The organism is Streptomyces marokkonensis (assembly GCF_039539045.1).
GTDB lineage: Bacteria > Actinomycetota > Actinomycetes > Streptomycetales > Streptomycetaceae > Streptomyces > Streptomyces marokkonensis.
In genome coordinates this window covers 55,586-103,681 of the sequence record NZ_BAABCQ010000005.1, presented here as the reverse complement: position 1 = coordinate 103,681, position 48,096 = coordinate 55,586, and the positions used below count along the sequence as shown (strand labels likewise).

The 48,096-nt window shown below is 71.6% G+C and carries 37 protein-coding genes and 1 pseudogene; 14 read left to right on the top strand and 24 right to left on the bottom strand.

Annotation, left to right across the window (positions count from 1 at the left end; translation table 11 throughout):
* The 17 genes from ABEA26_RS02445 to ABEA26_RS02365 all read right to left on the bottom strand — a co-directional run.
* Positions 1–223: alkaline phosphatase family protein (locus ABEA26_RS02445; protein WP_345588713.1), on the bottom strand; the 223-nt coding region annotated here is incomplete at its 3' end.
* The gene (gene eboE / locus ABEA26_RS02440) at positions 220–1,407 is read right to left on the bottom strand and encodes a metabolite traffic protein EboE (protein WP_345588711.1); all 1,188 of its coding nucleotides are present in this window, start codon (positions 1,405–1,407) and stop codon (positions 220–222) included. The genes ABEA26_RS02445 and eboE, both read right to left, overlap by 4 nt.
* Before the next feature lie 3 nt (positions 1,408–1,410).
* Complete coding sequence (locus ABEA26_RS02435; RefSeq protein WP_345588708.1) at positions 1,411–2,259, bottom strand: TatD family hydrolase; 849 nt, start codon at positions 2,257–2,259, stop codon at positions 1,411–1,413.
* Positions 2,259–2,984: an EboA domain-containing protein gene (locus ABEA26_RS02430; RefSeq protein WP_345588707.1), complete on the bottom strand. Its 726-nt coding sequence runs from the start codon at positions 2,982–2,984 to the stop codon at positions 2,259–2,261. Before ABEA26_RS02430 ends, ABEA26_RS02435 begins: the two co-directional genes overlap by 1 nt.
* A gap of 14 nt (positions 2,985–2,998) precedes the next feature.
* Complete coding sequence (locus ABEA26_RS02425; protein ID WP_345588706.1) at positions 2,999–3,916, bottom strand: sugar phosphate isomerase/epimerase family protein; 918 nt, start codon at positions 3,914–3,916, stop codon at positions 2,999–3,001.
* Positions 3,913–5,358, bottom strand: coding sequence for an SCO3242 family prenyltransferase (locus tag ABEA26_RS02420; RefSeq protein WP_345588704.1), 1,446 nt, complete (start codon positions 5,356–5,358; stop codon positions 3,913–3,915). Before ABEA26_RS02420 ends, ABEA26_RS02425 begins: the two co-directional genes overlap by 4 nt.
* Positions 5,355–6,650 carry an inositol-3-phosphate synthase gene (locus ABEA26_RS02415; RefSeq protein WP_345588703.1) on the bottom strand — a complete coding sequence of 432 codons (1,296 nt, stop codon included), beginning with the start codon at positions 6,648–6,650 and terminating at the stop codon, positions 5,355–5,357. The genes ABEA26_RS02420 and ABEA26_RS02415 overlap by 4 nt, the downstream gene beginning before the upstream one ends.
* Positions 6,651–6,780: 130 nt before the next feature.
* Positions 6,781–10,497, bottom strand: coding sequence for a ThuA domain-containing protein (locus tag ABEA26_RS02410; RefSeq protein WP_345588701.1), 3,717 nt, complete (start codon positions 10,495–10,497; stop codon positions 6,781–6,783).
* A gap of 275 nt (positions 10,498–10,772) precedes the next feature.
* Positions 10,773–11,771 (bottom strand): sugar phosphate isomerase/epimerase family protein, encoded by a 999-nt coding sequence (locus ABEA26_RS02405; protein ID WP_345588699.1) that lies wholly within the window; start codon positions 11,769–11,771, stop codon positions 10,773–10,775.
* Positions 11,772–11,787: 16 nt separating this feature from the next.
* Complete coding sequence (locus ABEA26_RS02400; protein ID WP_345588698.1) at positions 11,788–13,065, bottom strand: Gfo/Idh/MocA family protein; 1,278 nt, start codon at positions 13,063–13,065, stop codon at positions 11,788–11,790.
* 88 nt (positions 13,066–13,153) lie between these two features.
* A complete protein-coding gene (locus tag ABEA26_RS02395) occupies positions 13,154–14,200 on the bottom strand; it encodes a substrate-binding domain-containing protein (RefSeq protein ID WP_345588697.1) in 1,047 nt (348 codons plus the stop codon).
* Positions 14,201–14,217: 17 nt separating this feature from the next.
* Positions 14,218–15,237, bottom strand: a complete 1,020-nt coding sequence (locus tag ABEA26_RS02390; RefSeq protein ID WP_345588696.1) for an ABC transporter permease — start codon at positions 15,235–15,237, stop codon at positions 14,218–14,220.
* Positions 15,234–16,751 (bottom strand): sugar ABC transporter ATP-binding protein, encoded by a 1,518-nt coding sequence (locus ABEA26_RS02385; protein WP_345588694.1) that lies wholly within the window; start codon positions 16,749–16,751, stop codon positions 15,234–15,236. The genes ABEA26_RS02390 and ABEA26_RS02385 overlap by 4 nt, the downstream gene beginning before the upstream one ends.
* A gap of 269 nt (positions 16,752–17,020) precedes the next feature.
* Positions 17,021–18,202: an ROK family protein gene (locus tag ABEA26_RS02380; RefSeq protein WP_345588692.1), complete on the bottom strand. Its 1,182-nt coding sequence runs from the start codon at positions 18,200–18,202 to the stop codon at positions 17,021–17,023.
* A 435-nt stretch (positions 18,203–18,637) separates the two neighbouring features.
* On the bottom strand, positions 18,638–19,585 hold the full coding sequence (locus ABEA26_RS02375; protein ID WP_345588690.1) for a beta-ketoacyl-ACP synthase III: 948 nt from the start codon (positions 19,583–19,585) through the stop codon (positions 18,638–18,640).
* A 157-nt stretch (positions 19,586–19,742) separates the two neighbouring features.
* Positions 19,743–19,886, bottom strand: a complete 144-nt coding sequence (locus ABEA26_RS02370) for an MFS transporter small subunit (protein WP_345588689.1) — start codon at positions 19,884–19,886, stop codon at positions 19,743–19,745.
* Positions 19,855–21,195 (bottom strand): OFA family MFS transporter, encoded by a 1,341-nt coding sequence (locus ABEA26_RS02365; RefSeq protein ID WP_345588688.1) that lies wholly within the window; start codon positions 21,193–21,195, stop codon positions 19,855–19,857. Before ABEA26_RS02365 ends, ABEA26_RS02370 begins: the two co-directional genes overlap by 32 nt.
* 223 nt (positions 21,196–21,418) lie before the next feature.
* Between ABEA26_RS02365 and fdhD the strand changes: the two genes are divergently transcribed.
* Both fdhD and ABEA26_RS02355 read left to right on the top strand, forming a co-directional pair.
* The gene (fdhD, locus tag ABEA26_RS02360) at positions 21,419–22,438 is read left to right on the top strand and encodes a formate dehydrogenase accessory sulfurtransferase FdhD (protein WP_425587777.1); all 1,020 of its coding nucleotides are present in this window, start codon (positions 21,419–21,421) and stop codon (positions 22,436–22,438) included.
* A 152-nt stretch (positions 22,439–22,590) separates the two neighbouring features.
* Positions 22,591–24,465 (top strand): exo-alpha-sialidase, encoded by a 1,875-nt coding sequence (locus ABEA26_RS02355; RefSeq protein WP_345588684.1) that lies wholly within the window; start codon positions 22,591–22,593, stop codon positions 24,463–24,465.
* Between the two features lie 41 nt (positions 24,466–24,506).
* Here the strand turns inward: ABEA26_RS02355 and ABEA26_RS02350 are convergent, their stop codons facing one another.
* Entirely contained in the window at positions 24,507–25,526 is a 1,020-nt protein-coding gene (locus tag ABEA26_RS02350; RefSeq protein WP_345588715.1) for a bile acid:sodium symporter family protein, read from the bottom strand.
* A 201-nt stretch (positions 25,527–25,727) separates the two neighbouring features.
* Between ABEA26_RS02350 and ABEA26_RS02345 the strand changes: the two genes are divergently transcribed.
* The 3 genes from ABEA26_RS02345 (at position 25,728) to ABEA26_RS02335 (ending at position 29,594) form a co-directional block, all read left to right on the top strand.
* Positions 25,728–26,609: a LysR substrate-binding domain-containing protein gene (locus tag ABEA26_RS02345; protein WP_345588682.1), complete on the top strand. Its 882-nt coding sequence runs from the start codon at positions 25,728–25,730 to the stop codon at positions 26,607–26,609.
* 238 nt (positions 26,610–26,847) lie between these two features.
* Entirely contained in the window at positions 26,848–28,674 is a 1,827-nt protein-coding gene (locus ABEA26_RS02340) for an AMP-dependent synthetase/ligase (RefSeq protein WP_345588680.1), read from the top strand.
* 83 nt (positions 28,675–28,757) lie between these two features.
* Complete coding sequence (locus tag ABEA26_RS02335) at positions 28,758–29,594, top strand: aldo/keto reductase (RefSeq protein WP_345588678.1); 837 nt, start codon at positions 28,758–28,760, stop codon at positions 29,592–29,594.
* Positions 29,595–29,702: 108 nt separating this feature from the next.
* Here the strand turns inward: ABEA26_RS02335 and ABEA26_RS02330 are convergent, their stop codons facing one another.
* Together ABEA26_RS02330 and ABEA26_RS02325 are read right to left on the bottom strand one after the other, a co-directional pair.
* Positions 29,703–30,632, bottom strand: coding sequence for a class I SAM-dependent methyltransferase (locus tag ABEA26_RS02330; RefSeq protein WP_345588677.1), 930 nt, complete (start codon positions 30,630–30,632; stop codon positions 29,703–29,705).
* A 146-nt stretch (positions 30,633–30,778) separates the two neighbouring features.
* Positions 30,779–32,521 (bottom strand): glycoside hydrolase family 6 protein, encoded by a 1,743-nt coding sequence (locus ABEA26_RS02325; RefSeq protein WP_345588675.1) that lies wholly within the window; start codon positions 32,519–32,521, stop codon positions 30,779–30,781.
* Between the two features lie 507 nt (positions 32,522–33,028).
* Between ABEA26_RS02325 and ABEA26_RS02320 the strand changes: the two genes are divergently transcribed.
* Together ABEA26_RS02320 and ABEA26_RS02315 are read left to right on the top strand one after the other, a co-directional pair.
* Positions 33,029–35,950, top strand: a complete 2,922-nt coding sequence (locus ABEA26_RS02320) for a glycoside hydrolase family 48 protein (RefSeq protein WP_345588673.1) — start codon at positions 33,029–33,031, stop codon at positions 35,948–35,950.
* A 326-nt stretch (positions 35,951–36,276) separates the two neighbouring features.
* Positions 36,277–36,522 carry a hypothetical protein gene (locus tag ABEA26_RS02315; protein ID WP_345588671.1) on the top strand — a complete coding sequence of 82 codons (246 nt, stop codon included), beginning with the start codon at positions 36,277–36,279 and terminating at the stop codon, positions 36,520–36,522.
* A 15-nt stretch (positions 36,523–36,537) separates the two neighbouring features.
* Here ABEA26_RS02315 and ABEA26_RS36240 read toward each other — a convergent pair.
* The 3 genes and pseudogenes from ABEA26_RS36240 to ABEA26_RS02305 all read right to left on the bottom strand — a co-directional run bounded on the left by ABEA26_RS36240 (position 36,538) and on the right by ABEA26_RS02305 (position 38,048).
* Positions 36,538–36,910: pseudogene (locus ABEA26_RS36240) on the bottom strand (rhamnogalacturonan lyase family protein).
* Between the two features lie 86 nt (positions 36,911–36,996).
* On the bottom strand, positions 36,997–37,737 hold the full coding sequence (locus ABEA26_RS02310; protein WP_345588669.1) for a class I SAM-dependent methyltransferase: 741 nt from the start codon (positions 37,735–37,737) through the stop codon (positions 36,997–36,999).
* Positions 37,738–37,742: 5 nt separating this feature from the next.
* A complete protein-coding gene (locus ABEA26_RS02305; RefSeq protein WP_345588667.1) occupies positions 37,743–38,048 on the bottom strand; it encodes a 4a-hydroxytetrahydrobiopterin dehydratase in 306 nt (101 codons plus the stop codon).
* Positions 38,049–38,212: 164 nt separating this feature from the next.
* On the opposite strand from ABEA26_RS02305, the gene ABEA26_RS02300 reads away from it, so the two are divergent.
* Positions 38,213–39,028 carry a helix-turn-helix domain-containing protein gene (locus ABEA26_RS02300; protein ID WP_345588666.1) on the top strand — a complete coding sequence of 272 codons (816 nt, stop codon included), beginning with the start codon at positions 38,213–38,215 and terminating at the stop codon, positions 39,026–39,028.
* Here the strand turns inward: ABEA26_RS02300 and ABEA26_RS02295 are convergent.
* Positions 39,010–39,435, bottom strand: a complete 426-nt coding sequence (locus ABEA26_RS02295) for a hypothetical protein (protein WP_345588665.1) — start codon at positions 39,433–39,435, stop codon at positions 39,010–39,012. The two genes, ABEA26_RS02300 and ABEA26_RS02295, sit on opposite strands and share 19 nt — an antisense overlap.
* A 219-nt stretch (positions 39,436–39,654) precedes the next feature.
* Here ABEA26_RS02295 and ABEA26_RS02290 point away from each other — a divergent pair, with 219 nt between their 5' ends.
* The 6 genes from ABEA26_RS02290 (at position 39,655) to narI (ending at position 48,080) form a co-directional block, all read left to right on the top strand.
* Positions 39,655–40,518: a helix-turn-helix domain-containing protein gene (locus ABEA26_RS02290; protein WP_345588663.1), complete on the top strand. Its 864-nt coding sequence runs from the start codon at positions 39,655–39,657 to the stop codon at positions 40,516–40,518.
* Positions 40,519–40,644: 126 nt separating this feature from the next.
* Positions 40,645–41,460 (top strand): SAM-dependent methyltransferase, encoded by an 816-nt coding sequence (locus ABEA26_RS02285; protein ID WP_345588661.1) that lies wholly within the window; start codon positions 40,645–40,647, stop codon positions 41,458–41,460.
* A 111-nt stretch (positions 41,461–41,571) separates the two neighbouring features.
* The gene (locus ABEA26_RS02280) at positions 41,572–45,267 is read left to right on the top strand and encodes a nitrate reductase subunit alpha (RefSeq protein ID WP_345588660.1); all 3,696 of its coding nucleotides are present in this window, start codon (positions 41,572–41,574) and stop codon (positions 45,265–45,267) included.
* A complete protein-coding gene (gene narH / locus ABEA26_RS02275) occupies positions 45,267–46,862 on the top strand; it encodes a nitrate reductase subunit beta (protein ID WP_345588659.1) in 1,596 nt (531 codons plus the stop codon). The genes ABEA26_RS02280 and narH overlap by 1 nt, the downstream gene beginning before the upstream one ends.
* Positions 46,863–46,866: 4 nt before the next feature.
* Positions 46,867–47,361 carry a nitrate reductase molybdenum cofactor assembly chaperone gene (gene narJ / locus ABEA26_RS02270; RefSeq protein ID WP_345588657.1) on the top strand — a complete coding sequence of 165 codons (495 nt, stop codon included), beginning with the start codon at positions 46,867–46,869 and terminating at the stop codon, positions 47,359–47,361.
* Complete coding sequence (narI, locus tag ABEA26_RS02265) at positions 47,358–48,080, top strand: respiratory nitrate reductase subunit gamma (protein WP_345588655.1); 723 nt, start codon at positions 47,358–47,360, stop codon at positions 48,078–48,080. Before narJ ends, narI begins: the two co-directional genes overlap by 4 nt.
* Positions 48,081–48,096 lie beyond the last annotated feature (16 nt).

Below are 48,096 nucleotides of genomic sequence, written 5' to 3'. Positions count from 1 at the left end.
TGCCGGTGAGGAAGGTGGACTGGGCGGCGCAGGTGACGGCGGGCAGGACGGTGCCGAGAGGGGCGCGGGAGCCGGACTGGCCGAGGTTCTTGAGGTGGGGCATGTGGTCGAGGAGTCGGGGGGTGAGGCCGACGACGTCCAGGACGAGGAGGGGGGTCGGTCCGTCGGAGGAGCGCTGTCCGTCCGAGGGGGGCGGTCCGTCGGACTGGGGCGGTCGGGTCATGGCAGTTCCTTCAGGCCGAGGTCCGTCAACAGGTCGCGGGCGAGGGTGAGCTCGGCGGCGATGCCGTCGGTGAGCTGGGCCCGGGCGCGGGGCCGCAGCTCGGGCGGGAGGGCCTGCCAGGTGTAGGTCTCGACCTCCAGATGGCGGGTGAGCGGGCGCGGGCCTCCGACCAGCCGGGTCAGCGCGGCCTTGAGTACGGGGAGCGTGGAGGTGAGGGGCGTGGCGGGGGCGGCGTGCAGGGGCACGTGGAAGTGGGAGCGCCAGGGCGCTGTGCCGGGGAGCGTGTCAGCCGTCAGGGCCTCGTCGAGGTCGTCGGTGCCGTGCAGGGCGGCGGTGCCGGAGGCGTCGACCGGGCCGGGGGTGCGGGTCTGGTGCAGGAAGCGGGGTTCGGCGAAGGCCGCGAGGGCCTCACGGACCTGGGGAAGATGGGGGTGTTCGGCGTGCAGGGCGGCCGACAGCTGGGACTTGACGACGGGGACGCCGGCCGCGGTCAGGGCGTCGATGGCGGTGTGCGGGTCTTCGAAGGAGGTGGCGAGGTGGCAGGTGTCGACGCAGATACCGATGCGGTCGTGGGCGATCGCGGTCAGGGGGGCGATGGCGTCGTGGGTCGTCTCCACCACGCATCCGGGTTCGGGTTCCAGACCGATGCGGATGGAGCGGCCGGTGAGCTCCTGGAGGGCGTCGAGGCGTTCGCCGAGGGTGACCAGGGCGGTGCGGGCCTTGCCGGCGCGGGTCGCGTCGTAGGCGGTGCGCCAGGCCAGCGGCAGGGTGGAGATGCTGCCCTCGGTGACGTCGTCGGGCAGAAGGCCGGCCAGGAGCCGGGCCAGGGAGGTGGTGTGGTCGAGGCGTTCGGGATCGGCCCAGTCCGGCTTGTAGACGCGGTACTTGACCTCTTCGGCGCCGAATCCCTCGTACGGGAAGCCGTTGAGCGTGACGACCTCCAGGCCGCGCCGGTCGAGTTCGGTGCGCAGCCCGCGCAGCGCGGAGGGGTCGGTGACCAGGGCGTGGGCGGCGGACCGGGCGAGCCACAGCCCGATGCCGAGTCGGTCGCGGCCGAGTCGGCGGCGGACGGGCTCGCAGTGGTCGCGGAGCTGGGCGAGGACTCCGTCGAGGGTCTCGGCGGGGTGGACGTTGGTGCAGTAGGCGAGGTGGACGGTGGAGCCGTCGGGGTGCCGGAAGCGCATGGCTCACTCCCCGCCGCGCAGGATGGAGTTGCCCTCGTGCGTGGCGTCGGCCGAGGTCACCTCGAGGCTCAGGCGTCCGCTGAGTCCGTAGAAGGCGACGGGGTTGCGCCACAGCACCCGGTCCACGTCGTCCTCGGTGAAGCCCTCGGTGAGCATCAGGTCGCCGACCTTCCGGGTCTTGAGCGGGTCGCTCTTCCCCCAGTCGGCGGCGGAGTTCACGAGGACCCGTTCGGGGCCGTACTCGCGCAGCAGGGCGACCATGCGGACCTCGTCCATCTTGGTGTCCGGATAGACGGAGAAGCCGAGCCAGGCGCCGCTGTCCTTGGCCTCCTTGACGGTGGTCTCGTTGAGATGGTCGACCAGCACACGGTCCGTGGGCAGCGTGGACTCGCGGACCACGTCCAGGGTGCGGCGCAGGCCGGCGAGTTTGTCCCGGTGCGGGGTGTGCACCATCGCCGGCAGGCCGTGGTCGGCGGCCAGCTGGAGCTGGGTGGACAGGGCGGAGTCCTCGGCGGGCGTCATCGAGTCGTAGCCGATCTCACCGACCGCCACGACCCGGTCCTTGACGAGATAGCGGGGCAGGTCGTCGAGGACGGGGAGGCAGCGGGGGTCGTTGGCCTCCTTGGGGTTGAGCGCGATCGTGCAGTGGTGGGCGATGCCGTACTGGGCGGCGCGGAAGGGCTCCCAGCCGAGCAGGGCGTCGAAGTAGTCACGGAAGGACGCGGGCGAGGTACGTGGCTGGCCGAGCCAGAAGGAGGGCTCGACGACGGCGCGGACGCCGGCGGCGTACATCGCCTCGTAGTCGTCGGTGGTGCGGGAGGTCATGTGGATGTGGGGGTCGAAGATGCGCATCAGGACTCCTTGCCGTGGGGGCCGGCCGTGCCGTGCGGGGGACGCCCGGACTCGGTCAGGGCCAGGACGCGGTGCAGGTCTTCGGGGACCGGGCGGCCGGCGGCGGTGCGTTCGGCGGCGTAGTCGGCGAGCATGCGGGCGAGTTCCCCGTCGGCGTGGGCCCGTCGGTCGAGGTCCGCCACGCGGTCGACGGGGACCCCGGTGAACAGGCATTTCAGGACGGCGTGCCGCCACTGGTGCGCGTCGAGGTGCCGAGCGGCGTACGGGCCGAGGGCGGCGCCGACCAGCCTGGTGTCGTTGGTGCGCAGGGCGTCCTCGACGAGCGGGAGCGCGTCGGGTCCGGTGACGAGGTGGGGCAGCGCGTGCAGGACGGCGCGGCGTTCGTCGGCGGTGCCCTGGGAGTAGACCCGGGTCAGGGCCTCCGTGTCGGCCTGGGCCGCGTGCAGGACGAGGACACGGGCGGCGTCGGCATGGGCGGGGCCGCAGCGGCGTCCCGCCTCGGCGAGGCGCAGCTCCCACACGGTGACGGGTCCGTGCGTGGCGGCCTCTTCCAGGGCCTGGTCCAGCCAGGCGCGGGCGGCGCCGCCGAGGCCGGCGGTGAGGGCGGCGCGCAGTTCGGCGGGCGGGACGTGGGCGGGGGTGATGCCCTGGAGGGCCTGCCCGGCGGGGGTGCCATCCGTGTCGCGGGGGGTGGGGGTGACGTCGGTGGCGCGTGGCTGCGTCATGGGTGTGGCTCCCTTCAGCGGGTGGCGGAGGGTTCGCCCGAGCGGTTCGAGAGGGGGGACGCCGCCGCGGCCCGGCGGAGGAACGGGAGGGAGTGTTCGGCGAAGTGGGGGCCCGCGTGGGAGTGGCGGGGCAGTTCGACGACGGTCAGGCCCTGGTAGCCGGTGGCGGCGAGGGCTTCGAGGACGGGCGGGAAGTCGATGTCGCCGTCACCGAAGGGGAGGTGTTCGTGGACGCCGCGGCGCATGTCCTCGATCTGTACGTGGCGCAGCCAGGGTGCGGCGGCGCGCACGCAGTCGGCGGGAGCGGCCGGTTCGAGGCACTGGCAGTGGCCGATGTCCAGGGTGAGGCCGAGGTTCTCGGGGTCGCCGAGAGCACGGCGCAGTCGGTGGAAGTCGGCGAGGCCGGCGAGGAGGTGGCCCGGTTCGGGTTCGACGGCCAGGGGGACGCCCGCGGTGGCGGCGGCGTCCAGGACCGGGGCGAGGGATTCGGCCAGCCGTTTCCACGCCGTGTCCTCGTCCGTGCCCGGCGGGGTGATGCCGCTGAAACAGTGCACGGCGTGGGCGCCCAGGTCGGCGGCGACCCGGACGGCGCGGAGGAGGAGGTCGGCGCGGCGGGCGCGGTCGTCCGGGTCCGGGTCGAGCAGGGAGGGTCCGTGTTTGCGACGCGGGTCGAGCACATAGCGTGCCCCTGTTTCCACCGTGACGCCCAGACCGAGCGCGTCCAGCCGGTGAGCGACCTTGCGGGTGCGGGCCGCCAGGTCCGGAGCGAGCGGGTCGAGGTGCATGTGGTCGAGGGTCAGGCCGACGCCGTCGTAGCCGAGGTCGGCGAGGAGAGTGAGGGCGTCGTCGACGCGGAGGTCCGCGAGGCCGTTGGTGCCGTAGCCGAAGCGGAGGGGAGTGCGGGCGGAGGCGTCGCCTGCCTTGGGTGTCACGTGATACTCACCTTCCTCGCGAACTTCCGGCCGAGCGGGGCCAGCGCCGCGATCAGCAGCGCGGTGGCCGGTCCGCCGGCGCGGGCGGTGAGCGCTGCCTGGAGCGGGATCGTGGCGCGGATACCACCACCGACGGCGCGTTGGGTGAGCTGGGGTGAGGGGTTGAGAGCGGCGTGGAAGTAGGGGCGGGCAGCGGTGACGGCGTAGGCGGCGGTGAGGGCGGAGGTGAGCGCCGCGGTGGCCCGGCCGGGGGTGAGCCGAGGAGCCGGACCGGGCAGAGCGGCCCTCTCGGGCAGCGCAGCCCTCTCGGAGAGACCCGCCCTCTCGGACAGACCGGTGTGCCGGGACAGACCGGTGAGCCGGGACAGACCGGTGTGCCGGGACAGACCGGTGAGCCGGGACAGACCGGTGAGCCGGGGCAGGCCGGTGAGCCCGGACAGACCGGTCGGCCCGCACCGGTCGGCTTCCGGCACGGGGCCGGCTCCCGGACTGGACGTGCCGCCCGGGGACGGATCGGTCACGCCCGCCGCCCCTCCCCGCAGACCGGTCCCTGCCAGCAGGCCCGTACCGCCGGGCAGGCCGGAGGCGGCGGACGGGCGGAGCCCCTCGGGAGCGGGGCGGTTGGTCGGGCCCGGCAGGCCGGGGGCGGCTGCTTCCCGTCGGTCTGCCGGGAGTCGGGTGGGGCGGTGACGGGACACCAGGCGGGCCAGCAGGCCGGTCGTGGCGAGGGCCGCCAGGGGGGCGAGGGAGGAGCCGCCCCGGGTCTCCTCGCGGGACACTGCCGTGACCGCCAGGGTGTGGGTGCCGAGCAACGCCGCGGAGGGCACGGCCGCGCGGACGTCGCCGCCGGTCGCCGCGGCACCCAGCAGCAGGTCGAGGCCCCGGGCGGCGGCCATGGCCAGGGGCCCGGCGGGCGTGTGCTTCAGGGTGAGGTCGTACGCCCATACGGTGGCGGCCAGCGGGACGGCCACTGCCACGGCGGGCCGGCCGGCGCGGGCCGCGAGGGCCAGGCCGGCCGCGGTCAGTCCGCAGGCCGCCGTGAGGGCGGCGGTCGGGTGGACGCGGCCGGACGGGATGGGCCGGTGCGGGCGTTCGGCGGCGTCCTCCGCACGGTCCGCCCAGTCGTTGAGTGCCATGCCGGCCTCGTACAGGCACAGGGAGGAACCGACTGCGAGCAGGGTGCGAGGGCCGGCCCGGACACCGGTCGCCGCAGCGCCGGCGAGTACGTCGCCGGGGACGGTGAACACGGCGGGCAGCCGGAGGAGTTCGGTCCAGGCACCGGCGCGGGCGCGGACACCGGGGCGGCGCCCGTCCGCGCTCGGGCCGCCCCGGGACGGTCCCTCGCGGTCCCGGTCCGGTCCCTCGCCGTCCCGGGACACCGCACCGGCGTCGGCCGGCGCCCCGAGTGGACGGCCCGCGGGCACCCTCTCCGTGCGGCTCATCGCCGCTCCCCGGCGCCGGAGGCGTCCGCATCCGCCCGGCCGCCCCCCGGGTCCCCGCCCCGCAGCTCCGCAGCGAAACGTGTCAGCTCCGCGTACTGTTCCGAGAGGCCCGAAGGCCCGTCACCCACCGGGTCCTTGAAGTAGAAGCCCAGTTCGTCCAGCGGACCGGACAGGCCCCGCTCCCGGGCGCGGACGACCAGACGGGCCAGGTCGAGGACGAGCGGGGCGGCGAGCGACGAGTCGCAGCCCTGCCAGGTGGTCTGCAGGAACATGCGGGCGCCGAGGAAGCCGTCGAAGGCGATGTGGTCCCAGGCTGTCTTCCAGTCGCCGAGCGCGGGCACGTCGTCGATGTGGACCTCGCCCTGGGGCGCGGCACCCAGGGTGTCGGCCAGGACACGTTCCTTCCCGGCGTTCTTGGCGGCCGCCGCCGCGGGGTCGGCGAGAGCGGCTCCGTCGCCGCCGCCCAGGAGGTTGGTGCCGGACCACGCGCGCACGGCGAGGGCGCGCTGCAGGAACATCGGGCCGAGTACGGAGCGCAGCAGGGTCTGCCCGGTCTTGCCGTCGCGACCCGCGTACGGCAGGCCCGACGACTGGGCGAGCGGGGCCAGCGCCGGGTGGTGCAGGCCTGTGGAGGGAGTGAAGTTGACGTAGGGGCAGCCGGCGCGCAGGGCGGCCGCCGCGTAGAGGGAGCTGGGCGGCAGTGTGCCGTCGGTGGGGGCGGGTTCGGTGGAGGCGACGTTCACCACGACGGCGCCCGAAAGGCCCTGGCGGCGCACGAAGTCGCGGATGTCGTCCGCGAAGACGTCGATCCATTCGTCCTGGGTGTGGTCCGGGCCGCCGTCCGTGGCATCGGAGAGGGATCGGCCGTACAGGGACCCACCGGACACGGACTCGCCGGACACGGACTCGCCGGGCGTGGGCCCGCCGGACCCAAACCCGCCGGGCGTGGGCCCGCCGTGCCTGATCTCCCGGTCGGCGGCGACGAGTTCGGCGTGCACGGCGGACGGCAGCCCGTGTGGCAGGACGCCTCCGGCGGCGAGGTGTTCGGCACGCTTGGGCAGCGGGCAGTCGACGGTGTCGTGGCCGCCGAAGACGAGGGACGACAGCGCCGGCAGACCGCACGAGGTGAAGGGAGGGGTCTCGGTGATCATGCCGGTCGGTGGATGGAGCCCGGCGGCGACGGCGGCGCAGCCCGCGATCGCCGTCGTGGCCACGGAGCCGCGTGCCCCGATGAACCAGACGCCGAAGCGCGGGGCCGAGGAGGGGGTGGGCAGGGACGGCTCGGCGGACATGGGCAGCCTCCTTGTCGTACGCGAACCGGGTGTGAGCGCCGGAGGGGGACGAGCGGGGCGCCGGGCTCGGGGCCCGGCTGGACGGCGGGCGGAGGTCCGGCGTCCTCCGCCCGCCGCCGTTCCGGTAGCCCTAGGAGGACAGTTCCTTGAGCTGGATGTTGCGGAAGGAGACCTGGTCGTCGGCGCCGTGGTTCTGCAGGCCGATGTGGCCGTCGGTCAGGCTCCGCTCGGGGTCCTTGTTGGTGAAGTCGTTGATCTTGACTCCGTTGAGGAACACCTGGAGGCGTTCGCCCCGGACCTTGATCTCGTAGGAGTTCCACTGGCCGGGCGGACGCAGGACCTGGTCACGGGCCTTGATGTTCGCCGACTTGAACGAGTAGACGGAGCCCGTGGTGCGGTCGGCCGCGTCCGTGGCGTCGATCTGGATCTCGTATCCCTTGTCCACCGCGGACCAGGGGTCGTCGGAGGCGGGGAAGCCCACGAAGACCCCGGAGTTGTCGTCGCCCCGCATCTTCCAGTCGAGCTTGAGGGAGTACGACTTCAGCTCCTTGGCCTGGTACCAGAGCAGGCCCATGCCGCCGTTGGACTCCAGCGTGCCGTCCTTGACGTCGAAGGAGCCGGGGCCGGCCTGCTTCCAGCCGTCCCGGGTCTGGCCGTTGAAGATGTCCCGGTGGCCCTTCTCCGGCTTGCAGTCCGCCTTCACCTGGCCGGTGGCGTACTGCATGCCGCCGAGCAGGTGGGTGCGGAAGGCCTCGTCCGCGTAGGACTCCTTGGTGTGGCCACCGCCGGTGTAGAAGGAGCGGCCGCCGCCGTAGCTCTGGCACCAGGCGATCGGGTGGTCGCCCTTCATGTTCCCGCCGTCGTAGGTGGTCTCGTCGAGGGTGGCGAGGACCTTGGCCTGCTCACGCGGGTTGGTGCGGTAGTTGTACCACTCGTCGGTGCGCTCCCACGTGTCGTCCAGGTGCGCGGTGGACGGGTGGTCGTGGTCCTCGATGCGCACGGTGGCCTTCTGGATGGCCGGGTGCGAGTCGAAGTGGGCGCCGACCAGGCCGCCGTAGAACTCCCAGTCGTACTCGGTGTCGGCGGCGGCGTGGATGCCCATGTAGCCGCCGCCGTTCTTCACGTAGTTCTCGAACGCCTTCTGCTGGTCGGCGTTGAGGACGTCACCGGTGGTGGACATGAAGGCGACCGCGTCGTACTTGGCGAGGTTGGCCGTGGTGAACTGTCCGGCCTCCTCGGTCGCGGTGACGGAGATGCCGGCGGGGGTGCCGAGTTCCTTCAGCGCGGCGACGCCCTCCGGGATGGAGTCGTGGCGGAAGCCGGCCGTCTTGGAGAAGACCAGGACCTTCTTGCCCTTCTTGAACCGCTCCTTGGAGAACTCGAAGTCGTCCACGTCGAACAGCGCGCCGTCGCCGCCCCGGAAGACCAGGTAGATCTCCGTGGTGCGCTTGGGCAGCGAGCGCAGCGGCACGTCGACGTTCTGGAACTTCTCCCAGCCACCGGTCGGCGGGATGTACGCCGAGCCGTGCAGCTTGCCGGTGGGCGAGCCGGTGCGCAGCTCGACGAAGCCGCCGGCGCCGCCGGACGAGGCCCGGACGGTCAGCTTCTTCTGCCCGTCGAACTTGTACGGGTCGAAGGAGATCCAGTCGCCGTCGTTGATGTCACCGACGGTCTTGCCGCCGTTGGCGCCGGTCTTGTCGATGACCGCGACACCCTGCTGGGTGGCGAAGTGCTCGGCCTGGCGGTGCGGCGGCTGGATCACGGTGCGGGCGGTGCCGGTCAGTGCCTCCTGGCCGTTCGCCCCGCCGTCGGTGTAGCTGGCGCCGACGACGCCGTAGATGTTGGCGTTGGGGTCGTGACCGCCGTCACCCGGCGGCGGGTTGAGGGTGCCCTCGCAGCCCATCTCGCTGGTCAGCTCGTGGGCGTGGGAGTCGTGGCCGAGGCTGTAGGCGACCTTGACCTTGGTGCAGTCGACGGTCTCCTCGGGGTCGGTGACCTTCACCTTGAAGGGGACGGGCTCCCCCATGGGAAGGAGGCTGCCGTTACCGGGGACCTCGATCTTCACCGTGGGCTCGGTGTTGCCGACCACGATCCGCGCGCTGGCGTTGCCGGTGTTGCCCTCGGGGTCCTTCGCGGTGAAGGTCGCGGTGTAGGTGCCGACCTTCTTGTACTTGTGGGTGGGGGTGAGGCCCTCGCCCTTGGTGCCGTCGCCGAAGTCCCAGCTGTAGGTGAGGTCCGGGGAGTCGGCGTCGTTGGCGGTGGCGGTGAACTTGACCTTCAGGCCGGCCGCACCCGACGTCTTGTTGGCGCTCACCTCGGCGATCGGGGAGAAGCCGTCGTCGGCGTTCTCGATCCGGTAGAGCGCGGAGTCCTTGTCACCCTGGAACCAGGAGAGACCGTAGTCCAGGACGTAGAGCGCGCCGTCCGGGCCGAACTCCATGTCCATGATCTGGGTGCCGGTCCACGGGAAGTCGTTGATCTTCGCGACCGCGCCGTCCTCGGTCTGCTCGATCCGCTTGATCCAGCGGCGGCCGAACTCGCCGGCGAAGAAGTCGCCGTCGTACTCCTCGGGGAACTTCACGGAGGAGTCGAGGTCCGGGTCGTAGCGGTAGACCGGGCCGCCCATCGGGGACTCGGAGCCGCTGCCGAACTCGGGCACCGAATCGCCGTCGTACGGGATCCAGGCGGCCTGCGCGGGCGGCAGATCGACGAGGCCCGTGTTGTGCGGCGAGGTGTTCTTCGGGGCGGCGCAGTCGAACTTCTCGCCGGAGGTCTTGGTGGCGAAGTCGTAGTCGACGTAGGCGTCGTTGTCGCCGGTGCAGAAGGGCCAGCCGAAGTTGGCGGGCTTGGTGACCTTGGCGAACTCGACCTGGCCCGCCGGGCCCCGGTTCGGGTCGGCGGCGCCGGCGTCCGGACCGTAGTCGCCGACGTAGATGGTGCCGGTCTTCTCGTCGATGTTGATCCGGAACGGGTTGCGGAAGCCCATCGCGTAGATCTCGGGGCGGGTCTTCTCGGTGCCGGGAGCGAAGAGGTTGCCCTCCGGAACGGTGTACGAGCCGTCCTCGGCGACCTTGATACGGAGGATCTTGCCGCGCAGGTCGTTGGTGTTGCCGGAGCTGCGGCGGGCGTCGAAGGCCGGGTTGCGGTCCGGGCGCTCGTCGATCGGCGTGAAGCCGTCGGAGGCGAACGGGTTGCTGTCGTCGCCGGTGGACAGGTAGAGGTTGCCCTCGGCGTCGAAGTCGATGTCACCGCCGACGTGGCAGCAGGTGCCACGGGAGGCCGCGACGTCCAGGACCTTCTTCTCGCTGGCCATGTCCAGCGTGCCGTTGGGGTTGAGGACGAAGCGGGAGAGGCGGTTGACGCCGTCGAACTTCTTGAAGTCCTCGGCGGTGCCGTTCTCGGGAGCGTCACCCGCGGGCGTGTCGAGCGGCGGGGCGTAGTAGAGGTAGATCGCCCGGTTGTTCTCGAAGTCCGGGTCGACGCCGACGCCCTGCAGGCCCTCCTCGTCATGGCTGTAGACGTCGAGCTTGCCTGCGACCTTGGTGACGCCGCCCTGGTCGGTGATGCGCAGCGTGCCGTCGCGGGCGGTGTGCAGAACGCTGCGGTCCGGGAGTACGGCGAGCGACATCGGCTCACCCGTCTCGGGCTCACCCTTGGCCAGCGGTACCTGCTGGAACTGGCCCTCGGCCGCCGCCGGTTCGTCGGCCGCCGGCTGGGCGCCGGCTACGGTCGCCGGGGTGCCCACGGCCAGCATCAGGCCGGTGAACAGGGCGAGGGTGGTGCGAAGCCTGGGACGCCTCGTGGTTCTGGTGCTGGTGCCGGTGCTTTTGAGTCTGCTTTTGTGCACGAAGTCCCTCCGGGAACGGGTGGGCCGTACGGAACGGGTGCGAAGACGTGCGATGCGGCGGGCGCCGGGGTGCGCCGTCACCCCGGAGGTGCGGGTGTTCCGATGTCCTGAACACTTCAGGGACGGTAACCGCGATCCTCCGGGGCGAACACCCCTTGGATCAGAAACGGTTCAACTTTTTCCCAATACAGGACAAAGCAGGATTCGGGCAGACCGGACCGGGGACCGGCAGACGTTCCGGCCCCCGTCCCGACCTGCGCTCACGCCGGCGCGGATCAGCTGTTGAACGCGGCGTCGAAGGACGCGCTGGGCGGATCGAAGTCGAAGGTCTTGAGGCGGGTGAGTGCCTCGGGGGCGCCCTGGAGCCGGTCCATGCCGGCGTCCTCCCACTCGACGGAGACCGGGCCCTGGTAGTCGATGGAGCGCAGCATGCGGAAGACGTCCTCCCAGGGGACGTCGCCGTGGCCGGCCGACACGAAGTCCCAGCCGCGGCGCGGGTCGCCCCAGGGCAGGTGGGAACCGAGCCGCCCGTTGCGGCCGTCGAGGCGCTTGCGGGCCTCCTTGCAGTCGACGTGGTAGATCCGGTCGCGGAAGTCCCACAGGAAGCCGACCGGGTCGAGGTCCTGCCACACGAAGTGGGAGGGGTCGAAGTTGAGGCCGAAGGCGGGCCGGTGGCCGACCGCCTCCAGGGCACGCTGGGTGGTCCAGTAGTCGTAGGCGATCTCGCTGGGGTGGACCTCGTGCGCGAACCGCACGCCCTCGGCGTCGAAGACGTCGAGGATCGGGTTCCAGCGGTCCGCGAAGTCCTGGTACCCGCGCTCGATCATCGACTCGGGGACGGGCGGGAACATGGCGACCAGGTGCCAGATGGCCGACCCGGTGAAGCCGATGACGGTGTCGACGCCGAGGCGCGCGGCGGCCCGTGCGGTGTCCTGGATCTCGGCCGCGGCGCGCTGCCGTACACCCTCCGCGTCGCCGTCGCCCCAGATACGGGCGGGCAGGATGGCCTCGTGGCGCTCGTCGATGATGGCGTCGCACACGGCCTGGCCGACCAGGTGGTTGGAGATCGCCCAGCACTTCAGCCCGTACTTGTCGAGCAGTTGGCGGCGCGAGTCCACGTAGGAGGAATCCGCGAGGGCCTTGTCGACCTCGAAGTGGTCGCCCCAGCAGGCGAGCTCGAGGCCGTCGTAGCCGAAGTCGCGGGCGAGGCGGCAGACCTCCTCCAGAGGAAGGTCCGCCCACTGGCCGGTGAAGAGAGTGAAGTTGCGCGGCATGTCGCTGCCAGCCTCCTCAGAGGGCGATCGGGGTGTAGACGGAGTTCTTCTCGGCGCTCTCCTCCACCGCCGCCAGCACGCGCTGCACCTGCAGCCCGTCGGCGAAGGAGGGTTCGGGCCGGCGGCCCTCGGCGACGGCCCTGACGAGGTCGCGCACCTGGTGGACGAAGGTGTGCTCGTAGCCCAGTCCGTGGCCCGGCGGCCACCACGCGTCCAGGTAGGGGTGCTCGGGCTCGGTGACGAGGATGCGCCGGAACCCGGCGTACTCCCCCGGCTCCGTACCGTCGTGGTACGACAGCTCGTTGAGCCGTTCCAGGTCGAATGCGAGCGATCCGCGCTCACCGTTGAGCTCGATGCGCAGGGCGTTCTTGCGGCCGGTGGCGTACCGGGTGGCCTCGAAGGAGACCAGGGCGCCGGAGGCGAGGCGGCCGGTGAAGACGGCCGCGTCGTCCACGGTGACCTGGCCGGTGGCGCCGTCCGCCGAGCCGGCCGACAGGCCGCGCGGGGCGCCGTCGGGCAGCGGGCGTTCGCGTACGAAGGTCTCGGTGAGGGCGGAGACACCCGCGATCCGCTCCCCCGTCAGGTACTGCGCCAGGTCGACGATGTGGGCGCCGAGGTCGCCGAGCGCTCCGGACCCGGCCTGCTCCTTGCGCAGCCGCCAGGTCAGTGGCGCGTTGGGGTCCACCAGCCAGTCCTGGAGGTACGTCACCCGCACGTGCCGCAAGGGGCCGACGCGGCCCTCGCCCACCATCCGGCGGGCCAGCGCGGTGGCCGGCACCCGACGGTAGTTGAACCCGACCATCGCCTGCTGTCCGCGTGCGCCCGCCTCGTCGGCGGCCCGGGTCATCGCCTCCGCCTCGGCGACCGTGTTGGCGAGCGGTTTCTCGCACAGGACGTGCTTGCCGGCGGCGAGCGCGGCCAGCGCGATCTCGGCGTGGCTGTCGCCGGGGGTGCAGATGTCGACGAGGTCGATGTCGTCCCGTTCGATCAGGGTTCGCCAGTCGGTCTCGGTGCTCGCCCAGCCGTGGCGGTCGGCCGCCGTGCGGACCGCGTCGGCGTCCCGGCCGCAGATCGCGGCCAGTACCGGGTTCAGCGGCAGGTCGAAGACGCGGCCGGCGGTGCGCCAGCCCTGGGAGTGTGCGGCACCCATGAAGGCGTAGCCGACCATGCCGACGCGCAGCGGCGGTCTGGTCGCGGACGCCCACGTCGCACTGGTCCCGGTCCCGCTGTCGGTCCCGGTTCCGGCGGCTGATGCCTCCGCCCCGGCCCCCTCGGGCTGCTTCGGCTGTCCCATGCGGATGTCCTCCTCGTCGTGGTGGCGCGGTGGGGGGTGGGCCCCGCCCGACGGCCGGCTGGTCAGGCCGGCCGTGGGGCGGCAGCCCTCACTTGAAGCCCGTGGGCATGTACTGGTCGACGTTCTCCTTGTCGACGACGGCCGAGTAGCAGGTGACGGTCGAGGGGATCTCGAACTCGGCGAGACCGCTGACTCCCTTGCCCTGGCCGAGGGCGCGGGCCAGGTCGATCGCGGAGGCGGCCATGGTCGGCGGGTAGAGCACGGTCGCCTTCAGTACGCCGCTGTCCGCCTTGATGGCCTGGAAGGCCGAGAGCGCGCCCGCGCCTCCGACCATCAGGAAGTCGTCGCGGCCGGCCTGCTCGATGGCGCGGAGCGCGCCCACGCCCTGGTCGTCGTCGTGGTTCCACATGGCGTGGAAGTCCGACTGGGCCTGGAGCAGCTGGGCCATCTTCGCCTGGCCGGACTCGACGGTGAAGTCGGCGGCCTGCCGGGCCACCTTCTTGATGTTCGGGTAGTTCTTCAGGCCGTCGTCGAAACCCTTGGTGCGCTGCTGGGTCAGTTCCAGGTTGTCCAGGCCGGCCAGCTCGATGACCTTGGCGTCCGGCTGGTCCTTGAGCTTCTCGCCGATGTAGTGGGCGGCGTTGAGGCCCATGCCGTAGTTGTCGCCGCCGACCCAGCAGCGGTATGCCTGGGGGCTGTTGAAGATGCGGTCGAGGTTCACGACCGGGATGCCGGCGCGCATGGCCTGCAGTCCGACCTGGGTGAGCGCCTTGCCGTCGGCGGGCAGGATCACCAGGACGTCGACCTTCTTGTTGATGAGGGTCTCGATCTGGCCGATCTGCTGGGCGGTGTCGTTGGAGCCCTCGGTGACCTCGAGGGTGACGTCCGAGTACTTCTCCGCGCGCTGCTTCGCGTTGTCGTTGACGGCGTTGAGCCAGCCGTGGTCGGCCTGCGGGCCGGCGTAGCCGATGGTGACGGCCTTGCCCGGCTTGTCGTCGGCGGCCGGCTGCGTGTCCGCGGAGGCCTTGTCGCCACCGTCGTCGGGGTCGTTGCTCGTACACCCGGTGAGGACGGCACCGGCGGACACGGCGGCGGCTCCGAAGAGCAGTCCTCTGCGACTCGTGAGCTCTGTCATGGCGGTGAACCCTTTCCTCAATGCGTGCTTGCGGTACGGCGCTGGACCAGCACGGCGGCGACGATGATCGCGCCCTTCGCGATCTGCTGGACGTCGCTCTGCAGGTTGTTCAGGGCGAAGATGTTGGTGATCGTGGTGAAGATCAGGACGCCGAGCACGGAGCCGAGGATGTGGCCGCGCCCGCCGGTCAGAAGCGTTCCGCCGATGATCGCGGCGGCGATGGCGTCGAGTTCGTAGAGGTTGCCGTTGGTGTTCTGGCCGGAGCCGGCCAGGACGATCAGCAGGAAGGCGGCGATGCCGCAGCACAGCCCGGACAGCAGGTAGAGGTAGAGCCGCTGGCGGCGGACGTCGATGCCCGCGAGCCGGGCGGCCTCCGCGTTACCGCCGACGGCGACCGTGCGGCGGCCGAAGGTGGTCCGGTTGAGCACCAGCCAGCCGATCACGGTGACGGCGGCGAACACCAGCACCAGGGGCGGTATGCCGAGGATGTACGCGTCGCGCTCGCCGAGGTCCAGGACGCTGGGGACCGTGACGACCTGGGTCCGGCCGTCGGTGATCTGCTCCGCGAGACCGCGCGCCGAGGCCAGCATGGCCAGGGTGGCGATGAACGGCACCATCTGGCCGAACGCGATGAGCACCCCGTTGACCAGACCGCAGCCCACGCCGACCACGACCGCCGTGAAGAGGATGCCGACGAACCCGTACTCCTGGGTGGCGACCGTGCTCGCCCACACCGAGGCCAGGGCGACGATGGCGCCGACCGACAGGTCGATGCCGCCGGAGACGATGACGAAGGTCATGCCGACGGTGACGACGCCGATCACGGACGCCTGGGTGAGCACCAGCTGGAGGTTGCGGGTGTCGAGGAACGAGTCGGGCTGGGTGACGCCGCCGATCAGGACCAGTACGGCGAGCACGCCGAGCAGGGTGAGGGTGCGGACGTCGGCGCGGCCCAACTGGACCCGCCAGGCGGGCGGACCGTCCACCGGTGCCGTCTTGCCGGTGCCGTCCCGCGGCGGGGACACGTGCTGCGTCATGACGCCGGGCTTCCTTCCATCACGAGGTCGAGTACGCGGTGTTCGTCGAGTTCGCGGGCGGGGGCCTCGTGCACGACGCGGCCCTCGCGCAGTACCAGCACGCGGTCGGCGAGGCCCAGTACCTCGGGCACCTCGCTGGAGACCAGCAGGACGGCGAGGCCCTCGTCGGCGAGGCGGCGGATGACCGCGTAGAGCTCGGCGCGGGCGCCGACGTCGACACCGCGGGTGGGTTCGTCGAGCAGCAGGACCCGGCAGCCGCGCAGCAGCCAGCGTGCGAGCACCGCCTTCTGCTGGTTGCCGCCGGACAGGGTGCGCACGGGCGCGGAGGGGTTGTCGGGCCGCAGTGACAGCTCGCGGGTCGCCTTGCGGGCGGCCGCCAGTTCCGCGCCCCGGTCGATCCAGCCGCCGCGCGAGAAGCGGGACATGGTGGAGACCGACACGTTGCGGGTGACGGACTCCAGCATCAGCAGGGCCTGCGCCTTGCGTTCCTCGGGGGCGAGTCCGATCCCGGCCCGTACCGCGGCGCGCACGCTGCCGGGCCGCAGCGGGCTCCCGTCCACGAGGACCTGACCGGCGCTCGCCTTCCGGGCCCCGTAGACCGTCTCCAGGATCTCGGAGCGGCCGGAGCCGACGAGGCCGGCGAGACCGACGATCTCGCCGGGGCGGATCTCCAGGTCGAGGGGGGCGAACTCGCCGTCCCGGGCCAGTCCCCGCACGCTCAGCACGGGCTCGGCGGATGAGGGTGACGTGGGCCGGTCCGGGAAGACGTACTCGACGTTGCGTCCGGTCATCAGCGCCACCACCTCGCTGGTCGGCGTCGACTCGGCGGGCAGCCCGCCCGCGACGGCCCGGCCGTCCTTGAGGACCGTGACCCGGTCGCCGATGCGGCGGATCTCCTCCAGGCGGTGCGAGATGTAGACGACGGCGACGCCGTCGGCGGTGAGGTCGGCGACGATGCGGAAGAGGTTGTCCACCTCGTCGGGGTCGAGCGCGGCGGACGGCTCGTCCATCACGATCAGCCGCACCTCGTGCGAGAGCGCCCGCGCCATGGACACGATCTGCTGCTGTGCCGCCGAGAGCTCGCCGACCAGTTGCCCCGGGTCGACCTCCGGATGCCCGAGTCGCTTGAGCAGGTCGGCTGTCGACGCCTTCGCGGCCCTTCCCCGTACGACGAAACCGGCGGCGGTCGGCTCATGACCCAGGTGGACGTTCTCGGCGACCGACAGGTGCTCCACCAGGTCGAGTTCCTGGTAGATGGTGGCGATGCCGAGGCGCATGGCCGCGATGGGCGACCGCAGGGTCACGTCCTCGCCGCGCCAGCGGATGGTGCCGGTGTCGGGCTGGTGGGCGCCGGCCAGCACCTTGATGAGGGTGGACTTCCCGGCGCCGTTCTGGCCGAGCAGGCAGTGCACCTCGCCGGCCTGGACGTCGAGGTCGACGCCGTCCAGGGCCCGGACTCCGGGGAACGACTTGGTGATGCCGGACATGCTGAGCAGCGGTGGTTCTGATGCCATGTGAGGTCCCCTCGGCGGGCGTGCGGGCCGGTGTCAGGGCAGAACGGAGCAGGGCTTGGCAGGCGGAGCGGAGCAGGACAGGACTGAGCGCTGTGCTGGTGGATCTCGGTGTACGAGTGGTGCCTACGCGGGTGACGGTTGATGCCTGCGCGAACAACGGATGGTGCCTACGCGAACGGGTGGTGCCTACGCGGGTGACAGTGGTGCTGCGCGAGTGCCGGGTGGTGCTATGCGGGTGCCGGGTCGTGCTACGCGGGTGCCGGGTCGTGCTACGCGGGTGAGAACAGGTGGTCGCTGATCAGCCGGGCCGCACCGATGACTCCGGCGGTGGGGCCCAACTCCCCCAGTACGATGGGCAGGTTGCCGGTCGCCAAGGGCAGCGACTGGCGATAGACCTGGGTACGGATCGCGGCGAGCAGGTTGTGGCCGAGGCCGGTCACCCCGCCGCCGATCACCACCAGGCCCGGGTTGAAGAAGCTGACCAGGCCGGCGATGACCTGGCCGGTGCTCCGGCCGCCCTCCCGGATCAGCTCCAGTGCGGTGGCGTCACCCGCGGCGGCCGCGGCGGCGACGTCGGCGGCGCTGAGGCCCCCGTTCGCCTCCAGGCGGCTGGCGAGCTCGGCCGACAGACCTTGCTGGGCGGCCTCCGTGGCGTCGCGGGCCAGCGCCGCGCCGCTGAAGTGGGCCTCCAGACAGCCCCGGTTGCCGCAGGCGCACTGGCGTCCGTCGGGCACGGCCTGGATGTGCCCGATGTCGCCCGCGCTGCCCGTCGTCCCGCGGTAGACCTCACCGCCGACGACGATGCCGCAGCCGATGCCGGTACCGATCTTGACGACGAGGAAGTCGTGCACGGTGCGGGCGACACCCGCGTGCTGCTCCCCCAGTGCCATCAGGTTCACGTCGTTGTCGACCATGACCGGGCAGCCGAGTTCCTGACTGAGCGCCTCCCGTACGGGGAAGCCGTCCCAGCCCGGCATGATCGGCGGGGCCACCGGCACGCCCTCGGGGAAACGGACCGGCCCCGGGACGCCGATACCGGCGCCGTCGAAGCCCTCCGCGAGCCCCGAGGCCCGCAGCTTGGCGGCCATGGACAGTACTTGCTCGAAGACCGCGACCGGTCCCTCGCGTACGTCCATGGGCTGGTTGATGTGTCCGAGGATCTCCAGCTCGGCGTTGGTGACGGCGACGTCGACCGAGGTCGCGCCGATGTCGACGCCGAGGAAGCGCAGCCCGGGGTTGAGGCGGATGTTGTGGCTGCGGCGCCCGCCGCGCGAGGCGGCGAGTCCGTCGGCCACGACCAGTTCCGTCTCGAGCAGCCGGTCCACCTCCACGGCCAGCTTCGACCGTGAGAGATCGACCTGATCGCCCAGCTGGGCACGGGAGTTGGGCCCTCCGTCGCGCAACAACTGGAGCAGTCGCGCTTGGTGGGCGTTGGCGGGTCGTGCCGTCATGCGCCTCACGAACCCCTCCCCGCCTCAATCGGCCTTGAGTGCGCCGGTTCCGGCCACGTCCAGTGGCTTGCTTTCGGATGGAACGTAGCAGTGGGCGCCGGGTGTGGGAAGAAGTCACGCACGAATTGCTGCGAACTTTCTCCACTGAGTGGACAAAGAAGGTCCCGATGTCCGGCGGCCCAGGACACGGCGGGGCCGCCCGGCCATCGCGCCGGGCGGCCCCTGAACAGCCTCTGACCTTGCGATTCTTCTCGCGCTCGGCAGGAACGCCGGGTGTGTTCGGTGTGCTTGGTGTGCTTGGTGTGCTCACGCATCAGCCGGGGCGCCGCCTGCTCGTCCCGGCCCGCGATGTGCCGGCGAAGGGGCCGTCGCTGCCGACGACGTGGACGCCGCCGTTGCCGCGACCACGTCACACGACGGAGCGGGGGTGGTCGTTCAGGGGCAGCGGACGACCTGTCCGGCGTAGGAGAGGTTGCCGCCGAAGCCGAAGAGCAGCACCGGGTCGCCGGTGGTGATCTCGCCCCGCTCCACCAGCTTGGACAGGGCGAGGGGGATGCTCGCGGCCGAGGTGTTCCCGGACTCGACGACATCGCGGGCGACCACGGCGTTGACGGCGCCGATCTTCGCCGCGAGGGGTTCGATGATGCGCAGGTTCGCCTGGTGCAGGACGACCGCGGCCAGGTCGGCCGGCGCCACTCCGGACCGCTCGCAGGCCTGGCGCGCGATGGCGGGCAGCCGTGTGGTCGCCCAGCGGTAGACGCTCTGCCCCTCCTGCGCGAAGCGGGGCGGCGTGCCCTCGATACGGACCGCGTTGCCCATCTCGGGCACCGATCCCCACAGCACGGGGCCGATCCCGGCCTCCTCGTCCGGCGCGCAGGCCTCCACGACGACGGCCCCCGCCCCGTCACCGACGAGCACGCAGGTGGTGCGGTCGCTCCAGTCGGCCACCTCGGACATCTTGTCCGCGCCGATGACCAGTGCGCGGCTCGCCGAGCCGGCCCGCACCGCGTGGTCGGCGGTGGCCAGGGCGTGCGTGAAGCCCGCGCAGACGACGTTGACGTCCAGCGCGGCGGGTCCCGGGATGCCGAGGCGGGCCGCGACACGGGCGGCCATGTTCGGGGAGCGGTCGATCGCGGTGGACGTGGCGACCATGACCATGTCCACGTCGGCGGGGGTCAGCCCGGCCGCCGCGAGCGCCTTCGCCGCGGCGTGGCCGGCCAGCTCGTCGACCGGCTCGTCGGGCCCGGCGATACGGCGGGAGTGAATGCCCACCCGGCTCCTGATCCACTCGTCGCTGGTGTCGACCATGCCCGCCAGATCCTCGTTGGTGAGGACCCGGGCGGGCTGGTAATGACCGACGGCGGTGATGCGGGAGCCGTGCATGGGTGGAGACCTCACTGCCTCGGGTACGGGATCCACCAGTGTGATGAGTGACCGACGGGTACGACGGCAGGTGATACGACAGGAAACGGGCGCCCGGCTTGTCGGCTTCGGTCAGCATCCCCGGCACCCTTCCCCGCGTCCCGGCCTCGGCCGTTGCTCAGCCGGTGAACAACTGGGTCGCCTTCCGGACGAGTTCGTACAGCCCGTAGGCGAGTGGTGCGCCCACCCAGAGCCAGGTGAAAGTGATCAGCGGCCGCCTGTCGGGGAGGTCAGGCGGACTCTGGCTGCTGTCGTCGGGCATCGGTGGCCTCCTTCGGCGTGGGGGCGGCGGGCAGGTGGTGGCGGGCGTGGACCGGGCGGACGAGTTCGTTGGCGACGAAGCCGACGACCAGCAGCCCGATCATGATGACGAAGGACATCCCGTACAGGGCCGAGCCGTGCCGCCCGGCCTCCTCCTGCCGGTCGGCGATCCAGTTGACGATCAGCGGCCCGAGGACGCCGGCCGTGGACCAGGCGGTGAGCAGCCGTCCGTGGATCGCACCGACCTGGTAGGTGCCGAAGAGGTCCTTGAGGTAGGCGGGGGCCGTGGCGAAGCCGCCGCCGTAGAACGACAGGACGACGAGGGCGCACAGGACGAACAGCGGCTTGGAGGCGTCGCCGAACAGGGCGATCAGCGTGTACATCAGCGCGCCGACGCCGAGGTAGACGCGGTAGATGTTCTTGCGCCCGATCAGGTCGGAGGCCGAGGACCAGCCGATCCGGCCCGCCATGTTGGCCGCCGACAGCAGCGCCACGAACCCCGCGGCGGCGGTCACCGACACCGGTGTGGAGGTGTCGGCGAAGAAGTCGGTGATCATCGGCGCGGCCTTCTCCAGGATGCCGATGCCGGCCGTGACGTTCATGCAGAGTACGACCCACAGCAGCCAGAACTGCGGGGTGCGCACGGCAGCGCGCGCCGAGACCTGGACGCCCTCGAGCACGGCCGGCGAGCCGTCCGCCCGTTCCTTCGGGCGCGGCACCCGTACCAGCAGCACGCCCAGCAGCATGAAGACGGCGTACGTCAGTCCGTGCACGAGGAAGGCGAGCGCGATGCCGGAACTGTCGGTGCCGAAGGACTTCAGCATCTGCGCCGACCAGGGCGAGGCGATGAGCGCGCCGCCGCCGAAGCCCATGATGGCGATGCCGGTGGCCATGCCGGGCCGGTCCGGGAACCATTTGATCAGCGTGGAGACGGGCGAGATGTAGCCGATGCCGAGGCCGATCCCGCCGACGAATCCGTAGCCGAGGACGATCAGCCAGTACTGCTCCACCGCCGCGCCGAGCGCGGAGAGAAGGAAGCCGGACGAGAAGCAGACCAGGGCGACGGTCATCGCCCAGCGCGGTCCGTGGCGCTCCACGAGCGTGCCGCCGAACGCGGCCGACAGCCCGAGCATGACGATGCCGAGCTGGAAGGGCAGCGCGCTCTGCGTGCCGCTGAGACCGAGCGCGGATTCGAGGGGTGGCTTGAACACGGACCAGGCGTAGGCCTGGCCGATGGAGAGGTGGACCGAGAGGGCGGCGGGGGGAACGAGCCAGCGGCTCCAGCCCGGGGGTGCGACGGGGGGACTCATGGGTCCCCCACCGTAGGCAGCGGGAAAGCGGTTGAGAAGACGGTTGAGCAGACAACCACCGTCCTCGCACAAATTGCCGCGGTCCTCGGCGCCGGGCGGCCGGCGCCCGCGTCGGTGCGGCGATCCACCGCGTTGACGTACGTACCATCGTCCGTGGGCCGCGACCGACGGCCATGAGGCAGTACGGAGTACGGAGTACGGGTGCGCGGCGAAGGTCGCCACGCTGCGCCGGGGGTGGGGCAGCGGCGTCACTCTCCACGTGCAGGACAATGAGACGGTGAAGGCCACCTCGCCGCACGACGACCCGGTGGCCCACGGCAGACTCCGCGTCAAGGGCCGCTTCGGCCACCAGCACGTACAGAACCGGGACCGACCGGTACAAGGGGCACGGACCATGGGACGAGTCACGGAACGACGCAAGGTGATCCGCATACGGGACGGGGCGGTCTCCACCCGCCCGGACACGCTCGTCGCCGAGGAACCGCTGGAGATCCGGCTGAACGGCAAGCCCCTCGCGATCACGATGCGCACTCCGGGCGACGACTTCGCGCTCGCGGCCGGGTTCCTGGTCAGCGAGGGTGTCCTCGCCGAGCAGGGCGATCTCCAGAACATCGTCTACTGCGCGGGCGCCACGGCCGACGGCACCAACACGTACAACGTCGTCGACGTGCGGACGGCGCCGGACGTGCCGGTCCCCGACATCACGCTGGAGCGGAACGTCTACACGACCTCGTCCTGCGGACTGTGCGGCAAGGCGAGTCTGGAAGCGGTGCGCACGACGGCCCGCTGGCCAATCGCCGACACTCCCCCGGTCCGCGTCAGCCCGGAACTGCTGGCGAGCCTGCCCGACCGGCTGCGCGCCGCCCAGCGGGTCTTCGACCGGACCGGCGGTCTGCACGCGGCGGCCCTGTTCGGCGAGGACGGCGAGCTGGTGGACGTACGGGAGGACGTGGGCCGGCACAACGCGGTCGACAAGCTGGTCGGCCGCGCGCTCCAGAACGGTGACCTGCCGCTGTCCCGGTCGGTTCTGCTGGTGTCGGGGCGGGCCTCCTTCGAGCTGGCGCAGAAGGCCGTGATGGCGGGCGTTCCGGTGCTGGCCGCGGTGTCGGCGCCGTCCTCGCTCGCGGTGGACCTGGCCGCCGAGACGGGGCTGACGCTGGTGGGCTTCCTGCGCGGCAGCTCCATGAACGTGTACGCGGGCGAGGACCGCGTCGCCCTGCGGGCAGCGGCCGCCCGGGGCTGACCCGGTTTGCCCGCGGCACGGCGGCGGGAGCATATAGGGGCTTATCGAGCAGGGCTGGTCATGTCCTGTCGTACTGCGCGCTCATGTCCTGATGTACTGATGTCCTGACGACCGGCTCCCTCCCGACCAGCCGCCCGAAGGGCAGACCGTTCATGCCGTCACCTCCCCGTACGCTTCCGCGCTCCCCCCTGTTCGCCCTCGCCTCCCTGTTCGCCCTGGCCGCCCCCTCGCTCCCCGCGCCCGCCGAAGCCACGGCCAGGGCGCCGGAGTTCGAGCAGCAGGTCCTCTTCAGGGCGGACCGGGACCCCGGCGGCTACGCCTGCTTCCGCATTCCGGCGATCGTCCGGACCACCGGCGACACCCTGCTGGCCTTCGCCGAGGGCCGCCTGCTGAACTGCGGTGACGCGGGCGACATCGACATCGTCGTCAAGCGCTCCACCGACGGCGGGCGCACCTGGGGCCCGCTCCGGGTCGTCAACGACGGCGGCGGCGACACCCACGGCAACCCGGCCCCGGTCGTGGACCGCGCCACCGGCCGCGTCCTGCTGGTCGAGACGTACAACGCCGGCCGTACGGACGCCGTCGGCTGCCCGGTGCCCTGCGCCCGCACTCCCCACCTTCAGTACAGCGACGACGACGGCCGCACCTGGTCCGCTCCCCGCGACCTGAGCGCCGGGATCCTGCCGCCCGACTGGAACTCCTGGTACGCCACCGGCCCCGTGCACGGCGTCCAGCTCACCGGCGGCGCCCACCCCCGACGGCTCGTGGTCGGCGTCAACGCCGAGACCTGGGACGGCGGCCGGGTCACCGCCAACCACGCGGCGCTGGTGGTCAGCGACGACGGCGGCGAGCACTGGAAGGTCGGGGCCACCGACACCTGGCCCGTGGCCGCCGACGGCACCTTCCGGCAGAAGCCGTCCGAACTCACCCTCACCGAACGCGCCGACGGCACGCTGCTGGTCAGCGGCCGGGAGGAACACGGTACCGACCTCGGCCACCGCACCCAGGCCGCCAGCCGTGACGGCGGGGACAGCTTCACCGGCCCCTTCCGGGCCCTTGCGGACCTGTACACCCCGCAGGTGCAGGGGGCCCTGCTCCGCCTCGGCGACCGGATGCTGCTGTCCGCGCCGGCCGACCCCGACCGCCGCCGGACGCTGACGATCCGTTCCTCCTACGACGGCGGCGCGACCTGGGACACCGTGGACCGCGGCACGGTCGTCACCCGCGACTGGTCCGGCTACTCCGACATGGTGGCCGTGGACGACGAGACCGTGGGCCTGCTGTACGAGGGCGGCACGGCCGACGCCCGCGACGAGATCCGCTTCGCCCGCTTCACCGAAGACTGGCTCCGGCCGCGCCGGGCCGCCGACCCCACCACCCCCGACCTCGCCGCGGGTGCCGCCCCAGCGACCGTGCTCGGCGGCGCCGGGACGACGGACGGCATGGTGGGCGGCGCGCTCGCCCTCGACGGCGCCGACGACGCCGTACGGCTGCCGTACGACGAGCGGCTGCCGCTGGGGGCCGGGGACTTCACGGTGTCGCTGTGGTTCCGGTACACGGCGGACGACGGGGAGCAGCCGCTGCTGTGGATGGGCGGGGTCGGTACCACACAGCCTCAGGTGTGGCTGCGCGCCGAGCCCGGCGACGGCCGGATCCAGGGGCTGATCACCGCGCGCGACGGCGGGGCGGCCCCGCGCTCGGCGTGGGTGCGCACCGACCGCGCCCACAACGACGGCCGCTGGCACCACCTGGCGCTGCGGCGCGGCGGGGGCCGGCTCACGCTCTTCGTCGACGGTACGACGGCCGGCGCGGCGGACGTGCCGGGCTCGGTCAGCCGGAACTCGCCGTTCGGTGTGCACATCGGCGAGCGCGTGGACGGCCGGGCCCGCTTCACCGGCGCGATCGACGAGGTGCACGTGTGGGACCGGGCCCTGACCGACGCGGAGATCGGTGCCGGAAACCCGCCCTCGGCCGGCGGGAACACCGTCCTGTACCTGCCCATGGACCGGGTGGAGGCGGGCGGCTGAGCGGCGTTGCCCCGACGGTTCAGCGACGTGCCCCCACCGGTTCAGCGGCTCCCGGTGCCGGCCGTGGGGCGCGGCGGGGTGGCGGACTCCTCGGACCCCTCGGACTTTTTGGAGGCGACCGCCTCCGGGTCGTGCGACCGGCGCTTGGCGATGACCGCGCACACCATCAGCTGCATCTGATGGAAGAGCATCAACGGCAGCACGGCCAACGAGGCCTGGGCGCCGAACAGGACGCTCGCCATCGGCAGTCCGGCGGCGAGGGACTTCTTCGACCCGGCGAACTGGATCGCGATCCGGTCCTCCCGGCCGAAGCGCAGCGCCTTCGCCCCGTACCAGGTCAGCAGCAGCATCACGGCGAGCAGTACGGCCTCGACGGCCAGCAGGCCGGCCAGCCGGGCCGGGCTGACCTGACCCCAGATGCCCCGCACCATGCCCTCACTGAACGCCGCGTAGACGACGAGGAGGATCGAGCCCCGGTCGACGAGTCCGAGGACCTTCTTGTGCCGGGCGACGAAGCCCCCGACCCAGCGGCGCAGCAGCTGCCCGGCGACGAACGGCACCAGCAGTTGCAGCACGATCGCGACCACCGAGTCGGCCGAGAACCCGCCCCCGCCGCCGAGCAGGGCGGCGGCGAGCAGCGGCGTGGCGACGATGCCCACCAGCGAGGAGAAGGACCCGGCACAGATGGCGGCGGGCACGTTGCCGCGGGCGATGGAGGTGAAGGCGATGGACGACTGGATGGTCGACGGGACCAGGGCGAGGAAGAGCAGGCCCTGGTAGAGGGGGCCGGTCAGGAGGACCGGGACGAGTCCGCGGGACGCGAGCCCCAGCAGCGGGAAGACGACGAAGGTGGAGGCCAGCACGGTGACGTGCAGCCGCCAGTGCCGCACCCCGTCCATCGCCTCGCGGGTGGAGAGCCGGGCGCCGTAGAGGAAGAAGAGGAACGCGATCGCGGCGGTGGATGCGCCGGAGGCGACGTCCGCACCCGTGCCGCGGGCCGGCAGCAGCGCCGCGAGGCCCACCGTCCCGAGCAGTAGCAGGATGTACGGGTCGATCGGCATCCGACGCGGCCATCGCAGGCGTTTCACGGCGCTCCACTTGCTCGTTCACTGTCGTCCGGCGCGGTCACGGGCCCGGGGCCACGAGCCCGAGGTCGCGGGCCCGGGCTCGCAGGTCTCCGCTCCATCCTGCTCTCTCACTCAGCGATCGGGAATCCGGTATACCGCTCTGACTGTCATCATGTTCCGCGATAACGTGGAGGGATGTACGACCCGTCCCACCTGCGTACCTTCCTGTCGGTGGCCCAGACGCTGAGTTTCACGCAGGCCGCCCGGCGGCTCGGCCTGCGCCAGTCGACCGTGAGCCAGCACGTGCGGCGGCTGGAGGACGCGGCCGGGCGGCAGCTGTTCAGCCGTGACACGCACTCCGTGGAGCTGACGGAGGACGGTGAGGCGATGCTCGGGTTCGCGCGCCGGATCCTGGAGGTGCACGAGCAGGCGACGGCCTTCTTCACCGGCACCCGGCTGGGCGGCCGGCTGCGGTTCGGGGCGTCCGAGGACTTCGTGCTGACCCGGCTGCCGGAGATCCTGGAGGGCTTCCGGCACGACCACCCCGAGGTCGATCTGGAGCTCACGGTGGAACTGTCGGGCACGCTGCACGAGCAGCTGGCCGCTGGGAAACTGGACTTGGTGCTGGCCAAGCGGCGGCCACAGGACCCCCAGGGCGAACCGGTCTGGCGGGACCGGCTGGTGTGGATCGGCGCGGAGCGACTGCGCCTCGACCCGGACCGTCCGGTGCCGCTCATCGTGTATCCGCCGCCGGGCATCACCCGCGCGCTGGCGCTGGACGCCCTGCAGCGGCAGGGCCGCGAGTGGCGCGTCGCGTGCACCAGCGGCAGTCTCAACGGCCTGATCGCGGCGGCCCGTGCGGGCCTCGGCGTGATGGCGCACTCGCGCGGTCTCGTCCCGCCCGGGCTGGTACGGGTGCCGGAGCGGGCCGGACTGCCCGAGCTGGGCCGGGTCGACTTCGTACTGGTCCACGGGCGGCGCCACCCCTCGGCGCAGGGCGCGGCGGACGCCCTGGCGTCGGCGATCCTGGCGGGCGGCGACCGGTTGCACCGGCCCCGGCGGACGGGCCTCGGATAGCCCTACGTACCGGCGGTAAGCAGGTCGTACAGATTCGGTGGAGATTACGGCGCCGAAGCTTACTCAACGGTCAGGAAAGTGTCCGACCCTTCCCCATGTGAGCGCATTTCCTCTCGCTGACCAGCGCGGACACGAGCGCTGTTCGCTTTCTGCACCCCTCCCGACCCCATCCCGCTTGGGGTAGCTTTCACCGCGCTGTGCGGGGCCGTCGGGCGTCACGAGAAGCGGGGAGCGGGGTTTGCGCGAGTTCACCAGTCCTCCGTCCACGGCGGCACCACCGGTGGGCGGTCTCGCCGACATCGTCTTCCAGCATGCCCAGGAAGACCCGCGGCACGTCGCGCTCGGCCGCAAGGACGATGCCGGACAGTGGCGGGACGTGACCGCCGGGGCGTTCCGCGACGAGGTGCTGGCCCTCGCCAAGGGGCTGCTCGCCCAGGGCGTCCGCTTCGGCGACCGGGTCGCCGTCATGTCCCGCACCCGCTACGAGTGGACCCTCTTCGACTTCGCCCTGTGGACGATCGGCGCCCAGGTGGTGCCCCTCTACCCGACCTCGTCGGCCGAGCAGTGCGTGTGGATGCTGTACGACGCCGAGGTGACGGCCGCGGTCGTGGAGCACGAGGACCACGCGATGACGATCGCCACCGTCATCGACCGGCTGCCGCGCCTGCGCGGCCTGTGGCAGCTCGACTCCGGAGCCGTCCAGGAGCTGTACGAGGCAGGCGCCCATCTCGACGACGACGTGGTGCACCGGCACCGGAAGGCGGTCACACCCGACACGCCCGCAACCGTCATCTACACCTCGGGCACCACCGGCCGTCCCAAGGGCTGTGTCGTCTCGCACGGCAACTTCATGTACGAGGCGGACACCGTCATCGAGCGCTGGGAGCCGGTGTTCCACTCCCGGAAGGGCGACGAGGCGGCGACGCTGCTCTTTTTGCCGCTCGCCCATGTCTTCGGCCGGATGGTGCAGGTCGCGGCGATCCGCGGCCGGGTCCGCTTCGGGCACCAGCCGCAGCTGAACGCCGCCGCCCTGCTGCCCGACCTGGCGGCCTTCGGGCCCACGTTCATCCTGGCGGTGCCGTACATCTTCGAGAAGGTGTTCAACGCGGCCCGGCGCAAGGCCGAGACGGAGGGGAGGGCCCGTCCCTTCGAGAAGGCCGTCGACGTGGCCGTGAAGTACGCGGAGGCGGTGGAGGCGAATGCCTGGGGCACCGGCCCCGGCCCGTCGGCGGGGCTGCGGGTGCAGCACCAGCTCTTCGACAGGCTCGTCTACGCCAAAGTGCGGGCGGCACTGGGCGGACGCCTGCGCAACGCCATGTCGGGGGGCTCGGCGATGGACCGGCGGCTCGGCCTCTTCTTCGCGGGCGCGGGCGTGCGTATCTACGAGGGATACGGTCTGACCGAGTCCACGGCGGCGGCCACCGCCAACCCGCCCGAGCGCACCCGCTTCGGCACCGTCGGGGTACCCGTGCCCGGCGTCACCGTGCGCATCGCGGACGACGGCGAAATCTGGCTGAACGGCGACAACGTCTTCCAGGGCTACCTCAACAACCCGAAGGCCACCGACGAGACCCTGCGAGACGGCTGGCTCGCCACCGGCGACCTGGGCGCGCTGGACGAGGACGGCTACCTCACCATCACCGGCCGCAAGAAGGAGATCCTGGTGACCTCCGGCGGCAAGAGTCTCTCACCGGGTCTGCTGGAGGAACGCGTCCGCGACCATCCACTGGTCAACCAGTGCATCGCCGTCGGCAACGACCGCCCCTACGTCGCCGCTCTCGTCACCCTCGACCAGGAGGCCGTCGACCACTGGCTGACGATGCGCCGGAAGCCCCGGCTGCCCGCGGCCGAGCTGGTGCACGACGCCGACCTGGAGGCTGAGGTGCGGCGCGCGGTCGTCGCGGCCGGCACGCTGGTGTCGCAGGCCGAGTCGATCCGCACGTTCCGCATTCTCGCGCAGCCGTTCACCGAGGAGCACGGGCTGCTGACCCCCTCGCTGAAACTCAAGCGCAAGGCCATCGAGAAGGCCTACGCCGGCGAGATCGAGGCGCTGTACACAGCGTGAGTTCGCGGGTCAGGAATGCATCACGGGCCGTGATCGTTGACGATGTGAGTACCACCTGACCACAACCGAAGGATCAAGAGCTCGTGAGCAGCAAGGTCCCCCCGATCATCCTGAACAACGGCGTCGAGATGCCCCAGCTGGGCTTCGGCGTCTGGCAGGTTCCGGACGACGAGGCCGAGACGGCCGTCGCCCAGGCGCTGGAGGCCGGGTACCGCAGCATCGACACAGCGGCGATCTACGGCAATGAAGAGGGCACCGGCAAGGCGCTCGCCGCCTCGGGCGTCGCCCGCGAGGACCTCTTCGTCACCACCAAGCTCTGGAACACGGACCAGGGGTACGACTCCACCCTCCGCGCCTTCGACACGTCGCTGGCGAAGCTGGGCCTGGAGTACGTCGACCTGTACCTGATCCACTGGCCCATGCCGGCCAAGGAGCGGTACGTCGACACGTACAAGGCGTTCGAGAAGCTGCACGCCGACGGCCGCGTCCGGGCCATCGGCGTCTCCAACTTCTACCCGGAGCACCTGGAGCGGCTGATCGGCGAGACGTCGGTCATCCCGGCCGTCAACCAGATCGAGCTGCACCCGCACCTCCAGCAGCACGCCGCCCGTGAGTACCACGCGGAGCAGGGCATCACCACCGAGGCGTGGTCCCCGCTCGGCCAGGGCAAGGGACTGCTGGAGGTCCCGGCGATCGTGGCGATCGCCCAGAAGCACGGCCGCACCCCGGCCCAGGTCGTGCTGCGCTGGCACCTCCAGATCGGCAACGTGGTCATCCCGAAGTCCGTGACGCCCTCCCGGATCAGGGAGAACATCGACGTGTTCGGCTTCGCCCTGGACACCGAGGACCTCGCGGCGATCAGCGCGCTGAACGAGGACCGGCGACTGGGATTCGACCCGGCGGAGTTCAACGGGGAGTGATCTACGGGGAATGAGACGCCGCCCCGCGCGAGGGGGACCGGCCGGTACGGCCGGTCCCCCTCGCGGGTCTCGGTCGGGCTGCTGCCCCGACTGCCGTCAACTACCCGGTCAGGAGGGCCGTCGGGCCGTGTAGACCGTGTGCGCCACCAGTACGAACACGTCCTGGCGCCGGTGCACGCTCGCCTCGTCCCCGGGATCGAGCAGCCGGTCCAGGGTGGCCCGGTCGCCCGTGTCCAGGCCGACCCCGACCCGGTCGCGCATCCGGGACAGCGAGGAGACGACGTGCGCGCGGGCCTCGGCCGAGACCGGCGCGGGCAGGTCGAGCAGGAAGCTGCGGGTGCCGGTGTGCTCGAGTCCCGCCGACGTCAGCAGCGCCGGCCAGTCCTCGGTCTCGGCCACCGAGCCGGGCACGTTCGCGCGCATCTCCGCGAAGAAGTCCTCCTCCACGGCGTGCATCCTGGCCTGCAGCCCGGGACGCCCGATGCCGAGGTCGCGGGGCAGGAACCGGGCGGGCAGTCCGCCCTCCAGGACCGCCAGCGTGCCGCCGGGTGTCAGGTGGCCGGCGAGCGCGGCGAGGGCCGCGCGCTGGTCTCCGAGGTGGTGCAGGCTCTGGCTGGCCCACATCAGGTCGGCGGGGTAGTCGAGTTCGCCCAGTACGCCGGGCAGGTCGCCGGCGAGGATGCCGAAGCGGTCGCCGACGCCCAGCCGGTCGGCGCGGGCGCGGGCCCGCTCCAGCAACGCTCCGGCGCCGTCGACGGCGACGACACGGGCGCCGGGGAAGGCGTCGGCGAACAGGCAGGAGACGACGCCGGGGCCGCTGCCGACGTCGACGATCAGGCCGGGCTCGGTCACCTCGCGTGCCAGCCAGGTCATGGCCTGCCGGTACAGCGGTGCGTACAGCTCCGCCTGCGCCTCCAGGAGCGGGGCCATCTCGGCCCAGTCCATATGCTCGTGGCCGTGGCCGTGGCCGTGGTCCTGGCCGTGGCCGTGGTCCTGGCCGTGTACGGGGTCGTGCTTGTGCTGGTGGTCGTGCGCCATGCTGGTCAGCCTCCCGTTCGCGATGCCGCCAGGGTGCGACGACTCACCACGTCGGGGCAAATCACTTTGCCACAATCGCAAAAGGGCACCACCGGGGTCCGATCCGGAGACCGGACCCCGACGGCGTCACCTACACGGGAGCCCGCTTACGGCAGCGGCGGGTAGGCGTTCTTCATCAGCTCCTGGAACTGCGCGGAGAACCAGTGCCCGGAGATCGGGGCGTTGTCCAGGGCGCCTGACGGGTTGTTGCCGTTGCGCTCGTTGCCCCCGTACGTCGGGTCGCACATCCGGTCGAAGCCCTTGCCCTCGTCGTTGTCGATCGGCTCGCTCGCGCCGTCGGACTCGCCCGGGGGCTTCATCCAGACGTACGCGTCGATCCCGGCGGCGGGAGAGGCCTGCGGGCGTTCGCCGAGGCCCGCTCCGGACTGGTTGCACCAGTTGCCGAGGTGGATGCGACGGTCGTAGCGGCCTTCGTCCACGTAGGCGTTGACGTCGGTCTGCGGGCCGGGACCGGCGGGCCGGGCGGCGCCGCCCCAGCCGTTGCGGGAGGTGTCGATCAGCATGCCGAGGTTCTGGTCGAAGCCGAGTGTGACCAGCTTGTCGCGCATGGCCTGGGCGTAGGAGAGCTCGTCGGTGTACTGGTTCCAGTCCACCCAGTCGGACTGGCGCACGGGGGTTCCGTTCACGGAGTCCGTGATCTTGAAGTTCTCCTCCTTCAGGGCGCTGTAGTTGGCGGTGTTGACGATGAAGCCGTGCACGTCGTCGACGGTCGCCCCCTCGGTGGTGGCGGCGGTCTTGAACATGTCGGCGGAGGGGCCGAAGTTGCTGTCCCAGCCGAGCCAGCCGTGGTGGCCGGCGTCGACGTAGTTGTAGACGTTGGCGGTGTCGCCGAGCTTGTTCAGGGCGTAGCCGACGCCCTTCTGGTAGTTGCCGTTGGCCTTCATCACGTCGCAGTTCTTCGTGGCGGTCGGCCGCCCGCTGACGTTGGTGACCAGGTTGGGCAGCGAGTCGATCTCGACCGTGGTGACGATCCTGAGGTCCGCGTACTTCGGGTCGGCGAGGATCGCGGCGATCGGGTCGATGTACTCGGTCTTGTACCGGTCGATCTCCGTCGCGCCCAGTTCTCCGTTGGAGGCGAGGGCCGCGCAGTCGCGGCCGGGCAGGTTGTAGATGACGAGCTGGATGGCGAGTTCGCCGGAGCCCTTCTGCGCCAGCGCCTCGTCCAGGTGGTCGCGCAGACCCATGCCGCCGTTCACGCCCTCGATGGCGGCGATCCGGTCGAGCCACACACCGGTGGGCTGGTCGGAGATGCGGTCACCGCCGGGTTCGGCGGCGGCCTTCTCCTGCCACTCGGGGTTCACGTAGACCTTGGCGCCGTCGTAGGGGTTGTCCACCCGGTCGGACGGGCCACCCGGCTCCGGCGGGTCGGTCGGATCCGGATCGGTCGGGCCCGGGTCGGTCGGGCCGCCGTCGTCGACGTTGCAGGTCTCGCCGTTGAGGGTGAAGGTGGCCGGGATCGCGTTGCTCCCGCTGTAGGTGGCCTGGAAGCCGAAGCCGGCCGAGCCGCCCGTGGACAGGGTGCCGTTGTACGACTCGTTGGCCGCGGTGACGGCGGCACCGCTCTGACTGACCTTCGCGTTCCAGCTGTTGCTGACCTGCTGGTTGCCGGCGTACGTCCACCCCAGCGACCAGCTGGAGGTGGCGGCGCCGTTGTTGGTGACGGTGACGGCCGCGGTGAAGCCGCTGCCCCAGTCGTTCTGTATCTCGTAGTCGACGGTGCAGGGGACGGCCGCCGCGCCGGCGTTCGCGGAATGGGCGGCGAAGGCCGTGCCGGACGCCCCGGCGACCAGCGTCAGGGCAGCGAGCATCGCGGTTCTGCTACGGGTCATGAGTGCGGGTTCCTTCTTTCGTGGGGGTGCGGGTGCTGTCGTGCCGGGCCGCGCGCCAACCGGGCGCGGCCCGCCGCCGAACGGCATGGGGGTGCCGTGGCGGGAGATCAGGAACGGCCCGCGGGCACGGTGGGACCGCCCGGGGGATGTGCGAGCCGGCACACCGGCCGATGACGCGTGGGACCGGCCGCGACCGCGGCTAAAAGTCCTGAACACGGAAGGTGGAGCGGGGGATGTCGCATGAGCGACTCCTTGCAGTTCGGGCGCGCCGTGACGAACGCGTCGACTGATGGAACCGCTCCCACTGGTGCCGATGAAGGTAGCGCCAAGTGACGGTGAAGACCAGAGGAGTCACCGACTTTCTCGCGGCGACCTCTGTCGAATCTTTTCGACTGTTCACACCTCTTGACCGCTGTGGACCCGCTCTTCACTATGGGAGCGCTCCCACTGGTTCAAGGCTTGTTGCTCCTCCCCCACCGCTCCCGAGCCGCAGGAGGAACCAGCACCATGCACCCCCGACACAGACCCGGACGCCGCACCACGCGGCGACTGTGGACGGCCGCACTGGCAGCTCTCGCACTCCCCCTCACGATGGTGGGCACCGGATCGACTCCCGCCCGGGCCGCCGCCCTCCGGTGCAGCGTGGACTACCGGACCAACGACTGGGGCTCCGGCTTCACCGCGGAGCTGACGCTCACCAACCGCGGCGGCGACGCCATCGACGGCTGGACACTGACGTACGACTACGCGGGCGACCAGAAGCTGACCAACGGCTGGAACGGCACCTGGTCCCAGTCCGGCCGGACCGTCACCGTGAAGAACGCCTCGTACAACGCGACGATCGCCGCCGGGGCCGCTGTCACGACCGGCGGGCAGTTCACGTACAGCGGCACCAACGCCGCGCCCACCGGCTTCGCGGTCAACGGCACCGTCTGTGCCGGAGAGCACCAGCCGCCCATCACCGTGCTGACCAGCCCGGAGGCGGGCGCGGTGTACTCGCAGGGCGAGGCGGTCCCGCTGGCGGCCACGGCGGCCGCCGCAGACGACGCCACGATCAGCAAGGTGGAGTTCTACGACGACACCACGCTGCTGGGCACGGACACCAGCTCGCCCTACACGCACTCCGCCTCCGGATTGACCGTGGGCAGTCATTCCCTGGTGGCGAAGGCGTACGACAGCACAGGCGCCTCCGCGAGCTCGACACCGGTCGGCATCACGGTCGCATCGGGACCCACCGTGGTGGCCGCACCCACCCAACTGGGGGTTCAGCAGGGCGAGTCCGGGACGTACGAGGTCAAGCTCTCGAAGCAGCCGACCGCGAACGTCACGGTGACCACGGCCCGAGCGAGCGGCAACACCGGCCTGACCGTCTCCGGCGGCGCGAGCCTCACCTTCACCCCGTCGAACTGGGACACCGCCCAGAAGGTGACCATCGCGGCCGACGCCTCCGGCACCGGCTCGGCCCTCTTCGAGTCGACGGCGCCCGGCCACGGCAAGGCCGCGGTCAACGTGACCCAGCTGGCCGCCGCGAAGGACTACGACGCCCGCTTCCTGGAGCTCTACGGGAAGATCACCGATCCGGCGAACGGCTACTTCTCGCCCGAGGGCATCCCGTACCACTCGGTCGAGACGCTGATCGTCGAGGCGCCGGACCACGGGCACGAGACCACGTCCGAGGCGTACAGCTACCTGCTGTGGCTCCAGGCCATGTACGGCAAGGTCACGGGCGACTGGACGCGGTTCAACAACGCCTGGGAGATCATGGAGACGTACATGATCCCCACGCACGCCGACCAGCCGTCCAACTCGGCCTACAACGCCTCGAAACCGGCGACGTACGCACCCGAGCTGGACACGCCGGACGAGTACCCGGCACCCCTGGACGGCGCGGTCTCCGTCGGCCCGGACCCGATCGCCGCCGAGCTGAAGTCGGCGTACGGCACGGACGACGTCTACGGCATGCACTGGCTCCAGGACGTCGACAACACCTACGGCTACGGCAACTCGCCCGGCAACTGCGAGGCGGGGCCTTCGGACACCGGCCCGTCGTACATCAACACCTTCCAGCGCGGCGCGCAGGAGTCGGTGTGGGAGACGGTGCCGCAGCCGACCTGCGACGCCTTCAAGTACGGGGGGCCCAACGGCTACCTCGACCTGTTCACCGGTGACGCCTCGTACGCGAAGCAGTGGAAGTTCACCAACGCCCCGGACGCCGACGCGCGGGCCGTGCAGGCCGCGTACTGGGCGGACATCTGGGCCGAGGAGCAGGGCAAGGGCGACGAGATCGCCGGCACCCTCGACAAGGCCGCCAAGATGGGCGACTACCTGCGCTACGCCATGTTCGACAAGTACTTCAAGAAGGTCGGCGACTGCGTGGGGCCGACGAGCTGCCCGGCCGGCACCGGCAAGGACTCCTCGCACTACCTGCTGTCCTGGTACTACGCCTGGGGCGGCGCCGTGGACAGCTCGGCGGGCTGGGCCTGGCGCATCGGCTCCAGCCACACCCACGGCGGCTACCAGAACCCACTGGCCGCGTACGCGCTGAGCACCTACGACGACCTGAAGCCCAAGTCGGCCACGGGTGTTCAGGACTGGGCCAAGTCCCTCGACCGGCAGGTCGAGTTCTACCGCTGGCTGCAGTCCGACGAGGGCGCAATCGCGGGCGGCGCGACCAACAGCTGGGCGGGCCGGTACGCGACGCCGCCGGCCGGTACGCCGACCTTCTACGGCATGTACTACGACGAGAAGCCGGTGTACCACGACCCGCCGTCCAACCAGTGGTTCGGCTTCCAGGCGTGGTCCATGGAGCGGGTCGCCGAGTACTACCAGCAGAGCGGCGACGCGGCGGCCAAGGAGGTTTTGGACAAGTGGGTCGACTGGGCGCTGTCGGAGACGACGGTCAACCCGGACGGCACCTTCCTGATCCCCGCGACGATGCGGTGGTCGGGGCAGCCCGACACCTGGAACGCCTCCTCCCCGGGTGACAACAGCAACCTGCACGTCACCGTCTCGGACTACACCAACGACGTCGGTGTGGCGGCGGCGTACGCCAAGACCCTGACGTACTACGCCGACCGCTCGGGCGACACGGAGGCGGCCGCGACCGCCAAGGCGCTGCTCGACGGCATGTGGGAGAACAACCAGACCGCGCTCGGCATCGCCGTCCCGGAGACCCGCGCCGACTACGACCGCTTCGACGACCCGGTGCACGTCCCGAGTGGCTGGACCGGGACCATGCCGAACGGCGACACGATCGACGCGTCGTCGACCTTCGCCTCGATCCGCTCCTTCTACCAGGACGACCCCGCCTGGTCGCAGATCGAGAGCTACCTCGCGGGCGGTGCCGCGCCCACCTTCACGTACCACCGGTTCTGGGCCCAGGCGGACATAGCCCTCGCCATGGGCTCGTACGCGGAGCTACTGGAATAGCCCCCGCGAAGCGCTCCGCGGGCCGGCGGTTCTCCGGCCCGCGGAGCGCTTGACGGCTCCGCGTGCACGGTCTTGTCACCGGACGACGAGACCACCCGACCGGGCGGCCCCCACCCACAACCGGGGGCCGCCCGGTCCTCGCGCGTTCATCTCCCGAACGGTCCTCGCTGTGGGCGGTGACGGCCGCCCGGGAGGGCGTGTGCCGGCGCCGCGTCCTCCCGCCTCCGTGACCAGTGCGCCCGTTTCACGCCCTTGTGGCCCCGCTGTACTTCTTCGACCGTTGTGGGAGTGGGAGTGGGAGTGGTGGCGAGGACAGGGGGCTCCACATGGCGCGAACGTGGGAGGTCGCGGCGGGACGGCTGTCGCTCGGACTGGCGGTGCTGCTGCACCGGACGGTCGCGGGCGAGGCCGCGAGGAAGAGACTCCGGAACTGGCGGGACGCCGCCCTGCGCGGTGCGCACCGGCGGGGTCTGCCGGTGGAGGCAATCGCTGCCCGGACGCGGCTGTCCCAGAGCCGGGTCCGGGCGGTGGTCACCGGCGGGAAGCCCCCGCCGGTGGACCGGGCCGCCTGAAGGTGCGGACGAGGATCAGGGCGTGTGGGCCGCCGGCCTGGGCGCCGTCGCCATGCCGGCGCCGATGAAGAAGTTCGGGTGCGGCGGCTGGTTGTAACGGCGTTCTGCCACGCCAGGGCCGTGCGGTACTGGGTGTCGTGAAGGAGGGTCGTGGAGCGGATGTTGCGGCCCAGGTCGACGCGCCACAGCCGGGTGCCGTCGAGCTTGATGCCGTCGCCGGTGTGGACGCTGACCACGCCCCGGTCGAGGGCCTCGACCTGCCGGGCGGTGGCGGCCTCGGCGGTGTCGGTGGTGAGAACGTCAGACCGGTGCCGACGATGCCTGCGGCGGCAAGGGCCGCGCCCAGGACGAGCGGACGGCGTCTGCGGTTCTTGTCGGGGTGCCTCACGGGACGAACCTCCTGGAGGACGGATGGATTCCGTCTGTCGGTCGCCGCCCGGGGCCGTCGGATTGCCGCTCCCGGCCCGCGTCTTCCTACGGTTTCGCGAACGCTCGCAGGGTGAAGACCGGGTCGGGGCGCGGTCGTTCCTGGTCGGGGAGGGCCGCGAGCCGGGCGGCGAAGCGCTCCGCGAGCGGGTCGCCCGGCGGCAGTGTGACGAACCAGCCGCGTCGAAGGTCGGCGACCGTGCGGCGGGGGCTGCGGCCCTGGCCCTGACCGGTGAACCGGGCCTGTCCCGCCGGGACCAGGCCGTGCGCGCGGGCGTACGACTCGACGAGGTCGGCGGCGTCGTGGGCGGTGCTGGGCGGGCGGGAGGCGAGCACGGCGTCGATGTCGCTGCCCACGTTGTGCGAGGCGCCCTTGTCCACCGTCGTGACGTACACCCCGCCGGGCCGCAGGACGCGGGCGCACTCGCCGACGATCGCCCGCACGTTGTCGGCGCCACCCGCGAGGTGCAGCAGCCACACGCTGCTGACGGCGTCGAACTCACCGCCCCGGAAGGGCAGTCGGCGGCTGTCGGCCAGCACGACGGCGCCGGGCAGCCTGGCGGCGGCGTAGCGGGTCATGGCGGGGGCGAGGTCGGCGCCGGTCACGCGCATGCCCGCACGTCCGGCGGCGAGGCGCCGGGTGACGATGCCGGTGCCGCAGGCGACGTCGAGCAGGCTCCGCGCCTGCCTCGGCACAAGGCTCAGTACGGCCTGTGCTGCGGCCTCGGCGCGGGGCTCACCGCCGCGGGAGGCGTCGTACCGTTCCGCTTCCTTGTCGTAGTCGAGCACATCCGTCAGTGTGCCGCATGGACGGCGGCCAGGCCCTCCACCCTGCGGGCGAGCTCGACGTCCTTCTCGGTGACGGCGCCGCCCGCGCTGTGGGTGTGCACGGCCAGGGAGACGGTGTCGTAGCCGAGGATCAGGTCGGAGTGGTGATCCAGTTCCTCCTGCGTCTGGGCGATGTGGACGACCATCGCGGTGGCCGCGAAGTGGGATCCGAGCCGGTAGGAACGGGTGAGGCGGCCGTCCTCCAGGGACCAGCCCGGCAGCTCGGCCAGCCGCTCCTCGATCTCCTTCTGCGACAGCGGTTCGACGGGCATGGGCCGCGCTCCCTTCCTGGGGTGGTCCCCCCCTGGTCCATCCGGTGCATGGGGTCTCCCCCTCGTACCCGATCAGCCTGCCACAACACCGCCGTCCGGGCCCTGGTCGGGAGCGGAGCACCGACCCGTCCCGGTGCGGGCCGCTGTCGGCTACCGTTCGGCGTATGACCGCACTCATGTCCGGTACCGCCCCCACCGCCCAGGGCGTGGGCCCGCTGCTGCGGGCCTGGCGGGAGCGGCGGCGGGTCAGCCAGCTGGAACTCGCGCTGCGCGCCGACTCCTCCGCCCGGCACATCAGCTTCGTCGAGACGGGCCGCTCCCGGCCGAGCGAGGAGATGGTGCTGCGACTGGCCGAGCACCTGGACGTACCCGTGCGGGAGCGCAACGCGCTGCTGCTCGCCGCCGGTTACGCACCGCACTACCCGGAGACCCCGCTGGACGATCCGGCGCTGGACGCCCTGCGCGAGGGCATGGAACGCCTCATCCGGGGATATGAGCCCTATCCCGCGCTGGTCGTCGACGCGACGTACCGGGTGCTGGCCGCCAACCGCGGCCTCCTGATGTTGATGGACGGCGTGTCGGAGCGACTGCTGGAGCCGCCGCTGAACGCGATCCGGCTGACTCTGCACCCGGAGGGCCTGGCACCGCGCATCCTCAACCTGCGCGAGTGGCGCGGGCATCTGCTGGAGCAGATGGAGCGGCAGATCGCCCTGCAACGCTCGGAGCCGCTGCGGGCGCTGTACGAGGAGGTGGCGGCGTACCCGGTGCCGGACACCGCGCCGGGCGGGGAGCCGGCCGAGCCCGTGCCGTACTTCGCGCTGCCGATGCGGATCGAGCACGAGGGCCACATCCTGTCGTTCATCTCGTCCATCTCCACCTTCAACACGCCGATGGACGTGACCGTCGCCGAGCTGGCCATCGAGACGCTGCTGCCGGCCGACCCGGCGACGGTCAAGTACCTTCACACGCTGGTGTCCTGACGCTGCCTGAGTGCCGCGTACTGCAGCAGGGCGAACCCGGCGACGGTGAGCGCCTGGAGGACCGTCCACACCGCGCCGGCCGTGGTGGGCGTCAGCCAGAGGGCGAGGGCGGCGAGACTGACCGCCGTCCAGGCGAGGTTGGCCTCGACGACGGCCCGGACGGCGAGCGCCGGGGGCCGGCGGCGCGAGGCCAGCAGGGCGACGCCTGCCGCGTACACCGCGAGGAACGCGCCGAGGCCGAGCAGCAGCCCGGAACCGGCGCCGAGGAACCTGCCCAGCGGTCCGGCGAACGCGAGGTAGGCGAGCGCGTTGGCTCCGGTCACCATCGCGTCGAGGGCGAGGAAGCGGCGCAGCATCAGCTGCGGCTCGGCAGTGCGGGCAAGTGCGGTCATCTGGATCGTGGACATGACGAGTCACCCTCCGTCGGGGTCGGACACGCTGCGGGGAGCCTGGTCCCGGACCGGAGTGCGCCCGGACCGGAACCCGATGACCCCACGATCCCGTCCGGACCGCGCCCGGTCGATTACCCGCCAGGTAATGATGTCGATCCTCGACCACCCCCTGTGAACCTGACCGGGGAACATGACAGACTGCGGGCTGACTTGGGCGCGTTGGGGAGGCGTGGCGTGAGTGAGCGGCGGGCCGCACCCACCGTGGGCCAGGTGGTCCTCGGCAGACGGCTTCAGGAACTTCGGGAGACGGCGGGCCTCAAGCGCGAGGAGGCAGCCAAGGTACTCCGGGTCGCCCCGGCGACCGTGCGGCGCATGGAGACGGCCGAAGTCGCGCTGAAGATACCGTATGTCCAGATCCTGCTGACGGCGTACGGAGTGCCCACGAGCGAGGTCTCGGCGTTCGTGGCGCTGGCCGAGGAGGCGAACCGGCCGGGCTGGTGGCAGCGGTACCACGACGTGCTGCCGGACTGGTTCAGCATGTACGTGAGCCTGGAGGGCGCCGCCCGGATCGTCCGCTCCTACGAGCCGCACTTCATACCCGGGCTGCTGCAGACCGAGGACTACGCACGCTCGGTCCTGGAGGCCGGGACGATCGGGAGCGCGGGCCGGGACGCGGTGGAACGGCACGTGTCCCTGCGCATGGAGCGGCAGCGGCTCTTGGAGGGCGCGGACGCGCCCCACCTGTGGGTGGTGATGGACGAGACGGTGCTGCGGCGCCCGGTGAGCATCGACGGCCGGGTGATGCGCGACCAGCTGGACAAGCTGCTGGAGCTGTCGGCCCGGGACCGGGTGACGCTCCAGGTCGCGGAGTTCGAGGACGGGCCGCACCCCGGGACCTACGCGCCGTTCACGCTCTTCCGGTTCGCGGAGCCGGAGCTGCCCGACGTGGTCTTCACCGAGTATCTGACCGGTGCCCTGTACCTGGACTCCCGTGCGGAGGTCTCCGCGCATCTGGAGGTCCTGGACCACATGACGGCGCGGGCCGCCTCGACCCAGCGCACCGAGAAGGTCCTGCGCGAGTACCGCGAGACCTTCTGACCCGGCGACCTGGCCGCACAGGCCCGAGCACCGACCCACCCGAGCACCGACCACACCCGCACACCGACCCACCCGCACACCGACCGCACCCGCACACCCGACCAGGCTCCGAGGAGAAGACAGCGCATGACCGGATCCGACGCCACCCCCGCCCCCATCGACACCAGCCGGCCGCATCCGGCCCGCGTCTACGACTGGTGGCTGGGCGGCAAGGACAACTACCCGGTGGACGAGGAGCTGGCCCGCAGGATCCTCGCGGCGGACAACACCGCGGTCCGTGGGGCGCGGGCCAACCGCCGGTTCATGCATCGGGCCGTCCGTACGCTCGCCGAGACCGGGATCCGCCAGTTCCTGGACGTCGGCACGGGCATCCCCACCGAGCCGAACCTGCACCAGGTGGCCCAGGCCGTGGCTCCCGAGGCGCGGGTCGTCTACGCCGACAACGACCCGATCGTCCTGCGGCACGCCCAGGCGCTGCTGCACGGCTCGGCGGAGGGGGCCACCGAGTACGTCCACGCGGACGTCCGGGATCCGGACCTCATCCTGCGGCTGGCGGGCGAGTCCCTGGACTTCGCACGGCCGGTCGCCCTGTCGCTGGTGGCCCTGACGCACTACCTCGGTGACGCGGTCGACGGTGACGACGTGCACGGGCTGTTGAAGCGGTACGTCGACGCCCTCGCGCCCGGCAGTTTCCTGGTCCTCTCCCAGGTCACACCCGACCTGAACCCCGAGGCGGTGGGCAAGGCCGCCGGTCTGTTCGCCCGCAGCGGCACGCCGTTCCACCCGCGCTCGCTCACCGAGTTCGCGCGTCTCTTCGACGGCCTGGACCTGCTGGGCCCCGGCGTCATCCCGGTCACCGGATGGCGGCCGGACCCGGAGGACGTGGCGGTCCAGGCGGAGGGCATCGTGCCGGTGTACGCGGGGGTGGCGCGCAAGCCCTGACGGGCCCGGCCGCCGGTGCCTCCTGCCCCGTACGGGCGCCGCGAACGGGTGCGCTCCCCCGCCCGCCCCTAGGTTCGAGAAGCCAGGGCCCGGTCGATCAAGGGAGCGCACGTGACCGACACCCGGACACCGCCCACCGAGCCGGGCGCGGCGCTGCTGCGGGCGGGACGGTTCTTCCGTCCGGGCACGGCCGCGCCCGACCTGCACAGCATCGGGCTGGTCGGCGGCCGGGAGGCGGACGCCTTCTACCGGGACCGTTGGAGCCACGACAAGGTCGTGACCTCCACGCACGGCGTGAACTGCACCGGTTCCTGCCGCTGGAACGTGTTCGTCAAGGACGGCATCATCACCTGGGAGACCCAGGCGACGGACTATCCGTCGGTCGGCCCGGACAGCCCCGAGTACGAGCCGCGCGGCTGCCCCCGGGGCGCGGCGTTCTCCTGGTACACATACTCGCCGACCCGGGTGCGCTACCCGTACGTGCGCGGGGTGCTCCTCGAGATGTACCGGGAGGCGAAGGCGCGACTCTCGGATCCGGTGCTGGCCTGGGCCGACATCCAGGGCGACCCGGAGCGCCGACGGCGCTACCAGCGGGCGCGCGGCAAGGGCGGCCTGGTCCGGGCGACCTGGGACGAGGCGGTCGAGATGGTCGCCGCGGCCCACGTCCACACCATCCGCACGCAGGGCCCGGACCGTGTCGCGGGCTTCTCCCCCATCCCCGCGATGTCGATGGTGTCGCACGCGGCGGGGGCCCGCTTCCACTCCCTCATCGGCGCCCCGATGCTGTCGTTCTACGACTGGTACGCCGACCTGCCCGTGGCGTCCCCGCAGGTCTTCGGCGACCAGACGGACGTGCCGGAGTCGGGCGACTGGTGGGACGCGGCGTACCTGATCATGTGGGGCTCCAACGTCCCGGTGACCCGCACGCCGGACGCCCACTGGATGGCGGAGGCCCGGTACCGGGGCCAGAAGGTCGTCGTCGTCTCCCCCGACTACGCCGACAACACCAAGTTCGCCGACCAGTGGCTGCACCCGCACCCGGGGACGGACGCCGCGCTGGCCCTGGCGATGGGGCACGTGGTCCTCAAGGAGTTCTTCGTCGACCGCGTCACCCCCTTCTTCGACGACTACGTACGGCGCTTCACCGACCTGCCGTTCCTGGTGACGCTGGACGAGCGGGACGGGGCGCACGTACCGGCGAAGTTCCTGCGCGCGGCCGACCTGGGGCAGGAGGGCGAGGACGCGCGCTGGAAGACGGTCGTGCTGGACGAGGCGACGGGCCGCGCCGTCGTCCCGAACGGCTCCCTGGGCTTCCGCTGGAACGAGGCCGACCAGGGCAGGTGGAACCTCGACCTCGGTGACGTACGGCCCCGGCTGAGCCTGCACGGCCACGAGATGGCGGCCGGCGTCGAGGTGCTGCTCCCCCGCTTCGACACCGACGGCGGCACCCACGCACAGGGCCGCGGGGAGGTCGTCCGGCGGGGTGTCCCGGCGACCCGGCTGGGCGGGGCGAACGGGCCGCTGGTGACGACGGTGTTCGACCTGCTGCTGGCGCAGTACGGCGTGGCCCGTGACGGGGTGCCGGGTGACTGGCCGGCGACGTACGAGGACGCGGACGCGCCGTGCACCCCGGCCTGGCAGGAGACGCACACCTCGGTCCCGGCGGCGGCCTGTGTGCGGATCGCCCGGGAGTTCGCGCGCACCGCCGAGCGCTCCAAGGGACGCTGCATGATCCTGATGGGCGCGGGCACCAACCACTGGTTCCACTCCGAGACGATCTACCGGGCCTTCCTCGCCCTGCTCCAATTGACCGGCTGCCAGGGCCGCAACGGCGGCGGCTGGGCGCACTACGTCGGTCAGGAGAAGTGCCGGCCGGTGACCGGGTGGGCGTCACTGGCCGCCGCGTCGGACTGGTCGCGCCCGCCGCGCCAGATGATCGGCACCGCGTACTGGTTCCTGAACACCGACCAGTGGCGCTACGACCGGTTCGGCGCCGACGTGCTGGCCTCGCCGCTGGGCGAGGGGCGGCTGGCCGGCATGACGGGCGCGGACTGCCTGGCGCTGTCCGCGCGCACCGGGTGGATGCCGTCGTACCCGACCTTCGACCGCAACCCGCTGGAGCTGGGCGAGACGTTCGGCGACCCGGTGGCCAACGCGGTGGCCGAACTGCGCGCCGGGACGCTGAAGTTCGCCTGCGAGGATCCGGACGCGCCCCGGAACTGGCCGCGGATCCTGACCCTGTGGCGGGCCAACCTGCTCGGCTCGTCGGCGAAGGGCGCCGAGTACTTCACCAAGCACCTGCTGGGCACGCACTCCTCGCTGCGCGCCGAGGAGGCCTCGCCGCACGAGCGTCCCCGGGACGTGGTGTGGCACGACGAGGCGCCCGAGGGGAAACTCGACCTGCTGCTGTCACTGGACTTCCGGCACACCTCGTCCACACTGCTGTCCGACGTGGTGCTGCCCGCCGCGACCTGGTACGAGAAGCACGACCTGTCCAGTACGGACATGCACCCCTACGTGCACGCCTTCTCCCCGGCCGTGGATCCGCCGTGGCAGACGCGGACCGACTTCGACACGTTCAAGGTGCTGGCGGAGAAGCTGAGCGAGCTGGCCGCCGGTCATCTCGGCGTGCGCAAGGACCTGGTGGCGGCCCCGCTCCAGCACGACACCCCGGGTGAGATCGCCCAGCCGGGCGGGGTCGTACGGGACTGGCGGAGCGGGGAGTGCGCTCCGGAACCCGGAAAGACCATGCCCTCCCTGGTCGTCGTGGAGCGCGACTACACGGCGATCGGCGCGAAGTTCGCGGCGCTGGGCCCGCTGGTGGAGGCCAGGGGCCTGCCCGCCAAGGGCATCACCCTGAAACCCGACGAGGAGGTGGAGCGGCTGCGGCACATGAACGGCGCGGTGCGCGGCGGCCCGGCCGACGGTCGGCCGGCGCTGGACACGGCCGTGAAGGCCGCCAACACCATCCTGGCCCTGTCCGGCACGACCAACGGGCGCCTGGCCGTCCAGGGCTTCCACACGCTGGAGGCGAAGACCGGGCAGCCCATGGCCCACCTGGCCGCCGAGCACGAGGGCAAGCGGGTCACGTACGCGGACACCCAGGCGGCGCCCGTGCCGGTGATCACCTCGCCGGAGTGGTCGGGCAGCGAGGCCGGCGGGCGCCGGTACACGGCATTCACGCTCAACACCGAGCACCTCAAGCCCTGGCACACCCTCACCGGCCGCCAGCACTTCTTCCTCGACCACGACTGGATGCACGAGCTGGGCGAGGCGCTGCCGGTCTACCGGCCACCGCTGGACATGAGCCGGCTGTTCGGCGAGCCGCAACTCGGCCCCGACGGGCACCGGGAGGTGACGGTCCGCTACCTCACCCCGCACAACAAGTGGTCCATCCACTCCGAGTACCAGGACAACCTGTTCATGCTGGCGCTGTCCCGGGGCGGCCAGACCATCTGGATGTCGACCCAGGACGCGGACGCGATCGGGGTGTCCGACGACGACTGGATCGAGGCCGTCAACCGCAACGGTGTGGTCGTGGCCCGCGCGATCGTCTCGCACCGCATGCCGCCCGGCACGGTCTACATGCACCACGCGCAGGAACGCACGGTCAACGTCCCCTTGTCGGAGACGACCGGCAAACGCGGTGGCATCCACAACTCGCTCACCCGCCTCATCCTCAAACCGACCCATCTCATCGGCGGCTACGCCCAGTTGTCCTGGGCGTTCAACTACCTCGGCCCGACGGGAAACCAGCGCGACGAGGTCACCGTGATCCGCCGCCGTAGCCAGGAGGTCGAGTACTGATGCGCCCGATGGCCCAGGTCGCCATGGTCATGAACCTCGACAAGTGCATCGGCTGCCACACCTGCTCGGTCACCTGCAAGCAGGCGTGGACCAACCGGCGCGGCATGGAGTACGTCTGGTTCAACAACGTCGAGACCCGCCCCGGCCAGGGCTACCCCCGCCGCTACGAGGACCAGGAGAAGTGGCGGGGCGGCTGGGAACTGAACCGGCGGGGCGCGCTGAAACTCAAGGCGGGCGGCCGGTTCAGCAAGCTCGCCGGGATCTTCTCCAACCCGAGGCTCCCGGAGATCAAGGACTACTACGAGCCCTGGACGTACGACTACAAGAACCTCACCGACGCCCCGCTCGGCGGCGACTACCCCGTCGCCCGGCCCGTCTCGCAACTCGACGGCAAGCCGATGAAGATCGCCTGGTCCTCCAACTGGGACGACAACCTGGGCGGCGCCCCCGCCTACGGCGACCTCGACCCGATGGTGGAACGCACCCGCGAACAGGCCTCTCAGAAGGTGCGGTTCGCGTACGAAGAGACCTTCATGTTCTACCTGCCGCGCATCTGCGAGCACTGTCTCAACCCGTCGTGCGTGGCGTCGTGTCCGTCCGGGGCGATGTACAAGCGCTCCGAGGACGGTATCGTCCTGGTCGACCAGGACCGCTGCCGGGGCTGGCGGATGTGCGTGACGGGCTGCCCGTACAAGAAGGTGTACTTCAACCACCGTACCGGCAAGGCCGAGAAGTGCACCTTCTGCTACCCGCGCATCGAGGCCGGCCAGCCGACGGTCTGCTCGGAGACCTGCGTGGGACGGCTCCGGTATCTGGGGGTCGTACTGTACGACGCGGACAAGGTGACCGAGGCCGCCTCCACGCCGGACGAGAAGGACCTGTACGAGGCCCAGCTGGACGTCTTCCTCGACCCCGGGGATCCCGCGGTGCGGCTGGCGGCGGAAGAGGCGGGGATCCCGTTCGACTGGATCGAGGCGGCGCGGCGCTCCCCCGTGCACGCGCTGGTGAGCAAGTACCGGGTGGCGCTGCCCCTGCATCCGGAGTACCGCACCATGCCGATGGTCTGGTACATCCCGCCGCTGTCGCCGGTGGTGGACGCGCTGACGGAGACCGGGCACGACGGCGAGGACGCGGGCAACCTCTTCGGCGCGATCGACACGCTGCGCATCCCGCTGGAGTACCTGGCGGAGCTGTTCTCGGCGGGGGACGTCGCGCCCGTGCGGGCGTCGCTGGAGAAGCTGGCGGCGATGCGCTCCCACATGCGCGCCATCAACCTCGGCGAGGACCCCGACCCGGCCGTCTGCGCGGGCGTCGGCATGGGAGCCGAGGAGATACAGGACATGTACCGGCTGCTGGCGATCGCCAAGTACGAGGAGCGGTACGTGATCCCGACGGCGGCCGTCGGGGACGCGCACCGGCTGGAGGCGTCCGCGCTGCCGGACACGTGCAGCCTGGACACCGACGGCGGGCCGGGCATGGGCGGCGACGGTCCGTTCGGCCAGGACTCGGGCCGCAGGAGGCTGCCGCTGGTGCCGGTGGAGAACTTCCACATCCTACGCAGACGGCAGACCGCGGACGACGAGAGGGAGGCCTGATCAGATGCCCGGGTTCGAGGTGCTGTACCAGGCGGCGGCACTCTGTCTGACCTATCCCGACGACGACTTCCGCGTCCGGCTGCCCCTGCTGCGCGAGGCCGCGCCGCAGCTGCGCGCCTTCACCGACCACGCGGCCGTGACACCGCAGGGTGAACTCCAGGCGCACTACGTGGAGGTCTTCGACTTCAAGAACCGGCACAGCCTGTACCTGAGCTGGTGGACCGACGGCGACACCCGCAACCGGGGGATGTCGCTGGTCCGCTTCAAGGAGCTGTACCGCGCCCACGGCCTGGAGTTCACCGACGAGGAACTCCCCGACTTCCTCCCGGCGGTGCTGGAGTTCGCCTCCCGCACCGGGGACGTCGGCATGCTCACCGAGCACCGCGACGCCCTAGACCAGCTCCGCTCCCGGCTCACCGCCTTCGGCACGCCCTACGCGTGCGTCCTGGACGCCGTGTGCGCCACCCTGCCGCCCGCCTCCACCGGAGCCCGCCGATGAACGTCTTCCTCTGGGGCGTGCTGCCCTACGCCGCGTTCGCCCTGCTGATCGCGGGCCTGGTCTGGCGGCACCGCTACGACCGCTTCGGCTGGACGACGCGCTCCTCGCAGGTCTACGAGTCGAAGCTGCTGAACATCGCCTCGCCGGTGTTCCACTACGGCATCCTGTTCGTGCTGGTCGGCCATCTCGTCGGGCTGTTCGTCCCCGAGTCGTGGACGGACGCGATGGGCGTGAGCGAACACGCCTACCACCTGCTGTCGCTGTACGGCGGCACGGCGGCCGGGGTACTGACGGTCGCCGGGATCCTCGTCCTCGTCTACCGGCGGCGCACCAACGCGCCCGTGTTCCGCGCGACGACCGCCAACGACAAGGTCATGTACGTCTTCCTGCTCGGCGCGATCATCCTGGGCATGGTGGCCAAGCTCGCCCACTCCTCCGGCACCGGCTACGACTACCGGCACACCATCGCGCCCTGGTCGCGCAGCCTGTTCACGCTCCAGCCGAAGACGGAGCTGATGGTGGGGGTACCGGTGCTGTACCAGGTGCACGCGGTGATCGGGATGGTGCTGATCGCCCTGGTGCCGTACACCCGGCTGGTGCACATGTTCAGCGCGCCGGTGCAGTACCTGTTCCGGCCGTACGTGGTGTACCGGTCGCGCGACCCCAGGCAGCTGGGGCCGCGCCCGGACCGTCCGGGTTGGGAGCGCGCGGGCTCCTGAAGCCCGGCGCCCCCGT

Coding starts and splice junctions, on each gene's coding strand:
- eboE (WP_345588711.1), bottom strand. CDS start 1,407: ATGCGCTTCCGGCACCCCGACGGCTCCACCGTCCACCTCGCCTACTGC.
- ABEA26_RS02435 (WP_345588708.1), bottom strand. CDS start 2,259: ATGCGCATCTTCGACCCCCACATCCACATGACCTCCCGCACCACCGAC.
- ABEA26_RS02430 (WP_345588707.1), bottom strand. CDS start 2,984: ATGACGCAGCCACGCGCCACCGACGTCACCCCCACCCCCCGCGACACG.
- ABEA26_RS02420 (WP_345588704.1), bottom strand. CDS start 5,358: ATGAGCCGCACGGAGAGGGTGCCCGCGGGCCGTCCACTCGGGGCGCCG.
- ABEA26_RS02415 (WP_345588703.1), bottom strand. CDS start 6,650: ATGTCCGCCGAGCCGTCCCTGCCCACCCCCTCCTCGGCCCCGCGCTTC.
- ABEA26_RS02405 (WP_345588699.1), bottom strand. CDS start 11,771: ATGCCGCGCAACTTCACTCTCTTCACCGGCCAGTGGGCGGACCTTCCT.
- ABEA26_RS02400 (WP_345588698.1), bottom strand. CDS start 13,065: ATGGGACAGCCGAAGCAGCCCGAGGGGGCCGGGGCGGAGGCATCAGCC.
- ABEA26_RS02395 (WP_345588697.1), bottom strand. CDS start 14,200: ATGACAGAGCTCACGAGTCGCAGAGGACTGCTCTTCGGAGCCGCCGCC.
- ABEA26_RS02390 (WP_345588696.1), bottom strand. CDS start 15,237: ATGACGCAGCACGTGTCCCCGCCGCGGGACGGCACCGGCAAGACGGCA.
- ABEA26_RS02385 (WP_345588694.1), bottom strand. CDS start 16,751: ATGGCATCAGAACCACCGCTGCTCAGCATGTCCGGCATCACCAAGTCG.
- ABEA26_RS02380 (WP_345588692.1), bottom strand. CDS start 18,202: ATGACGGCACGACCCGCCAACGCCCACCAAGCGCGACTGCTCCAGTTG.
- ABEA26_RS02375 (WP_345588690.1), bottom strand. CDS start 19,585: ATGCACGGCTCCCGCATCACCGCCGTCGGTCATTACCAGCCCGCCCGG.
- ABEA26_RS02370 (WP_345588689.1), bottom strand. CDS start 19,886: ATGCCCGACGACAGCAGCCAGAGTCCGCCTGACCTCCCCGACAGGCGG.
- ABEA26_RS02365 (WP_345588688.1), bottom strand. CDS start 21,195: ATGAGTCCCCCCGTCGCACCCCCGGGCTGGAGCCGCTGGCTCGTTCCC.
- ABEA26_RS02355 (WP_345588684.1), top strand. CDS start 22,591: ATGCCGTCACCTCCCCGTACGCTTCCGCGCTCCCCCCTGTTCGCCCTC.
- ABEA26_RS02350 (WP_345588715.1), bottom strand. CDS start 25,526: ATGCCGATCGACCCGTACATCCTGCTACTGCTCGGGACGGTGGGCCTC.
- ABEA26_RS02345 (WP_345588682.1), top strand. CDS start 25,728: ATGTACGACCCGTCCCACCTGCGTACCTTCCTGTCGGTGGCCCAGACG.
- ABEA26_RS02330 (WP_345588677.1), bottom strand. CDS start 30,632: ATGGCGCACGACCACCAGCACAAGCACGACCCCGTACACGGCCAGGAC.
- ABEA26_RS02325 (WP_345588675.1), bottom strand. CDS start 32,521: ATGACCCGTAGCAGAACCGCGATGCTCGCTGCCCTGACGCTGGTCGCC.
- ABEA26_RS02320 (WP_345588673.1), top strand. CDS start 33,029: ATGCACCCCCGACACAGACCCGGACGCCGCACCACGCGGCGACTGTGG.
- ABEA26_RS02315 (WP_345588671.1), top strand. CDS start 36,277: ATGGCGCGAACGTGGGAGGTCGCGGCGGGACGGCTGTCGCTCGGACTG.
- ABEA26_RS02305 (WP_345588667.1), bottom strand. CDS start 38,048: ATGCCCGTCGAACCGCTGTCGCAGAAGGAGATCGAGGAGCGGCTGGCC.
- ABEA26_RS02300 (WP_345588666.1), top strand. CDS start 38,213: ATGACCGCACTCATGTCCGGTACCGCCCCCACCGCCCAGGGCGTGGGC.
- ABEA26_RS02295 (WP_345588665.1), bottom strand. CDS start 39,435: ATGTCCACGATCCAGATGACCGCACTTGCCCGCACTGCCGAGCCGCAG.
- ABEA26_RS02285 (WP_345588661.1), top strand. CDS start 40,645: ATGACCGGATCCGACGCCACCCCCGCCCCCATCGACACCAGCCGGCCG.
- narH (WP_345588659.1), top strand. CDS start 45,267: ATGCGCCCGATGGCCCAGGTCGCCATGGTCATGAACCTCGACAAGTGC.
- narJ (WP_345588657.1), top strand. CDS start 46,867: ATGCCCGGGTTCGAGGTGCTGTACCAGGCGGCGGCACTCTGTCTGACC.
- narI (WP_345588655.1), top strand. CDS start 47,358: ATGAACGTCTTCCTCTGGGGCGTGCTGCCCTACGCCGCGTTCGCCCTG.